We start from the raw sequence: 57,671 nt of genomic DNA, 5'->3' as shown, positions 1-57,671 counted from the left end.
TTGCTGCCCGCCGCCGCCTTCGGTCTGGTCACCCTCTTCGATCTCGATCCGCTCTTGGCAGTCGGCATGATGCTCCTCGCCGCGTCACCGGGCGGAACAACAGCCAATCTCTTCAGTCACCTCTTCCGCGGCGACGTCGCACTCAATGTGACGCTCACCGCGGTCAATTCAGTGATCGCCGTCGTCACCTTGCCCCTGATCACCAACTTCGCGCTCGGCTACTTCGAACCTGAGGACGCCGACGGCACCCTCGGCCTCCAGTTCACAAAGGTCCTGCAAGTTTTTGCCGTCGTCCTGATTCCGGTAGCCATCGGCATGTGGGTTCGCTTGCGCTCGAGCGCCTTTGCCGAGCGTATGGACAAGCCGGTTCGCATCGGATCTGCTGCGGTGCTGGCACTGGTCATTGCCGGAACCGTCATCTCGGAGCGCGCGAACATCGCTGACTACCTTCTCGACATCGGCATCGTCGCAGCCTTGTTCTGCGTACTGAGCCTCTCCATCGGATATGTCGTACCCAAGGTCTTCGGTCTCGAGGATCGTCAAGCTATCGCCAGTTCCATGGAAATCGGTATCCACAACAGCACTTTGGCAATCACCATCGCAGTCAGCCTGATGGACAACGTTCAACTGGCGGTTCCGGCCGCGGTCTACGGCGTCGTAATGTTCCCTCTTGCAGCGGGATTCGGCGCTTTGATCACCAGCAAGTCACGGAAGTTCACAGAGGCTCGGCCTCCCACCGCATCGGCGGTCGACTAACTCCCGAGGGCTCCGGCCAACGTGCGCAAGCAGATCGCGCGCAACTCCTCCTGCGGAATCGACGGATGATCCAGCCAGTCCAGGCAGACAGCTCGCACGAAGGCGATCCATCCACGAACAGCAACGGCAGCAAGTACTCGACGCTCACCTTCGAATCCCCACGCGTCGAGAATGCGCGCCTGCTGTTCCGCCAATTCGTGTTCGACGATCGCCGCAAAGAAATCCCGTTTGGTCGGGAAGTAGTGGTACATGAGTCCCCGGGAGACCCCGGCGATCTCGGCGACTTCTTCGATCCAGACGTCCTCGTACGATCGGTCGGCAAAAAGTTGCGTACCGATATCGAGCAGCTGCGTGCGACGCTGCTCGCGATCCAGGCGTCTTCGTGGAGTAGCCATTGCGAGATCAGATGACTACTTGACACCGATTCAGTAAGGCGTACTTTGCGTACCAGACACCAATTCAGTAAGCGAACTCTTCTCGGGGGACTATCGATGAGCGTCGACGCAACGCCGATTACCGGCGAGGCCACCATTCCGCACCCAGCGCGGCGCCTCCCCATCGTCGGCGACGTCCTCGGCATCAACATCCGGACACCACTGCAGAACTCCGTGAGTATCGGCCGCGAACTGGGCCCGATCTTCGAAAGATCTGTGCTCGGCAATCGATTCGTGTTCGTCTCAGGGGCAGACATGGTCGCGGAACTCTCCGACGAGTCCCGATTTGTAAAACACCTGGCCCCCGGCGTGAAAGCCCTGCGCGGCATCGGCGGCGACGGCCTCTTCACCGCCTACAATCACGAGCCCAACTGGGGTAAAGCCCACAACCTCCTGGCCCCGGCATTCAGCCAGGCCGCGATGCGCTCGTATCACCGCACGATGCTCGATGTCGCGAGCGAACTCGTCGGATACTGGGACAAACACAGCAGCAACAAACACGGCAGCAACTCCCCCGTCGACGTTTCCGCCGACATGACCAAATTGACGCTCGAAACTATCGGACGAACCGGGTTCAGTTACTCCTTCGACTCGTTCGATCGTGAAGAACAGCATCCGTTTGTCAAAGCGATGATCGGTGCGCTCTCACATTCGCAGCAAACCACCTTCATCAAATCGACTGCGGTAGGTCGCCTTCTCGCGCGCCGAGCCGACCGACGCGACGACGTTCGCAAGGCCTACATGGCCGAAGTGGTGGACGAGGTGATTCGCGCGCGGCGCGACAATCCCGGCGGCGCGCACGAAGACCTCCTGGAACTCATGTTGCGCGCGGCTCGGGAGAACGACCCGAACCGAATCGACGAACTGAACATTCGGCACCAGGTAGTCACCTTCCTGGTTGCCGGACATGAAACAACCTCCGGCGCTTTGTCATTCGCCCTGTACTACCTCGCAAACAATCCGGATATTCTCGCCAAAGCTCAGGCCGAGGTCGATCAGATTTGGGGCGATGAAGAACCGCCGTTCGAGAAGATCGCCAAATTACGGTACGTACGACGCGTCCTCGACGAGTCCTTGCGTCTGTGGCCGACAGCGCCCGCCTACGGCCGCGCAGCACGGAAAGACACCACCCTGGTCGGCAAGTATCCGATGAAAAAGGGCGATTGGATGCTGGTACTCATACCGTCATTGCATCGAGATCCATTGTGGGGCAACGATCCTGAAGCCTTCGACCCGGATCGATTTCTGCCGGCCAACATCAAGGCCAGACCGGCGCACATGTACAAGCCTTTCGGAACCGGCGAACGTGCGTGCATCGGTAGACAATTCGCGATTCACGAAGCAGTTCTTGTTCTCGGCACGATTCTGCAGAAGTACACCATCGAACCGGATCCCGGATATCAACTGAAGGTGGCCGAGCGACTGACACTGATGCCCGAGGGGTTCCAGTTGACGGTACGACGCCGCTGACCTCGAAGAACTCCAGAAAAATTGACCTACCCGATGAGTCCGAAAAGATGAACCTGGGTCTAATATCAGCGAGGACCTTCGGTCCGAGGCCTGCCCCCCGTGCTCACTCTGGAGAACAAATGAAGAGAAAATACTTCGCCGCCACCATCGCCCTAGCGGCAGTATTGACTACCGGCGCATGCTCGGCCTCGGTCAGTGTCGGAACCAAGCAGGTTGCTGCAGACAAGGTTGCAGCCCAGATGTCCAGCCAGCTCGCAGCGACAGTCGGAAAAGCACCGGATGATGTGACCTGCCCCGAAGGTCTCGACGCCGAGGTCGATGCAACCGTCACCTGCACACTGACGGATCAAGGCACCAAATACGACGTCACCGGAACCGTGACCAGCGTCGACGGCGACAACGTGAAGTTCGACGTTCAGGTAGCGGATACTCCGCAGAGCTAACCCACTGTGCGCCTTTATTACCCGCCCGCGGGTAATAAAGGCGCACAGCAATTAGGTCAGAGACGCTCGATAATCGTCACGTTTGCGGTTCCGCCACCCTCACAGATGGTGAGCAGTCCGTAGCGTCCGCCGGTGCGCTCGAGTTCGTTGAGGAGCGTTGCCATCAGCTTGGTGCCGGTAGCACCGAGCGGGTGGCCGAGTGCGATTGCGCCGCCGTTGACGTTGACCTTGGCCGGGTCTGCGCCGATTTCCTTGATCCAGGCGAGGACGACGGGGGCGAAGGCCTCGTTGATCTCGACCAGGTCGATGTCTTCGATGGTCAGGCCGGCCTTCTCCAATGCGTACTGCGTTGCCGGAATCGGCGCGCTGAGCATGAAGATGGGGTCGTCGCCGCGAGCGCTGAGGTGATGGATGCGCGCGCGGGGCTTGAGGCCGTGCTTCTTGACTGCTTCTTCCGACGCCAGCAGCAGTGCGCTGGCACCGTCCGAGATCTGGCTTGCGACAGCAGCGGTCATGCGGCCGTCTTCGACGAGGACCTTGAGCGTCGCCATCTTCTCGAGGCTGGTGTCACGGGGGCCTTCGTCGACGGTCGCGTCGCCCATGGTGACGATTTCGTTGTCGAAGCGTCCTGCTGCGATAGCGGCCTTGGCGCGCTCATGACTCTGCAGAGCCCACTTCTCGAGGTCGTCGCGGCTGACGTCCCACTTCTCGGCGATCATTTCGGCGCCCTTGAACTGCGAGACTTCCTGGTTGCCGTAACGCTCGGTCCAACCCACGGAACCTGAAGTCGGGGTTTCGAATCCGTACTGCTGGCCCACAATCATGGCTGCCGAGATCGGGATCTGGCTCATGTTCTGGACGCCGCCGGCAACGATCAGATCTGCGGTGCCGGACAGGATGGCCTGCGCGCCGAAGTGGACGGCCTGCTGGCTGGAACCACACTGACGGTCAACCGTCACGCCGGGGACGTGCTGCGGGTATCCCGCTGCGAGCCAAGCCATGCGGGCGATGTTGCCGGCCTGACCGCCGATGGCGTCGACGCAACCGAAGATGACGTCGTCGACATCTGCGGGATCAATGCCGGTGCGCTCGACAATGGCCTTGACTACGTGAGCGCCCAAATCGATGGGGTGCACAGCCGACAGTGCGCCGCCGCGCTTGCCGATGGGGGTGCGGATTGCATCGACGATGTATACCTCGGACATTATCTTCACTCCTAGTTTTGTTGTGCAGCAATAGTTTTAGATAACGCGGCTGGATCAGAGAGTCCGTCGAGCACAATCGCCAGGTACTGAGCTGCCACGGTGTGCGCGGTCAACGAGCCACCCGGGCGGTACCAGCGCACGGCAACCCAGACGGTGTCGCGCATGAAACGGAAAACCAGCTCCACGTCGATATCGGAGCGAAAGCTACCGTCGGCAACACCCGCCTCGAGCACACCCACCCACAGGTCCCGAAACTCGGTATTACGTTCCACCAGATACGAGAATCGCTCGTTCGCGACCAGATGCTTGACTTCGTCCTGGTAGATGGCGACGGCCGAGTGAGCAGCGTCGATCGCCTCGTACGAAGTGACGATCAACGCTTCGATCGTTGCGCGGCTGTCAAGACCGGCGGCGACGATTTTGCGGTACTTGCCGAACAACTCGTCCAGAAACTGGTGCAGGATCTCGTCGACCATCGACTCCTTGGAATCGAAATGGTGGTAGAGGCTGCCGGACAGTATCCCGGCTGCGTCGGCGATATCTCGTACCGTCGTCGCACGTACTCCGCGTTCGGCGAACAGGCCGGCTGCGATCGCGAGAAGTTCGTCGCGGCGGCCGGATTTTCCTGCTGTCTCGTCGGGATTGCGGGGTGGCGTCATGAATTTCATCCTATCCAGGGCTTCACTGTGCGCCTTTTCGGTAGTCGCAACTATCAAAAAGGCGCACAGCAGGAACTACGCCCGCTGCGAAGAAACAGAAACGATCTCGCCGGTCATGTACGTCGTGTAATCGCTCGCAAGCATCGCGATCACCGAAGCGATTTCCCAGACCTCGGCTGCGCGGCCGTACGCTTCGCCGGAAGCCAGCTGATCGAGCAGTTCTTCGCTGGTGACCTTGGCCAGGAAGGCATGGCGCGCAATGGAAGGCGAGACCGCGTTGATGCGGACGCCGTACTCGGCGGCCTCGATTGCGCTGCAACGAGTCAGTGCCATGACGCCGGCCTTGGCGGCCGCGTAGTGAGCCTGCGAATGCTGCGCACGCCAGCCGAGCACCGACGCGTTGTTGACCAGAACGCCGCCGTGTTCGACGCCCTTGAAGTAACGCAGAGCAGCGCGCGTCGCACGGAACGTGCTGTTGAGCGTGATGTCGAGGACGCGGTCCCACTGATCATCGGTCATGTCGACGACGGGGGTTTCGCCGCCCAGGCCGGCGTTGTTGACGACGATATCGATGCGGCCCATCTTCTCGACTGCGCCTTCGAACAGTGCGTCGACCTGTGCGGTGCTGGAAACATCGCAGATGATCGATTCGACCTGCTGGCCGGGGAATTCAGCCTTCAGCTTCTCGACCGTCTCGCCGAGACGACGCTCGTGGAAGTCGGAGACCAGGACGTCGCCGCCTTCGAGGAGGACGCGCCGCGCGGTGGAGAAGCCGATGCCGGTGCCGGCTGCGGCGGTGATGATTGCCTTCTTGCCCTTGAGCAATCCGTGGCCCGGGGTTTCTTCCGGAACGACGGACAGGGGCGAAACTACTGTGGAGTCAGACATTTAACGAGCCTCTCGGGGAAGACCGAGCACACGCTCGGAAATGATGTTGCGTTGAATTTCGTTGGAGCCGCCGTAGATCGTGTCGGCGCGTGTGAAGAGGAAGAGTCGCTGCCACTCGTCCAGCTCGAGATGCTCGGGATCGGTGATGTCCGACTGGTTTCCCTCCGAATCGGCCCACGGAGCAACCAATGACGACGCACCTTGCACGTCCATCGAAAGCTGGCCGAGGTCGCGATGCCAGTTGGCCCACAACAGTTTTGCGACCGATGCTTCGCCGCCGCCGGTTCCGGCGTCGACCGCGTCGAGAGTACGCATCGCGTGGGCACGCATGACACGCAGTCCGACCCAGGCGCGGGCGATCTTCTCGCGAATGTGCGGATCCTGGTCGCTGCCATTGGCTTTCGCCAGATCAACGACGCCCTGGAGTTCGCGGGCGAACCCGATCTGCTGACCGAGGGTGGACACACCGCGCTCGAAGGTGAGCAGGCCCATGGCGATCTTCCAGCCTTCGCCCGGTTCGCCGACAACCAGTTCGGCTTCGGTGACGGCGTCGTCGAAGAAGACCTCGTTGAATTCGGAGGTGCCGGTGAGCTGCTGGATCGGACGTACGGTCACACCCGGCTGGTCCAAGGGAACGAGCAGGAAGCTCAGGCCCTGGTGACGCTTGGAGCCCACCTCGGTGCGGCAGACGACGAAGCACCACTGGGCAACGTGAGCCAGCGACGTCCATACCTTCTGGCCGTTGATGATCCACTTGCCGTCTTCGAGACGAGCCGTCGTCGAAACGTTGGCGAGGTCGGAGCCGGCTCCGGGTTCGGAGTAGCCCTGCGACCACAGTTCACTGACGGTGTTGATGCCCGGCAGGAAGCGACGCTTCTGTTCGTCGGTTCCGTAGGCGATCAGCGTCGGCCCGAGCAGTTCTTCGCCGATGTGACTGACTCGCGCCGGGGCACCCGACTTGGCGTACTCCTGATGGAATACGACCTGCTGGGCGATGGTGGCTCCGCGGCCACCGAACTCCTTCGGCCATCCCAGGCACGTCCACCCGGCGGCAGCAAGGTGCTTGTCCCATTCGAGTCGCTGCTCGAAGAACTCATGCTCGCTACCGGGGCCACCCTTGCCCTTGAGCTGGGCAAATTTGCCCGTCAGGTTCTCGGCCAGCCACTGCGAAACTTCCGCTGCAAACTCGTCGTCCGTCATCTGCCCGTCCGGGCTCTCGCTCTGGTCCACATATGTAAGATAACCTACCAAGCACTTGCTAGGTAGCGTGTCAGGTAGGAGTCCAGTGACCGAACAACCGAGAACCATCCCATCAGCCCTCATCCGGGCCGCCGAGGAGTTCGGTGATCGCGCGGCAATCGCCGATGGCGACACCCGACTGACCTTTGCACAGCTGCACCAGCGTGTCCGCGATTTTGCAGGCGCACTGATTACCCGCGGAGTGAAGGCCGGCGACCGCGTCGTCATCTGGGCACCCAACACCCATCATTGGGTGATTGCTCTTCTGGGCGCGCAGTATGCCGGAGCCGCAATCATCCCCATCAACACCCGATACACGGGCACCGAGGCACTCGACATCATCGAACGCGTCGACGCCGCTGCCTTGGTCATCGTCGGCAAGTTCCTCAAGGCCGACCGGTACCAGCAGCTACTCGACGCGAATCCCGACCTGTCGATCCCCACTGTCATCCGGGTCACTGTCGACGGGGACGATGCACGTGACGGCGTCGTCGAGTTCGAGGACTTCGTTGCCCTCGCCACCGACGACGCTCGCGCCGAAGCAGACGCTCGGGCAATAGCAGTGCAGCCTGACGACATCAGCGACATCCTCTTCACCTCCGGGACGACGGGACGCAGCAAGGGCGCGATCAGCGCTCACCGCCAGTCCATCGGCGTCGCGCAGGCCTGGGGAGAAAACGCCGAGGTGACGGAGAAAGACAACTTCCTCATCATCAGCCCGTTCTTCCACACCTTCGGCTACAAGGCCGGAATTCTGGTGTGTCTGCTCAACGGCGCAACGATCGTTCCGGTGTCGGTCTTCAACATCGACGAGACTCTGGCACTGATCAACAGCGAGCAGGTCAGCATCCTGCCGGGTGCTCCGACGATCTACCAGACCATCCTCGATCACCCCCGCCGCGGCGAATACGACCTGTCGTCGCTGCGCATCGCGATCACGGGTGCCGCTCCGGTACCGGTCGCCCTGGTCGAGCGCATGCAGGGCGAGCTGTTCGACGCAGTTCTCACCGCCTACGGTCTGACCGAAGCCGTTGTTGCCACCATGTGCCGCACCGACGACGATCCGGTCACGGTCTCCACCTCTTCGGGACGTGCGACAGCCGATTTCGAGGTCAAGCTGGGCGATCAGAACGAGATCTTGCTTCGCGGACCGAATGTGATGCTCGGATACCTCGACGATCCCGAATCGACCGCCAAGGCCATCGACGCCGACGGCTGGTTGCACACCGGTGACATCGGAACCCTCGACGAGCGTGGATATCTCGATATCACCGACCGTCTCAAGGACATGTACGTCAGCGGCGGATTCAACGTCTACCCCGCCGAAATCGAAGGAATGCTGGCTCGTCTGCCCGGCGTCCACGAATCGGCTGCCATCGGCATTCCCGATCACCGGATGGGCGAGGTGGGACGCGTCTACATCGCTCAACTCGATGGCGCCGGTCTCACCGAAGAGTCGGTGATCACCTTCCTCAAGGAGAAGATCGCGGGCTTCAAGGTTCCCCGTGAGGTTCGCTTCGTCGACCATCTCCCGCGCAACCCTTCGGGCAAGATTCTCAAAACAGTTCTGCGCGAGGAACAGTCATGACCGTTCCCATCGAAGTTGATGTCGTAACCTACGAGGTTCGCGGGTCCGTCGCGCTTGTGTCCTTGAACCGGCCCGATTACCGCAATGCCCAGAACTCTGTCGTGACCTACGCTCTCGACGCAGCATTCCAGCGCGCCGTCGAAGACGACGACGTCAAGGTCATCGTCTTGGCGGGCAACGGACCTCACTTCAGTGCCGGACACGACCTGGGAACTCCGGGCCGCGACCATCACGTCGAGTACGAGAACAAGGCCACCATGTGGTGGGACCATGTCGACAAACCCGGTGGTGACCAACGTTTCGCTCGCGAGATGGAGGTGTACCTGGGAATGTGCCGCCGCTGGCGGGAGATCCCCAAGCCCACCATCGCCATGGTGCACGGCGCCTGCATCGCCGGCGGACTCATGCTCGCCTGGGTCTGCGACATGATCGTCGCCTCCGACGACGCATTCTTCTCCGATCCCGTTGTCCGCATGGGCATTCCCGGCGTGGAGTACTTTGCACACCCGTGGATGGTCGGATCGCGTTTCGCCAAGGAGATGCTGTTCACCGGAGACCGATTCACGGCGCAGCGCGCCTACGAAATCGGCATGGTCAACCGCGTCGTCGCTCGCGACGAACTCGAAACGGAGACGTTCGCACTCGCCGAACGTATCTCGGAGATGCCACGCTTCGGCTTGGCGCTCACCAAGAAAGCAGTCAACCAGTGTGAGGATCAGATGGGGATGCGCAACGGCATCGACTCCGTCTTCGGTCTCCATCATTTCGCTCACGCCCACAATGCCGAAGTAGGCAAAGATTCACTTGGCGGTCTCGATGCCAAGGCAATGGCTGCCAGCGCTCGCAAGCCGCAGGAAGGAACAAACTAGTGGATCTCGTATTCGACGACGCCACAACCGCATTCCGTGACGAGGTCCGCTCGTTCCTGGAAGCGAATGTGCCCGCCACACCCCTGAAATCGATGGATACCGCCGAGGGCTTCGAAGAGCACCGTCAGTGGGAGCACACTCTCGCCGACGCCGGCTACGCCGTCGTTTCGTGGCCCAAGGAACTCGGCGGACGCGACGCGTCACTGCTCGAGTGGGTCATCTTCGAAGAGGAGTACTACCGCTCCGGCGCACCGGGACGTGTGAGCCAGAACGGCATCTTCCTCTTGGCGCCCACACTTTTCGAGCATGCCAATGCCGAGCAGCTCGCTCGCATCATGCCGCGCATGGCCCGTGCCGACGATATCTGGGCGCAGGCCTGGTCCGAGCCCGAGTCCGGCTCCGACCTCGCAAGCCTGCGCTCGAGTGCCACGAAGGTCGACGGCGGCTGGCTGCTCAACGGCCAGAAGACGTGGAGCTCGCGTGCCAGCTTCGCGGACTGGGGCTTCGGCCTGTTCCGCTCCGATCCGGATGCGCAGCGCCACAAGGGCATCACGTACTTCATGTTCGACATCCGGTCGAAGGGCGTCACCGTACGCCCCATCGATCAGCTCGACGGAGAGCCCGGCTTTGCCGAGATCTTCCTCGAGGACGTCTTCGTTCCGGACGACCCGGCCAACCCCGGCAAGTCCGGTGTGATCGGTAGCGTCAACGAAGGCTGGCGCGTCGCGATGAGCACCGCCAGCAACGAGCGCGGACTGTCTCTGCGTAGCCCCGGCCGCTTCCTCGCCACCGTCGACCGCCTGCTCGAGCTGTACAAGGCCAGCGGACGCACCGACGACAGCGCACTGCGCAACAAGGTTGCGGACGCCTGGATCGGCGCTCGGGCCTACCAGCTCAACACTTTCGGCACCGTGACGCGTCTCGCCGACGGTGGACAGCTCGGCGCCGAGTCCTCGATCAACAAGGTCTTCTGGTCCGAGTGGGATATCGCTACCCACGAGACCGCCCTCGACCTGCAGGGCCCCGAAGCCGAGCTGGCCGACAACTGGATGGACGGATACCTGTTCTCCCTGTCGGGTCCGATCTACGCAGGCACCAACGAGATTCAGAAAAATGTCATCGCTGAGCGTCTGCTCGGCCTACCTAAGGCGGACCGATGAGATTCGCGCTCGACTCCTCCCACCAGGACTTCGCTGCGAGCATCGATGCGTTGCTCACCAAGTCCGACATGCCCGCCGTCATCCGCTCCTGGAACGACGGTGACACCGCACCCGGCAAGAAGGTGTGGCAGCGCCTCGCCGAGACCGGCGTCAACGGCCTCGTCATCGCCGAAGAGCACGACGGTCTGGGCGCCGACGCCATCGACCTCGTTGTCGCGATCGAACAGCTCGGCCGCCATGCCGTTCCCGGCCCGGTTGTCGAAACCATCGCAGTAGTACCGACGCTCCTGGCTTCGGTTGCACCGGAACGCCTCTCCGCTCTGGCCGAGGGTTCCCTCGCGACGGTTGCAGCTCCCCCGAACACGCCGTTCGCACTCGATGCCAACTCCGTGGACCTGGTTCTGCTCGCACAGGGTGGCGCAGTCAACCTGGGTGTCGTCGGCGAAGCCAAGGCGTCGGTAGACCTCTCCCGCAAGCTCTTCGAGGTCACCGCCGGTGATTCGCTCGGCAACGCCGACTTCTCGGCAGCCTTCGACATGGGTGCGCTGGCTACGGCAGCTCAGCTCCTGGGCCTCGGACAGACGCTGCTCGAGATCAGCACCGAATATGCGAAGCAGCGCAAGCAGTTCGGCAAGGTCATCGGACAGTTCCAGGCCATCAAGCATCATCTCGCCGAGGTTGCCGTTTCCCTCGAAATGGCTCGCCCGCTGCTGCACGGTGCCGCGCTGTCGGTTCGCGACGGCTCCGCGGATGCTTCGCGTGACATCTCCGCCGCCAAGGTCGCCTGCGGTGACGCCGCCTACAAGGCTGCTCGCGTCGGTCTCCAGGTTCACGGTGCCATCGGTTACACGATGGAACATGATCTCTCGCTGTGGCTCACCAAGGTACGAGCACTGCTCACTGCCTGGGGTACTCCGGCAATGCACCGCACACGCGTCGTCGAATCGCTAGTCTCGGCGTCATGAGCATCGACACCGAGGATCAGGCGGCGCTGCGCGCGTCGGTACGCGACCTCCTGAGCAAGCACTCCGACTCCGCTGCCGTCCGCGCAGCCATCACCACCGACATCGGCTACGACGCCGCTCTGTGGAACAAGCTGTGCGAACAGATCGGCGTCGCCGCACTGGCGATCCCCGAGGAGTTCGACGGCGTCGGAGCAAGCTTGGCTGAAGTTCATGTGGTCCAGGAAGAACTTGGCCGCACACTGACTCCGTCGCCGATGCTGGGTTCCGCGATTCTCGCGGCGCAGGCACTGCTGCTCTCCGGTGACACCGACGCGTGCTCGCGTCTGCTCCCCGGTGTCGCCGCCGGCGAAAGCACCCTCGCACTGTGCTGGGCCGGCGCTGCCGGCTGGAACACCTTCGGCGTCGAAGCCACCGAAGATGCGCTGAACGGCACGGCTGCGTATGTCCTCGACGGGCATGTCGCCGATACTCTGCTGGTACTGACGGCCGACGGTTTCTACGAAGTGGATCCCGCAGCCGAAGGTGTCTCCCGGCGACGGGTTCCCACGATGGATCCGACGCGAACCCTCGCGGAGGTCACGTTCTCCGGTGTTCGCGGACGCCCGTTGCAGTGGTCCGAGAATCTGGTCGATCGCATCCGAACGGTTGTCTTGATCGCATTGTCCGCCGAGCAGGTGGGCGCGGCTGCCGCCATCGTCGAACAGACTGTGGAATACACGAAGTCCCGCAAGCAATTCGGTCGCGCGATCGGTTCCTTCCAGGCCCTCAAACATCGGATGGCCGACATGTACGCGTTGGTCGAGACCGCACGGTCCATGACCTACGCGGCTGTGGCAACACAGTCTGCCGGTGATGCCGCAATCGCCAAGGTGTACTGCTCGGAAGCCTTGCAGCAGATCACGTCCGAGGCCGTCCAGCTTCACGGCGGAATCGCCATCACGTGGGAGCACGACGCTCAGCTGTACTTCAAGCGTGCACACAGCAGTGCGCAGTTGTTCGGACAGCCAAGTGCCTATCTCCCCGAGTTGGCAACTGCCGCAGGGCTCTAGTACTTAAGTTGGATCTCTGAGCAAAACCACCCCAATGCCCCCTCAGCCGAAATATGCTGAGGGGGCATTGGCGTCAAACTCACCCAGACCGTCTGACATTGCGGGAAGGGAATGCATGGCCGGCTAGCTGAGGAGGCCTTTCTCCTCGCCGTAACCCGACCAGCGCCACGCAAGATTCAAGCTGTCTTCGTTCACTGAATGGAATGCCCACTGGTTCGGTGTGCTTCACCGCGCAGAATGGGAAACGGCACAATCCACTTCGACAGACCGGAGAGTCTTCATGAATCGCTTCGACAACAAACGTGTCCTCATCAGTGGTGCGGGATCCGGCATCGGACAGGCCACAGTTGCTCGGATCCTGTCCGAAGGCGGCACCGTTGTCGCAGCCGATATTTCGGAAGACGGACTGGAACTCACTCGGGCCGCAGCCGTAGCAGCCGGTGACGGCGACCGGCTCACCATCGTCACCGTCGACATCTCCAACGAAACTTCCGTGCACGAGCAGATCGGCTCTGCCATCACCGCACTCGGCGGACTTGACGTGCTGGTCAATGCGGCTGGAATTCTGCGTTCCGCACACACCCACGAGATGTCACTCGACTTCTGGAACACCGTCATCGGCGTCAACCTCACCGGCACGTTCCTCATGACTCGTGAGGCTCTTCCGGCGCTGCTCGAAACCGGCAACGGCGTAGTGGTCAACTTCAGCTCCACGTCCGCAACATTTGCCCACCCGTACATGGCTGCCTACGCCGCATCCAAGGGCGCCATCCAGTCCTTCACGCACGCAATCGCTCTCGAATACAGCAAGCAGGGTCTGCGCGCTGTTGCCGTCGCGCCGGGCAGCATCGCGTCGGGAATGACCTCCAACCCCGGATTCCCCGAAGAGATCGACTACTCCCTCATCAGTAAGTTGCTGCCGGCCATCGGCAACGGCTTTGCTCCCCCATCCGCAGTGGCCGGCGTGATCGCGATGCTCGCATCCGAAGACGGATCCTTCGTAACCGGAACCGAAATCCGCATTGACGGCGGCACACATATGTGACCGCGTGACTACGCAGGGAGTTCCGGACGGCATACTTATGGTGTCGCCCGGAACGCGCCCGGCGGCACAAACTTCGGCGGGAGCCAGCGATGAGTGAACCGACAGGCAACACGCAACTCGAGCCTGTGTTGATCAGTCCCCTCGTCAGCGGCATGATCCGCACCTGGTCCGAGGACGAGACCCACTTGTGGAGCGTCGACAATCCCGAAGCCCTCGACAAACTCCTCGGACGCGGAATGATCTCCCGGACGATGATGCCGGACAACAGATTTCGTGAAGTTGCCATGCTGGATATGCAAGCGGGAACACTCACTGTTCAGCCGCGTTTCGCATCCCCCGATAGCGCCGCACTCTCCGAGCCTTTCCAACTCGGTGATGCGATCCCCGTCGTCGGAGATCCGTGGGACGATCTCGAACTTGCACTCGCATCGGTTGCACTCTCGGCCGCCGGACGCGGTGAATTCTGGCTCGCAGAACTCGGCGGCTGGGACGCACCCGCGCAACCACACTGCCTGTTTGCCGTGATCAGCGAGGACGGTACGGCCAGCGCCGTCATGGAGGCAGCGCCGGCACCCGCCGATACCGGCGTCTGGCCTGAAGTTCCGGACGATCAACCAGGAGTGTCGGTGGCTGCGCCGGCATCACAGGACACCATCGAAGCCGCCGGCGTCTTCGCCACAGCAGCGATCCAGACCTGGAACGTCCACCCGTGGGACGTTGCCCTTACCTTCGGGAAACTCGAAGATTTTGCCTGATCGCGCCTCGGATGAGTTGAATGTCTCCACTCAGACTCCTGGTCACGGTTCATCACAACACCCCGGATGACCACGACATCAGACCTTTGGATGTGCATACTGAGGGAACTGGGCACTCCCCGGTTACAGATACTTTGGATTCACTCTGGAAGGTTTCAATCATGGCAACCGACCAACTGCAGACCGTTGTACTGCACGGTGACCAGCTGAAATACATCGATCAGGGGGAAGGCCCCGTCGTCGTTTTGATCCATGGACTACTCGGCGCGCACTCCAACTGGGAGCCGCAGATCGAAACACTTTCGCGGCGCTACCGCGTCATAGCGCCCGATCTTTTCGGCCATGGCGCATCCGACAAGCCTGCCGGCGATTACTCACTGAGCGCGCATGCTGCAACTATGCGCGACCTACTCGAAGCCCTCGATATCCCGTCGGCCACAGTGGTGGGCCATTCACTCGGCGGCGGGGTCGCCATGCAAACGCTGTACTTGTTCCCGGACCGCGTCGAGCGCCTGTGTCTTGTCGCCAGCGGCGGCTTGGGGCCGGAGGTCAGCCCGCTGCTCCGCGCGGCAACGTTGCCGGGCAGTGAGTTGGTGCTTCCCCTCCTCGCTTCGAAGGCGCTGACCAACGCCACGGACAAGGTGCTCGAACAGTTCAACAAGATCGGCCTGTTCAAATTGGGTGCGAGCGCCACTGAGGCGCGCAAGAGCTTTGCGTCCGTCGCCGACGCGTCCACTCGCCAAGCATTTCTGGCGACAGCCCGATCGGTGATCAACTACCATGGTCAGACTGTCACGGCTACACCACATTTCGAGAAGTTCAAAAACCTGCAGGCACTCTTGGTCTGGGGTGCGGAAGACAGCATCATTCCCAACGCCCACACCCAGAATGCGGTTGCAGAGCTCCCTCTCGGACGCGTCGAAATCTTCGCTCGCGCAGGTCATTTCCCGCATCTTGACTACCCGGATCGTTTCGATCGGGTGTTCTCGGAATTCATGACCGATTGTGGAGTGGGTATCGGCACCGGCCCGAAGGCCGTCAACAACGGAAACTACTGATCTGCCACCAGTTCCTCGAGATAGCTCGCAACCCCGTCGTTGTTGTGGCTCGGCAATACCCGATCGGCTAGTTCGAGGATCTCGGGCAGAGCGTTCGACGGCGCCAGAGCGGTGCCCGCCCACATCAGCATCGCCATGTCGTTGAAGGCGTCACCCGCGGCCGCAACCTCCGAAGGCTCAATGTCTTCTGCCGCGCACAACTGCGCCAGCGCACTGGCTTTGGACACACCGGCCGCAGCCATTTCCATGTACGGGGCACCCGAATGGGTCAGTTCGACGCCGGCAATCCCGGCAGCCACCGCAGTCCGGTAGAGGTCAGCACTCGGAACGTGCGGGTGCCGAGCAACAATCTTTACCATCGGTTCGATATCCAGCGGCAAAACGTCGGCGAGAACCATCTCGTGGAGGTGGCGGTGATGATCCGAGAAGTCGCACAGCGCAGCGTATTCCGGTTCCGCAAAGAATTGGGTAGGCCCGACGTTCGCAAACACCACACCCGGAATCAACGTGCGAATCTGATCCATTGCCGTTGCCGCCAAAGATGTTTCGATGGAAATCGTGTCGACAATCCTCGGGGTTCCGTCGGCAAGATCGAGTATGACGGCACCGTTAGCGCACACCGCTTTACCGCGAAATCCGCAGGAACTTGCGAGAGTGTGCACGGAATGGCGCGCTCGCGCTGTAGCCCACACAACTTCGATTCCCGCGAGTCTCGCATTCTCCATCGCCTGCGCCGTACGCTCCGAAATTGTTCGATCGGAGCGCAGCAGAGTGCCGTCGAGGTCGGTGGCAAACATTCGGATTCCAGTCACGTCGGTAAATGATGCCAGGAAAACCTCAGACGACCTCGCTAGCCTGGATACATGAGCATCCCCGACATCACGCTGAATTCCGGAACAACCATCCCTCAACTCGGCCTCGGCGTCTGGCAGGCCACCAACGACGAAACCGAACACGCAGTGCGATTTGCGCTCGACGAGGCCGGTTACCGCCACATCGACACGGCCGCGGCGTACGGCAACGAAGAAGGCGTCGGACGCGGTATCGCTAGTTCCTCGGTTCCCCGCGAAGACATCTTCCTGACCACCAAGCTGTGGAACTCGGATCAGGGTTACGAACCTGCATTGAAGGCATTCGATACGAGCATCGACAAGCTGGGCGTCGATTACGTCGATCTCTACCTCGTTCACTGGCCGCTCCAGGACAAGGAACGTCTGCTCCGCACCTGGGACGCGATGGAGAAGATCGCCGAATCCGGCCGCGCGAAGGCTGTCGGTGTTTGCAACTTCGAACCCCACCACCTGCAGCTTCTCGTCGACCGTGGTGGGCTGCTCCCGGCGGTGGATCAGGTGGAACTGCATCCACACCTCCCCCAGCACGCGATTCGCGAGAAGGCTGCCGAGCACGGAATTGCCGTCGAATCCTGGAGCCCGCTCGGCGGTACCAGCAACGCCGGATGGGGACCCGCATCCAAGCCGAATACGCTTCTGACGGATCCGGTCATCACCCGCATCGGTGACCGTCACAGCAAGTCAGCGGCGCAGGTATTGATTCGTTGGCATCTGCAGAACGGTTTGATCGTGATTCCCAAGTCCGTTCACGACGCCCGCATAGCCGCCAATATTGACGTCTTCGACTTCGAATTGACCGAACTCGACCTCAGCGAAATTGCGACGCTCGACGACGGTACCCGCGTCGGCGCACATCCGGACGAACTTAATATTGGTGCGCCACAGTAATTTTCGATAGTTCCTGCAAGATCACCATTACTCGTTCGAGGGGTTCGATGCTGCGCGTCGTCTGGCACAGTGCAACGGCCCCCTCGATCGAGGCGATCGTCAGGTTTGCCATCGACTGCGCCTGTGCTGCCGGTGAACCTGCGGCTTCCAGCGCGGTCTCGACAAGTGTCTGCCAACTGGCGAGAACCTCGGCAGCAGCTTCCGCAACTTCGGGCTCACTCGCTCTGGCCAGCCCGCCGGCGATGACGGGACATCCGATCGCGTAGTCGGAATGTGCGAGGTTACGACGCCAGATATCGCCGACGGCATCGATGACATCGGCGGGCGAACCGGTGACTGCTGCCGCGCTGATCCTGCGGGTGATTATCGCGCCGGCCGCCTGCACGGCCTCGACCATCAACTGCGTCTTTCCACCGGGAAAGTGGTGGTAGATGGAACCACGCGGCGCCCCGCTGTGCTTGATCACGTCGTTGAACGAGGTCGCGTCGACACCGTTGCGGCTGATCAACTCGACTGCGCTGCGAACCATGCGATCACGTGAGCTCAGCTCTGCCATGTCCCCAGATCCTTCGGACGTCGGTACACCTGTCGACTCATAGGCTACGTTATGTATGACGACCTACATACTGATGGGATGAAAACAATGAGTGACGAGACGACCGCGACAGTCGACCCAGCGCAGATGACGGGCCTCGAGCTTCTCCGTTGGATGGGAACACAGGTCACCGATCGTCCCAGCATCGGGCGCCTCCTCGGAATGGAGATGCGCGAGATCAATGAGGGATCGGTAACATTCGCCTTGACCCCACGAGATGATTTCAGCAACCCGCTCGGCACAATGCACGGCGGTATCTGCGCAACGCTGCTCGACTCGGTCATGGGCTGCGCGGTCCACACCATGCTTCCTGCCGGCGTCGGATATACAACCCTCGAACTCAAGCTCAACTACATCCGAGCCGTGCCTCTCGACGGGGACGAACTGACCGCACACGGAAGTGTTATTCACGTGGGCGGACGGACCGCCACCGCTGAGGGCAAAATCCTGGACAAGAACGGCAAGTTGGTGGCACACGGAACAACCACCTGCATGGTCTTCCGCTGAGCCGGGAAGGCGAGAAAGTTGCTGAGCCGGGAAGGCGAGAAAGTTGCTGAGCCGACGGGAGCAGGGCACGAGCGTCGATGTACCATCGCGTCGTGACCTTGCTTCCTACGCACACCTGGTGGCTTGACCGCTGACGGTCAGCCGCAATTGCGTGCTGCCCCGAATCAGATCGGGTGGTCCGCACGCTCCTGCATTGGATCACCCGATACCTCAAACGTCAGGTACCGAAATCCATGAAGGAGAGTTAGTTGACCACCACACCACTCAACCGTTCGCTCGAGCCTTTGGGCGTATCCATCCCGTCGAAGGTTCCGACGCACTGGTACAACCTGGCGGCCGACCTCCCCGAACCCGTCCCGCCGCACTTGCACCCCGGTACCCGTGAGCCGCTGGGCCCCGAGGATCTGGCGCCGCTGTTCCCGATGAGCCTCATCATGCAGGAAGTGGCGACGGAACGATACATTGAGATTCCGGAGACCGTCCGCGAGATCTACGGCATGTGGAGGCCCTCTCCGCTGGTCCGTGCACATCGGCTCGAGCGCGCCCTGGGAACGCCGGCCCGCATCTACTACAAGTATGAAGGCGTGAGCCCCGTCGGTTCACACAAGCCGAATACCGCTGTAGCTCAGGCGTATTACAACGCACTTGAAGGAACCACCAAGCTCACCACCGAAACCGGCGCAGGCCAGTGGGGCGCATCGTTGTCCTTCGCCGGCGCCCTTCTCGGACTCGAGGTCGAGGTCTGGCAGGTCCGCTCGTCCTTCGACTCGAAGCCGTACCGTCGTATCCAGATGGAGGCCTACGGTGGAATCTGCCACCCGTCGCCGTCAGATCTGACGGAAGCTGGTCGCGCACTTCTGAAGTCGCACCCCGGCACCTCGGGGTCACTGGGTATGGCGATCAGTGAGGCAGTCGAGGTTGCTGCTCAGGATCCCAATACCCACTACTCCCTCGGTAGCGTCCTGAACCACGTCATGCTGCATCAGACCGTCATAGGCCAGGAAGCAATGGTTCAGCTCGAAGAGGCCGGCGACGCCGTGCCGGACATCGTGTTCGGTTGTGCTGGTGGAGGTTCCAACCTAGCTGGTCTGACGTTCCCGTTCCTCGGACACAATCTGCGTGAGGGCACCAAGACTCGCCTCGTCGCGTGCGAGCCGTCAGCGTGCCCGTCCTTGACCGAGGGTGAGTACCGCTACGACTTCGGTGACGTTGCGGGCCTGACGCCGCTGCTCAAGATGCACACGCTGGGCAAGGATTTTGTTCCCCCGGCCATCCACGCCGGCGGTCTGCGGTACCACGGCATGTCGCCGATGGTCTCGCACGCTGTCAACCTCGGTTTGATGGACGCCATTGCGGTCGGTCAGGATGAGGCATTGCAGGCAGGTCTGGTGTTTGCCCGCGCCGAAGGCATCATCCCCGCACCCGAATCGACTCACGCCGTCGCCGGTGCAATCGCCCACGCGCGCAACGCGACCGAGCCTGAGGTGATCGTGATCGGGTTGTCCGGCAATGGTCAGCTGGATCTGCCCGCGTACTCGCAGTACGTCTGACGAACAGGTATCGGCACCTCCCCTTCCGGGGAGGTGCCGACTCTGCCGGTCACGCCGCAGCACGCACTCCACGAGCCTGATCTAGAAGTAATGCATGCAACGGGTGATATGAACTGGCCGGACTGATTTCGACGATCGAGCCATCCGACAGCGACCTTCTGAGAGCACCGACCTTGACGCCATTCCTCGTGAGCGCCCGGATCTCCTGAAGACCACTACGGGTGGGGGCAACCTCGTACTCGTACCGGCTGGGATCGAAAAGATCTCTGCGCCAGACGGTTTCCTCGCCGAGGACTGTGATGCCGACCGTTTCATCGTGAGCAACCGTACCCACAGTGAAGACAATCTTTCCCCGAGAATCCTTGTGCGACTGCGGAAATCCCACTACCAGGACGCGTCCTCCCCCGGCAACGATCAAGTCACCCGGGACCAGGGTCGCTGGATCGAGCAGATCTTCGGGACTCAACTCAGCGTGATCAAACACATTTTCACTCACTACGAACTCCTGCGGCTTGGCCCGCCACGGACGGGGGCGCTCTTGCCCGTACCGGTCGGTGCGGACCGCTTCGTCATCCGAACCACCCCGGAACGCCAGTGGGGTTGGTGTGCGGCCAGTCGGAGCTTGGCACCGCATCTCGTGAAGCTGACCCAAGGGTACACGAAAGCCTCGAAAGGTCACATCTTTTGAGTACCGACCAAGTTTCCGCGGGCACGGGCCTGCCGCGCAATCAGCTCGAGGGCAAGTAAGGCCAGCACGGTAATGAGCACTGTCACCGCCACCACGACCCCGGACGGATATCGCCAGAAAACCAATACGGCTACAGCAATGGCAACAAACAAAACTCGAAGCGCCACAATATATTTAGCACATATCTCTTCGAACGCGTTGGGCTCACGATCCGAATCCGACCTGACGGAGTCGACAGCCTTGCTGAACCCGCGGCGCACGGCGCTGGCCGATGCCGAGTGGCCAGTGAGGTAGCCGACCACCGCGACGACAACGGCGAGAACGAATACAGCGCGCAGGCTGGTCTTGAGCGGCAAGAGAAGCGTGTCGATGAGTACCGCCGCCGCTTGAGGCGAGAGGACATCCGACGGAATATCGTCCAGATACACTGCTCGCCCGATACTCAGCGCTATCGCCAGGAGCGCCATCGCCACTGCAATGCTGAGGCCGACCAAGGCCAGGGCGCGTCGACGCGACCCGGTAGGTGCGCACCACATTGCCCCCGCGGCCGCGATCAGAATCAACCACGGCAACACGGCGGACGCTTTGTCCAGAGCCGACACCACCCGCTGCGCCTTGACCAGGTTCGGTGACTCGAAAATCACGAACGTCTTGTTCACGTCCGGAATCTTGTCGGCAAATGCAAACCCACGATCGGTGAGTACAGTGCTGGCCCTTTCGATGATCGGTGCAAGGGAGATGCTGACCGCGCCCTGATCATTGATCTGAATTCCAGCTCTTGTATCGCCGGTCAGTACGGCCGTCAGAGATTGGTGGGCCTGTCGGTTCGCCTCAATCCACAGCGTTTCGAACTGATCCGAGGCCACCAGCGATCCCACCGCCTGATGGATGAACGATTTCGCTTGATCCGCAATCACGGGCGCGAGCCCCACCACTACCGGGGGTACACGCTCCGCATTCTCGGTCAGAGTCGTCAACGCGTCTGCGGTCACCTTTTCGATATCCAATTGGGAATCGATCTCATCGGTGATTCTGTCGGTGATTTCGCCCTGTAGGACCGGATTGGACCCCAGCGGCGAGACGGTCTGCACATAGCGGTCGGTATCGAGCACTTCGCTGCGCACGTACCGAGCAAGAACACCACAGAAGGACAGCACCAGAATCAAGACGAGGAGGATCCCGACGCCGGTCCACCGAAGTCGGGAGTGGCCGCCACGCTTCCCGCCGTCATGCTTCTCTCCGCTAGCCGCCGCCAGTTGGGCGCGTAATTTCTCCAGTTCAGCACGCTCCGAATTACTGAGCGGTTCGGCATCTGCGGAGTCCATGTGGGGTCTCGGTATCGCTCGATCAAGCGTCGACAGCGGAGGCAATGCCTTCAATAAGTACCCGGCATCCGGGCGCTTAACCCGAGTAGGGCCGAATTTCGCGACGCAATCCGCTGGCCCGGAGTACCTGACGCTCGACGCCCGCCCGCACGGACTCCTCTGTTCCGATCACCCGAACATGGGTTCGTGCGCGAGTGATAGCGGTGTACAACAACTCTCGGGTCAGTAGCGACGACGCCTCCGCCGGCAACATCACCGAGACCGTGTCGTACTGGCTGCCCTGGCTTCGGTGAATGGTCATCGCGTACACCGTCTGCACAGCCGACAACGAGCTCGGATGCAACTCGAAAGTCTCGTTCCCGCGTTGGAACGCAGCCATGAGTACGCCGTCGCCGCTATCGACGATCACCCCGGTATCGCCGTTGTAGATGCCCACCTCGTAGTCATTGGCGGTCACCAACAACGGCTGACCGGGATACCACTGCGCAGGGTTCAAGAACTGCCCGGATGCGCTGCCAGCCCAGTCCATGGCGTGCTGCGCCCAGCGACTGACTCCGTACGGGCCGTCACGGTGAGCGCACAGCAGTCGGTGCGTTTCCATGCTTTTCACGGCGCCTGATGCGTCGCCCCGTTCCGCGAACCTGGTCACGGCCTCGGAACTGCCGACTAGATCCGCACGCAAGGAGTCCAGATCGTCGGGCGAGTGGAACGACACGGCAGGATCGCCGCTGCGAAGGATTGCGATGACCTCGGCAGCCTTGCCCTCTCGGACCGCGTGCGCCAACCGCGCGATAGTTCCGTCGAATCTTCTGCCACGGGAAAGCTGCACTATGCCGGCGCGAAGGCGGTCTCGATCAAGATCGGAGAGCGATTCTTCCGCATCGCGATCAGCAAGGTCTTCAGCGACCACATCGTCGAGCACCGGGTTGCCCGGTGCCTGTGACGGCCTTGCAACAAGGTCGGCGAGAACAGCGCCGGCGTCGACGGAGGTCAGCTGATCCGGGTCACCGACCAGAAGCAACCTCGCATCAGGACGCACAGCCTCGAGCAAGCGTGCCATCAACGTCAATGACACCATCGAGGTCTCGTCCACCACAACCACGTCATACGGCAGTCGATTGGACGCGTTGTACTTGAATCTACTGGCACTACCGCGCTGCCAACCCAACAACCGATGCAGGGTCATCGCGGTCAGTTCAGAGGGAAGTCCCAACAGCTCGGCTTGCTCACGTACCGATTCCTGCAGTCGTGCAGCGGCTTTGCCGGTGGGCGCGGCGAGTCCGATCCTTACCGTGGAATCATGCTCGGCTACGAGGAGCGCAAGAATGCGTGCAACCGTGTGAGTCTTGCCGGTTCCCGGACCGCCGGCAACGACGGTGGTCCAGTGTGTGAGCGCGAGCGCCGCCGCCACACGCTGGCGGTCCGGACTGGGTGTGGGCACCGCATTGTCAACGAAGAATCTATCCAACCCGGCACGAACCGCATCCAAATCTATTGCCGGATGTGTAACGGCTCGTTCGTCGAGCACCCGGCGAATAGTCTGCTCCTGCAAGAAGTACCGATCGAGGTACAACAATTCGCCGTCGTCGGTATCCACTAGACGCAGTGGCCGCAGCGGGCCGGCTGTTCCACCGATCACCAATGGACTGAGCCGCAACGCACTGACAATCGCGTCGGGTTCCGGCCACGGCAACGCCGCGAGGTCGGCTTCGGTAGCGCCGTCCACGATGACCAGATGCATGCGTCGCAGATCCAGGCATACCGATCCCGAGCGCACCGCGCGTACAGCGAGGGCGGCAACCAGCATGACGTCGTGCGAGGGTTCGCCGCCCAAAGCGCACAGCCTGGCTGCCACATGGACATCAGCGGCCACAAGAACTCCAGCCTCGTTGAACGTGCGCACTATCCCCCGCGCTCGCTGAGCCAGTTGCGCGTCGGTCATCGGGACTCCTGCACGGCATCGACGGACGGGATATGGCCTGCAAGGAGATCCGAAAGCTCGACTACCAGCGTGGCTGGCGGCTTCCACTCGAACACGCCGCAGTCCGGTGGGCTGCCTTTACCGAGCATGCCGCGGACGAACTGGTACTGCGCACCGCCGAGATGCCGGTATGGATCGTAATCTGCGAGCCGCCACCGTAAATACCGGTGCAGCGCAACCGAATACAACAGGGCTTGAAGTGGGTAGTGCGAGCGGATCATTTCGGCCGCCATCAAGTCCCGGGTGTAATGGGCCGCAGTGAGATCACCTCGGCCCAACCGGTTGGTCTTGTAGTCGACGATCACGAACGAAGGACCCGGGATCCGCAGTACCGCATCGATGCTTCCCGTCAGAAATCCCCGCATAGGCATGGTCTCGACACGGTCGAGATGGTCTGCGTAACCCACAAGGATGTCGTCGTGCGGCAAGTGCTTTCGGAGGAGGTCCGCTACCCGGTGGAGCGTGACACTCATTAATACCGGATCGTCACCACCGGCCAACGGCAGCTCGAAGTCCAACTCCGGCAGTCGATTCGATGGTGTGATCGTGGCCAAAGTTCCGAAACCCAAAGGCGTCTGCATCACCAACAACAAGGCATCGGCAAGTGCTTCCGGATCGATATCCGCTGCCCGCGCTGATACTGCCTCGCTACACCGATCACCGAGTTCGCTGCGCAAATCCTGCGCCGACGTGTCCACTACTTCAAGGATTTCGTGAACCAACGTGCCGAAAGCTGCGCCTGCGGGCAAACCGTTCATCGGCGACGGCAGTGCTTCCAGCGGCGACGCTACTACCGGACCGGCCTCGACGGATTCTTCCGGTTCGTCATCCTTCCCCGGATTCTCGACCTCACTGTCAGCAGTGGGTGCGTGGTGAGCGCCCGCCGTCAATGCCGAATACGATGTCCGACGCCACAGCGTGTCCAGATCACGATCGAATCGTGCAGCCTCCAATGTGTAAGCCTCGGTGCCGGATTCAGACCACCGCTCGACGGATGGCGGGTGCGGCCCCACGGATTCAACGGAAATCACACCCGACTTCTCGGCCGGCCACGATTCCAGACGCGCCGCGATGACGCCGTCGTCAAGCACCTTCACTACCCGCGCAGGATCGGTAATTCCAGGACTACGCCCGAGAAGCAGCCTGTGCAACGCAGACCGTGACGTACCGAAGGCCGGTGCCCACCAGAGGACCAGCTGACATTGCGCCCTGGTGAGTGCCACGTACAGCAGACGCAATTCCTCGCCCGCACTTTCAGTTTCAGCCGTCAGCTTCCTGGCGCCGTATCCCGGACCGTATTCCCCACCGACATCAAGCAGTCTGCGTCCATCCCCGTCGTGAAGCATCTGAGTGGCCGCAGCGAATCCGCCGACGCTGTCCCAACCGAAGGGCACGTACACAATCGGGAACTCGAGTCCCTTACTGGCGTGAACCGTCGCGATCTGCACCGCCGCCGCATCACTGTCCAAACGTCGGCTGCGATCGGTCACGCTTCCCGAAGCAGGATCCTTGATTCGATCACTGAGCCAACGCACCAGCGCACTCAACCCGAAGGACTCTTCTACCGCGACTCGGCCCAGCAACTGCGCGATATGCCGCAGGTCTGTGAACTGCCGCTCACCCGCCGGCGCTGACAATATCCTTTTCTCCAAACCTGTTTCAGCAGAAATACGTTCGAACACCGCGGCAAAACCGATACGCCCGAACAGCTCGGCAAACACCCGCAACTGACCCGATACGGCAGCAACGACGGTATTTCCGTTGGAATCCACCGCCTCCGGCGTATACCCCAAAATCGGGGACAATGCGGCCAACCGCACTCTGTCGCTGCGATGCGGCTGCTCGACGGCCTGCAACAGCCACAACCAGTGCTGGGCACTCGGAGTCGCGAAAACGCTCGAGCCTCCCGCCAACACCGAGGGAACACCGACACACTCGAGCATGCCGCGAATCATCTCGGCCTGCTTGTGATTACGCACCAAGACTGCCACGTCACCAGGCACTACCGAGCGTGGGGAACCGCCGAGACTCAAACTCGAACCACTCTGCAACAGACGCACCACGTCCGCAGCAAGATCCTCGGCGATTCGACTACGCAATCTACCAACCGCCGGGAACTGTGACCGGTTGAGCGGGCCCACACCCGTTCGAGGCAGATAACGCAATCGCAAGGGAGGCTGACCGGAGAGCCGGGAAACCTTGTGCGACGGCGTAACCGGATGCGCCACGATGTCTTCGTTACCGAGCGCAGCACCACCGTACAGGTGTTGGAGCGCCGTCAGAACTCCCGGATCACTGCGCCAGTTGGTAGTAAGTTCCTGATGTGAATCGGCCTGCCGGACTGCGTCCAAGTAGCTCAGCACCTCGGCACCACGGAACGCGTAGATGGCCTGCTTAGGGTCACCCACCAGGACAAGCGTCGTATGTCCGTGAAACGCGAGTCGCAAGATTTCCCACTGCAGTGGGTCGGTATCCTGAAACTCGTCGATGAGAACTACCCGGAACTTCTCGCGCACCCGACGGCACGCCTCAGGCCCGTAGTCCGGATCGGCGAGCACACCGTGCAGGAGGGTCAAGAGATCGTTGAAGTCGCGAATCCCTTTGGCCCGCTTACGTCGTTCGACCTCGCCCCTCGCCGCAGCCGCGAACAACACTCGCTGGCCGGGGACGGTTTCTTCATCAGCATCCGGTTCGAGGACTGCCTGTCCATCCGCCACCGCACTGCGCGCGATTGCCAGTGCGTCGCTTATCGAGAACGGCGGTGACGTATCCAGAGCGCTGTACCGAATGAGATAGAGGTCAGTGACGACCTCGGCAATCAGGTCGTCAACTGATTCGACAAACGTCGCGTCAGGTTCCCGTTCGCCCGCGATGCCCAGACTGTCGAGCATCCGCTGGCAAAAGCTGTGCGTCGTGGTCATGGTTCCGGAATCGAACTCGGCAAGTGCCCGGAGGAGTCGACGACGGCGGATTGCTACCTCGTCATCTGCGGCGGAGGCTAGGTAGCTTATTAGCTCATCCTTGGATGAGCGAGCATTGTCGATGTCGGCCAGTGCTGCCGAAACACCGGAAAAACGCTCACGCGTACGTTCGCGAAGTTCTTGTGTGGCAGCCCTGCTGAATGTCACCAGTAGTACCTGCGAAATGTCGGCCAGTCCTTCGGCCACGCACCGAGTAGCCAAACCCACAATCGCGTAGGTCTTACCGGTACCGGCGCTGGCCTCCAACACCGTCGTCCCGGCGGGAAGTTGCCCTAACAGATCGAAGTCCATGTCTACTCCGCACTTTCATTGGCCAGCAAGGGCATCCACAATCGGTTGGCCAGAACTCCGAACCTGGTCGGTTCTTCGGCCCACACACATTCGTCTTCGAGTGGTGCACCTGCCGCAAGATCGGCGAAGGCACCCGATTCTCCGAATACGTAAACATTGCTCGGATCAACTCCGTCGCCGAACGAGCGTCCCCAGGTTGCCTCGGCACTACTCATCGCGTTGTCGATCGACTGACCACCAAAACGCCGGTTCGCGTAGTCGGCAGTGGCATTGGTCCACAGCGGAATCGGCTCATGCAAACCTCGATCGCGAAGATCGACCAACTGACGCAGTACGTCCAGCGCGTTGGTCGGAGCAGCCAGAATCGACCGGGTGGCCGGGCGCCTGTTCCCTCCGCGGCCCACCGTTACCGCATTGACCTGTCCGTCAGTACCCGCCGCTGCCAGCGCCAAGAGATTAACCCACGCCGTCAACCTGTGTTTTGCCGCCAGCGACGAATACTGCGCCCGGACAATCGAATTGCCATAGACACCCGTCACCGTTCCGTTGAGTCGTCGATGGTCACCGATCTCGACCGATACGTCGACCGAGGTAGCGTCACCGCTCATATGCGGCAACGTGAGGCCCGCCAACTGGTCCACTACCCACTCGACGTTGCCCAGCACCGTGTTACCGAGTGAGTACGGCGGCAACGTTCCACGGCGCCATTCGGCTGCCCGGAAGTCTGCGGAACTGCGCCCGGCCAAGCGGGAGAAGAGCATTCGATCTCCCAACTCCCAGGTTGCCAGCCCGTCGAGTTCCGCGTCGAGTGAATCTGCGATGTCGTCGCCCGCCTCCGGAACCCGTACACCGAGCCGTTGACGGAGGAACCCCCGCGCGGGATGGATCAGGAAAGACACCAGATCTGCCAGATCCACATCACCGCTCGGCATAGGAGGTAATGGCGCCGAGCGGACCGTCTGCGGTTCGATCGGCGTTCCCCCGATGGCCCGTGCGCCTGCCAGCGCGGCAGCATCGAAGCTAAATGGACTGCCGAGCTGGAAGTTCCGCCTGTCGAAGGACTGCAACGGATGCCGCGTGAGTACCTGCGTCATATCTTCCTGCCCGACCGTCGATTTCAGGACGTCGAGCAAGCCACTCAGAGGAATTGCCGGTGGACGGATTGCTCCGGTGACCGGATCTGCTCCGGTGTACAGGAGAAGCAGATGCTCCCCGGCCGACATGACTGCGTCGAGGAGAAGTTGCCTGTCTTCGCTTCGCAGATCCCGTTCCCCGACAATAGGATCGCGGGCCAGGATGTCATCGCCGTCGACACCCCCGGATCGAGGGAATACCTCGTCGTCGAGACCGAGTAGAACAACGACGCGGTGCGGTACCGAGCGCATCGGCACCATACTGCACACAGTCAACTCACCAGTGCGAAAGTTGGCGCGAGTCGGCCTGCCCGCCAAGCTTTTCGAGAGAAGTGCGCGGATGTCGGACAGTGCAAGCGTGGTGCCGGATCCGAACTGGAGCGCACTTGCGAGTTCACTGTGCGCCGACGCGCTCTGCCACGCGTCGGCCGGCGCAGCATCGGTGAGCAGATCGAGAGCTCGGACGAGTACGCGAAGCCACTCCGACGGCGAATGAGGCCCGGCCACATCACGCAGCGATACCGCCAGGCGGTCGATGTACTCGGCAAATCGTCCACTGAGGTCGATGTCGGTGCTCTCGACGTCGTCGAGTGGCAACGCCAGATCCAGCCACGCATTCTCCGACTCGTCTGCACTTGCACCCAACAAGATTCGGTCGACAGCTGTGTTGAACGTGTTCTGTTTGAAGCCTGCCAGGCCGAAGTTGGCTCGTTGCCGACTGTCGATTCCCCACCGCGCGCCGGCCGCTGTGGCCCATTCACGGAGCCGTTCCAACTCGTCGTCGGAGAACGAGAAACGTGTGCGTACCGGTTCACTCGCTGCCAGGTCGAGAACCTGACTGGCGGTTGCACGACCGTCGGCAAGCTCGAGCAGGGTGGCCAGTACAGCCAGCATCGGATTAGTTTGGCGTAGACCGCGATCGGCCAGGCGGACACGAAGCCGGTGTCCGGGGTGTCCGTGAATTCCCTGGCCGAATGCCGCGCGCACCAAGGGTGAAAATGTTTCGACGTCCGGGCACATGACAAGAACGTCTCGAGGTTCGAGGGTGGGGTCGTCCTCGAACAACCGCAGCAGCGATTCCCGCAGAACCTCGACTTGACGAGCGGGACCGTGACAGGCATGAACCTGCACTGTCCCATCAGCTTTCACACCGGACACTGGCGCGCGGTCCGCAATGATGTCTGCTTGCACTGCCGCAAGCAGGGTCTGAGTTCTGGGCTCAGCGGGCAGATGCACCGATGCGAACTCGATCGTTGAAAGACTCGACTGCATCTCTCGAACATCGCGGGCCAGGCTGGACAACAACGGATTCGGCGAGATCAGGGCAGAAGTATCCGCCGAACGACGGGCAGCCGTCGGCAATTCCTTGCTGAGTTGCTCCCACAACGCCGGGCTGGGATGCGGCAACCACACATGCACATCGCGGTGAACAGCCAATGCATCGAGAACCAAACGTTGATCGACCGCGAGGCGGGTAGGTCCGAACACCGAAAATCGTTCGGGCAGATCAACCAACGACGCATCCTCGCGCAATGCCTGGCACACCGACACGAGACGCTCAGCTGGGCCAGGCGCATCAATTCGGTCTGCAACAATGGTCCACAATCTGGCCTGCCACGCGAAATCCTCGGCAAGCGGTGATCCATGGCCGTCGGTGAACCGTCCCGCCGCCCAGTCGATCAGCATCTGTGGGCGCTGCGCGCTGTAGCTGCGGAACAAGTCGGTGACGTGCGACGCCGACGCGAACCGTCGGCCCACCCCGAGCCCCCGAAGGTGCTTTGCCAAGACCCCGCACCACGGTTCGGTAATGGAATCGTCGATGGCATCAAGAACAGTCCACACCAGACGCGTCGGTGCCCAGGGATCGTTGTCCGCGCTGACGCCACTGACGGTGGCGAGCGCCTGGTCGACCAAGCGAGCCGGAGACGGGAAGCTGATGTTCGCGGAAATTCCGTCCTGCAACGACGCCGTCGTGGTACCCAAACGTGCCGAAAGCTGCTGGTTGAGCCAACGTTCCACACCTCTCGCGGGAACGGCGACGATTTCCCGGGCAAAGGGATCGGACAGCGGCGCGCGAAGGAGATTGGCCAGAGCTGCGACCAGTGTGTCGGAGCGCTCTGCGCGATACAACGTCAACACTCGAACGCCCCTTTTCACCCGATGAGGTTTCTATCTCACCACGGCGCACCGACACGTCTCGCTCGCTGGACACCTGCGAAGTACTACTGACCACATGTGAATCGTAGATTTGCGTTGATCAGTACGTTCAGCCGTCGTCTCATCAGGACGACGTCCGAGTCGGACGGTATCGGGTCATCCACGAACAGCGTCCAACACAACATCGTGCTGTTGCCGACTGCTTCGATGTCGAATCGAATAATCGCGTCGGGCCGACCCCGCCAGATCGACGACCAGATCACCAACCCAGGATCGACAGTCTTGACAATCTCAGGTTCGGTCCCGCCCTCGAACACATCGAGCCAGTGCCGGGCTGGCTCCCGATGTGGTTCGACCAACGCCTCGAACACGAACCGCGCAGGAGGTGGTTGGCTTCGGCGTCGACTGGCGACCTGATACATGCCAGAAGCCTAGCTGCTGCGCCTGTACAGGAGTTCGACAGTTCAGCCGAAAGCGTGAGGCGCCTCCAAGAGGTGATGCGCGCGTATACGTCGTGACGCATGCAACGATTGATGATGGTGATGATGCGTCGGACCGCGAGCATGACGAACGAGGTCGTGAATACTTCGAATGATGTTTGACATGACGGCCCTTTCCGACGGGGTGCTATTGCCGTGAAATCGCGACCCTCGCCACCTCTTCCGGATCGATGAGGTGGGAATGGTCGTCGTCTCCGACGTCCAACTGCACGACGTCTATGCGCCCGTTGAACTTGGTAGAATCGCCGTAATCGGTACTGACCGGCATTCCGTAATCGTCTCCGACATCGGTTGTTTCGTCCGCCGAGAAGACCATCGGCTGGGTCAGTTCGACGCGACCGGTTCCCACTGGCTTTCCGTCGTAATACAACGTGACATCTCCGCCTTTGGCGAGACCACCACCGTCGTATGCAAATTCGGCCCGAATCTGATGCTTGCCCGACGGGAGATCCTCACCGGCCCCGGTGATGAACTCGGTCATGCCGAGGAGGTTGTACACGAACTTGGCGCGGCCTTCTTTGACATAGAGGCCCCACCCTCCAAATCGGCCACCTTGTGCGATTACAACACCCTGCGCGGTAATTCCCTCCGGAATATCGACTGCCGCAGTGACACTGAACGATCGATTCTTGATTCCGAGCACACTGTGCTCACTCAGGCGCTTCATGCCCGGAAACAGAACCTGACGTTTACCCGAAATCAATTGTGGCCGGCCGGCAATCGCCGGATTGAACCGCTCGAATCTGCGATCGTCGATCGGAAGAACGTTGTACTTCACGGCCTCGATCAGCCACAGTCGCTGCAATGATGCCAACCGATCGGGCATCTCAGCAGCGAGGTCGTTCGCTTGCGTCCAATCCTTTGTTCCGTCGTACAACTCCCACACGTCGTCGTCGAGTGCCGGCAACTCCTGGCTGAAGAGCCACGGGATACTGTGCCGAGTGACGGCACTCCAACCCTTGTAATAGATTCCGCGATTGCCGACCATCTCGAAGTACTGCAGATCGTGACGCTCAGGCGCCGATGCGTCTTCGAAGGAGTACGTCATGCTCGTGCCCTCGATGGGCGACTGCTGCACACCGTTCACGAAGGTGGGCTCCGGTAGTCGTGCAGCCTCGAGAATCGTTGGTGCGACGTCGATGACGTGGGTGAACTGTGAACGCGTCTCACCCTTGCTCGCGATCCCCGCCGGCCAATGCACGATAGTGCCGTTACGAGTGCCACCCCAGTGTGAGGCAACCTGTTTGGTCCATTGGAACGGAGTGCACATCGCCCACGCCCACCCTACCGAGTAGTGGTTGTACGCGTCCTTGGTACCGAATAGATCCTTGACGCCCACCATGAACTCCGGCGTCTCGATTGCCGCGAGGCCGTTGAAATTGGCCATCTCGTTGAAGGCACCGTTGATGGTTCCTTCTGCCGAGGCCCCGTTGTCTCCGATGATGTAGTACACCAACGTGTTCTCCAGCGCACCGAGTTCCTCGATGGCATCGACCACGCGACCCACGTGATAGTCAGTGTGTTCGAGAAAGCCTGCGTAGACCTCCATTTGACGCTCGAGTACCGGTTTGAGTTCATCACTCATCGTGTCCCACGCCGGAATCGCTTCGGGACGAGGGGTCAATACCGCATCGGCCGGTACTACGCCTCGCTGCTTCTGCTGCTCCAGAATTGCCTCTCGCTGCGCATCCCAGCCGCCCGCGAATCGACCGATGTACTTGTCGGCCCATTCTTTCGGAACATGGTGCGGCGCATGCGTAGCGCCCGGCGCAAAGTACATGAAGAACGGCTTTTCCGGCGCCAGGGCCTTCTGCGTCCGAACCCAGTCGATCGCATGGTCCGCGAGGTCTTCGGTGAGGTGATAACCCTCCTCCGGCGTCTTCTCCGGTTCTACCGGGGATGCTCCCTCGTACAGCGCTGGATAGTACTGGTTGTTCTCTCCGCCGATGAAACCGTAGAAGTGCTCGAACCCTCCCTCTCCGGTGGGCCAAGCCGTGAACGGACCGACCGGCGATGTCTGCCAGGGCGGCACCTCATGGCACTTGCCGAATTGAGCCGTCGAGTATCCGTTCAGTTTCAACGTCATCGGCAGTGCTGCTTTGGTGTTCGGCTTCAAACCCGACATGCCGGGAGCCGACGTCGCAGTCTCCGTGATCGAACCCATCCCGACCGAGTGATGGTTGCGCCCGCTCAGAAGAGCAGCTCGCGTCGGCGCACAGAGGGCTGTGGTGTGAAAACGGTTGTAGGTGAGCCCATTTTGCTGCAATCGCTCCGCGGTCGGATTATTCGACGGCCCACCGAAAGCGCTACTGGCACCGAACCCCACATCGTCGAGCAGAATCACCAGCACGTTCGGGGCACCCGCTGGAGGCAACTGCGGTGTGATCGGCGGGAACGTCGTGTCCGGATCCTTCGCGTCGTAGGTCACCAACCCCAGATATTGGTGATCCGGGACCGGCAGTACCTCGCGTCGCTGACTCGTCGGATCCGTCATGGCAATTCGCACCCCGTCCATTCGCCTTCACTCCTTTCCAGGGTCGCAGGGACGCTGACAGAACAACATCATCCGTTTCGGGTGATGCCCCTGTTCGCTACATAACCCATCTTCGAAGAGGTGGATCAGCGCTATTCGGCCCCGATCGGAAAGGCCTTCCTCCTCCGCCGTCGGAGGTGGCGGGCTGGGTTCGCCCAACTTGTCATGATGCTGGCGGGTTTGGCGGCCGGACTTGCGATTCCGTTGGTTCAGCGTGGACCTGTCGTGCCCGCGCGCCAAGTATCCGACATGCTGGTGGCCATCGGACTGGGCCTGCTGGGCGCGATCGCGGTGATCTTCTCACTCCTTTTCCTGGTCGTGCAGTGGGCGTCCACCACGTTCACACCTCGGTTGACACTTTTTCGCGACGATCCGATTGTCTGGCGAACCTTCGCCTTCGCCATCGGACAGTCGGTCTTCGACCTCACCACAGCCCTTGCGATCAGCGGCCACAACGAAGTGTCCGTGATCATTCCGACCGTCGCAGTCCTGTTGCTATTGGCGATGTTGTCGCTGCTGCGGGTACTCCAGTTGAGAGCGTTTGCATCAATACAGTTGGCACCGGCACTTGCGTCCATCGCGGATCGCGGACGCCTCGTCCTGGACGCCGTTTATCCCCCGACTGATGAAAATCGATCGGCCCCAACACTATCGGTATCGACGATGCATTCGACAATCATCTGGCCTCACCCGCCTGCGGTGCTCCAACAAATTCTGGTCAATCAACTCCAGGACGCAGCGAACGAGGCCGACGCGTTGGTTGTCCTGCTCCAGATTCCTGGCACCACATTGCAATACGGGACCCCAATCGCTGAAGTGCACAACGGCTATCTCCCTGATGCAACCGTCGTGGACTGCCTCGTCGGCGGACGAGAAAGAACCTTCATCCAGGATCCGCTGCTAGCACTACGATTGCTCGCCGACATCGGGTTGCGCGCACTGTCTCCGGCGGTCAACGATCCAGCGACCGCCGTCCAAACTCTCGACGAAATCGAGGATCTGCTGGTTCGAGCGTCATCCCTGCACACCGTTCCGCTGAGTATCACCGACGATGCCGGCACACTGCGCGTCGTCATTCCGCTGCCCGGCTTGGACGACTTCGTCCGTACCGGAATCGACGACCTGATCGCCGCAGCCGTGAAGTCACCGTTGGTGTTCAACCGAATTCGAGCAGTTCTTGTGTGTACCCAATCCCGGTCCCTGCCCCGCCACCACCGAATGCTCACGGCGCGATTGGATTGGATCGACGGGCTCATCGAGCGTTTCCACTATCTCTATCCTCCGTCGGACCGCGACGAACATCCGGTGTAGCCGAAACAATCTTTCAAACCCGGATAATTCGGACGTAAATGGTGAAAACTGTCGATTACATCCGTCTGAGAGGCCGCACATGCGTAAACGACATCAGGTTCTGCTCGCCCTGTCCGCCGCGGTCGGCCTGTCTCTGACGCCACTGACCGCGTCGGCAACCCCCGGCACCGGTGTGCACGGCGAAATCCTCGGCCAGGTGACAGTTGGCGACAAGGACTACGTCCTGCGCAAGATCACCGTCGAGCCGGGCGGATCCACCGGCTGGCACTTCCACGACGGAACGCTGTACGGATTTGTAGCCGCCGGCACGTTGAGCCACTACCGCTCCGATTGCAGTGTCGACGGTATTTACCAAACCGGCAACACTCTCATCGAGCCGAGCGGATCCGGAAATATTCACATCGGCAACAACTCACAGACAACACCGCTGGTCCTCATGATCGTCTACGTGAATCCCAGCGGCAGTCCCCTCTCCGAGGACGCGCCGCAGCCCGGCTGCACATTGCCCGGCTGACGGCCTACTCCCCTTGCCTCGCTGAGTAGAACCTGTTCCTATAGAGCACAAGACTGCGCGAGCGCACCTAGGAGCAGGAGATATCGATGACCGGAAGATCCACATTTACGATCAGCATGGTGGCGTCGTGAGTTACAGCATCCTGGGCAAGACCGTCGAAATGCCCGTCGAGGTTCGGACCGCGTCGGCCTTCATGGCGATGTATTCCGTTCCCAGCATCACCGCTCAGTCGATCATCGACTACACCGGCTTGACGGTCCTTCAGTACCGGCCCGGACGCGCTCTGTGCGGGTTGGTGTTTGTCGACTACGTGGACGGAGATCTGGGGCCGTACAACGAATTCGGCGTGACGTACATGGTGCGAAGCCATACCGCCCCGCCGGAGACGTCGGTACTGGGCGATCTACGGTCGCTGGCTTCCGGCACCGCGGGCGCACTCATCCACCAACTGCCAGTCGACGGCGAGTTCACCAAAGCCGCCGGACGTGAAATCTGGGGATTCCCGAAGGTGTTGGCGGAGTTCGATACCGAGCACGTTGGATCCGTCAAGCGCGGTTCGGTTTCCCTGGGCGGAAAACTCATCACACAGTTGAGCGTGAAGTCGGGAGTGAGCGTTCCTGGATCCGGGGCGAACATGTCACTGGCCGCCTATTCGCATCTTGACGGCGTCACCCGGTGTACATCGTGGGACATGGCACCGACCGGCGTGAAGTCACGACCCGGCGGGGCAGAAATTCAACTCGGAAGTCATCCGATGGCGGCAGAACTACGACGCCTCGGGTTGCCTCGCCGCGCTCTGATGACCACGACGATATCGGGCCTCGCAATGACGTTCGGAGAGGCGACGGAAATCTGATTGCGACTACCCTTTCCACACATATGTGACACGGGCTACACTGCTGGACGGTTGACCAACTGGCGTCGGCCGCCGGAAAGGACACCCGTGAACATCACTCGACGCACCGTCTTGGCAGGTGCCGCCGTTGCTCCAGCGCTCGCAGTACTGGGCTCCACGCATGCTCATGCCGAACCCTCCGCACCATCGGGGTCCATGCAGGTCGGCGTCGGAATCTCCGACGTCACCGGCCCCGTGGCCGAGGTCGGGATGATGGGTTACTCGAGCTTCGAGCAGCGCGCCGAAGGTCTACATCAGCGAATGCGCGCCCGCGCCTTCGCTTTCGGTGACGGCAACGCGCGAGTGATGTACGTCTGCGTCGACAACTGCATGATCTTCCAATCCGTACATGACGAGGTACTGCGTCGACTCGGCCAGAAGTTCGGTGACCTGTACACCGAACGCAACGTCATGCTGACGGCCATCCACTCCCATGCGGCCTGCGGCGGCGCCTCCCACAACTACGCCTACAACCTCGCGGTTCTCGGCTTCGAACTTCAGGTGTTCGAAGCCGAAGTGAACGGCATGGTCGAAGCGATCAGCGCCGCGCACGCCGATCTTGCGCCCGGCACCGTGCGGTTCGGACGCTCCGACCTGACTGACGCCAGCGTCAACCGCTCCCGAGTTGCCTTCGACCTCAACCCGGAAGAAGACAAGGCGTACTACCCCGGTGGCAACGACCATCACATGCGCGTCCTGCGAATCAGTCAGAGTGGCAAAGACATCGGCTCGATCAACTGGTTCGCCACCCACTGTGCATCCCTCACCAACGAGAACCATCTGATCTCCGGCGACAACAAGGGCGCAGCCGCCTACTTCTGGGAGCACGACGACAAGGGCGTCCGCTACCTCGACGGTACCCCCAACTTTGTGGCCGCATTCCCCCAGACCAACAGTGGCGACATGTCCCCGAACCTGTTCCTCGAACCGGGACGTGGCCCGACCGAAGACGAGTTCGAAAACGCCCGCATCATCGGGCAACGCCAGGTCGCCGCCGCTCAGATTGCCTACAACTCCGCGTCGGAAACTCTCACCGGTGGCGTCGACAGCCGAATCATGTACCTGGACATGGCAAACCAGATCGTCAGCGGAAAGTTCACCCCGGACGGACGCGAGCATCGCACTGCTCCCGCGGCAATCGGTGCCGCTATGAGCGCGGGCAGCGTCGAGGACGGACCGGCAATCCCGATCTTCCCCGAGGGCACCCGCAACCCCATGATCGACGCCCTCGGAGGCATGGATGCACCTGTCCCCCAGTGGCTTCAGGATGCACAGGCACCCAAGCTCGTCGTAGTTCCGGTCGGCCTGCTCCCACCCGGCGGCTGGGTCCCCAACGTTCTGAAGATTCAGATCCTGCGCATCGGCCAGTTCTACATCGTCGGTGGCCCAGCAGAATTCACCATCGTCTCCGGCCTGCGGGTGCGTCGAACCGTGGCCGCAGAGTTGGGTGTCCCGCTCGAAAACGTCATCTTCCAGGGCTACGCCAACTCCTACTCGAGCTACTGCACCACGCCTCAGGAATACGATTCCCAGCAGTACGAGGGCGGTTCGACGATGTTCGGCCGCTACACCCTCCCCGCCTACCAGCAGGGATACGCCGCGCTCGCAGCCTCCATGCGAGATGGCGTCGAACCGCCGCGCGGCCCCGCACCCGCTGACCTGTCCGGCTTCCAGCCCAGCTTCGGCCCCGGCGTCGACTTCGACGAGCCTTTGCCCGGAACACAATTCGGCACTGCGACCATCCAACCTACTGACAGCACCGCCGGTCAGCAGGTTGCCGTCGAATTTGTCACCGGACACCCCAAGAACGACACCCAACGCAACGGGACATTCTACGAAATCGAGCGCAACGCCGGTGGACAGTGGATTCGCGTCGCCGACGACAACGACTGGTCCACCAAGCTCCATTGGCGTCGCGTCGGCAGTAACGGTTCCGTCGCCCGCATCACTTGGGACGTACCCGCCGGAACCAAGGCAGGTACCTACCGGATCCAGCATTTCAGTGCGTCGAAGGCTCGGGGCACTGGGCAGATCACGCCTTTCAGCGGCATGACGACGGAATTCCAGATCTCCTGACTCGGGCCAGCTGAACCGTCCTTGTCCGAGCCCACCCCTCCGTTGAGCGAACGTACCTTTGGTCGCCTTAGATGCGCCGAAAGGTACGTTCGCTCAATAGAAGTGGGGTACAGACCGTACTAAACGGGCACTATCCGACCAATACCGCATCCCGATCCGGCAACTTCGGCGAACGATCCACCGACGACGCGACCAGCAGCACCAGCAGGCCGACAACCGTGACTACCGCTCCCATCCAGATCGGTGAAGTGAACCCGAATCCGGCGGCGATGGTGATACCGCCCAGCCAGGCGCCCAGTGCATTACCGACGTTGAAGGCCGCGATATTCGCGCCCGATGCCATGGTCGGCGCCTCCGACGCGTAGTTCATGATCCTCATCTGCAAGCCGGGTACCGTCGCAAAGCCGAAGGCGCCCATCAGGAACAGCGAGATGACGGTCATGATCTTGCTCTCCGCAGTAGCCGCGAACACGATCAGTACGACGGTCAGAATTGCCAGAGTCCAGACGAGTGACTTCGTCAGCGCGCGATCAGCTGCCTTGGCGCCCAGTAAGTTTCCGACGAACAATCCCGATCCGAAGAGGATGAGCAGCCACGGGACGCTGGAGGTCGCAAAACCACTTACTTCGGTGAGGGTGAAGGCGATGTAGGTAAACGCACCGAACATTCCGCCGTAACCGAGGATCGTGATGGCAATCGAGAACCAGACCTGCTTGTTGCGGAAGGCGCCCAATTCACTGCGCAGTCCACCGTTAGACGTATGTGCGGGCGTCGTCGGAACCAGTGCGGCAATTCCGATCAAGGCGATGACACCGATGACGGTGATGGCCCAGAACGTCGAGCGCCATCCGAGTTGCTGGCCGAGCAGTGTTCCGAACGGCACACCGAGAACGTTGGCGATGGTCAGACCGGCGAACATCATCGCAATGGCTCCGGCGCGCTTGTTGGGCGCGACCATGTCTGCTGCCACGACGGATCCGATTCCGAAGAACGCGCCGTGGCACAGTGCTGCGACGATGCGGCCGCCCATCATGACCTCGTACGAGGGAGCGAGTGCCGACATCAGGTTTCCGATGATGAACAGCACCATCAGCGACAGCAGCACCTTCTTGCGCTCGAAGCGTATGACTGCCGCGGTCAGCAGGATCGCACCGATCGCCACGGACAGCGCATAGCCCGAGATCAGGTAGCCGGCGACGGATTCGGTCACCTCGAAGTCACCAGCGACCTCGGGCAGGAGGCCCATGATGACAAATTCGGTGAGGCCGATCCCGAACCCGCCCATAGCGAGGGCAATGAGACCCAATGGCATCTCGATGTTCCTTTCACAGGTTTACGCGTCAGCCTGTAGCAGGCGTGTGCAGTAGTTGCAGGCGCGCGATAAATAGTTGCATGCGCTCGCTACATGCGCAAGCTGGTAACCTGAGCTCGCAGGAAACGGACAAGGAGAATCACATGGGGATCGCCGACGACGCCGTCGAAATCCGCTCGCAGGGGTGGCGCACGCTCGCCGCCCTCCACGGCGCTCTCGATACCGAACTCGAACGCGCTCTCCAGCGTGAGCACAAACTGTCCGTCGTCGAATACACCGTTCTCGACGCTTTGAGCCGCCAGGACGGTTGGCACATGCGCATGGCTCAGCTGGCTCGCGCAGCCGCGCTGAGCAGCAGCGCCACCACCCGCTTGGTCAATCGCCTTGAAGACCGCGGCCTCCTCACCCGCATTCTGTGCGCCGACGACCGCCGCGGCATCTACACCGAACTCACCCCAGCCGGCCGGGAACTGCTCGACAGCGCCCGACCGACGCATGACGCGACTCTCGAAGCCGCACTCGAAGAGGCTTGCAAGACAACGGAACTCGCTCCTTTGGTGCGCGCTCTCCATGAGCTCCCGGCGGGCAGCTAGTACCCACTCGGGGTAAGCGATCTGCTCGAGATATCCGAAACAACCTGATCCACAAAGACTCCCGCATCAACTCCTGACTTCTGATCCCACGCCGGCAACAGAACATTGACTGCAGCGTCACGCATTTCGCTGTCCCCGATCACCGCGATAGAGGGATCCCGATGGGTGCGAGCTTCACGAATTCGTCGCCCCAACGATCCGCCCGACGCAACAACAACCCGCACACCACGATCCGCGAGACGGCACCGAAGTTCTTCAGCTGCTGCCACATGCTCGTCGCAGATCGGTAGAACCGACACCTGATTGGGCGCCAACCACGGCGGCGCCCGACCTTCGAACCGTTCGATCAACAGTGCGGTCATCCGCTCCATGGAACCCAACAGCCCACGGTGAATCATGATCGGGCGCGCCTTGGATCCGTCCTCGACGGTGTACTCCAACTCGAATCGCTCAGGTTGGTTGAAGTCGAGCAGAACGGTCGAGAGAGTTTCTTCCCGGCCATGCGCGTCGAGCACCTGGACATCGATCTTGGGGCCGTAGAAGGCAGCTTCACCCTTTGCTTCGACGTAGGTGATCGACCTCTCCGCCAATGCGCGACGCAGTTGGTCCTCCGCGTCCGCCCATTGGTTGTCGCTACGCAGGTACTGACCCTCCGCCCCACGGATCGAAAGTCGATACTCGCGGTCCGAAATCCCCAGAATCGAGTAGCACCGCTCGATCGCGTCGAGTGCCACCATCACCTCCGCCTGTACCTGCGCGGGGCTACAGAAGACATGTGCGTCGTCGAGATTGATCTGCCTCACCCGACTCAGCCCGCCGAGAACCCCGGACAGTTCGCTTCGGAACATCGAACCGCGTTCGCGGACTCGAAAAGGCAACTCTCGATAACTGCGTCCCCGCGCAGCAAATATCTGCGCGTGATGCGGACAGTTGGCAGGCCTCAACAGGAACGACTCACCGCCGATCTTCATCTCCGGAAACATGTCTTCGGAAAATTTGGACCAATGGCCGGAACGCTCGTACAACTCCTTCTTCGCAAGGACTGGTGTGTAGACGCCCCGGCAACCGGACCCGGCCGCCTCCTCGGCAGCCAGCTTTTCGAGTTCAGTTCTGATGATTGCGCCGTCGGGCAGCCACAACGGCAGGCCTGCGCCGACGACGGGAGTAGTGGCAAACAGTTCCAATTCGCGTCCGAGTACACGGTGATCGAGGCTCATGGCGGATGCTCCGTTTCGGATGAACCGGGAGCCGCACGCCCAGAGCCGCACGCCCAAGAAATAACAATGCCCCGGGCGATAACTCCCGGGGCTGGAATGGGTTCGGTCAGCAGTAGCTAATCGATGCGCCGGAAGAAAACCGGCGTCGTCGTGTACTGCACAAAACTGACCATGGACGTCAGGTTACATTAACTTCGGAACCGATCCCAGACCCAATTTGTCGGCACTCTATGCTGACGCAACCGGGATGGCAGTTCTCGGGCCAGTGACACACAACTTCGGCGACCATGTCCGAACGTGAGATTCTCGGATATGAGGAGGATTGGCAACGGTGCCGGACCACTTGCTCGAACAGTTGATCACCATCCCGTTGTTCACTGGAATCATCGGGTACATCACCAATTGGTCTGGTGTGCTGATGTTGTTTGCGCCGATCAATTTCCACGGAATCAAAGTTCCGGGGCTCAAGTTCTTGTTCCCGCTGTTACCGCGCCGAGTGCAGGTGATCCCGGCAATTACCAGTGACGGTCGTTTCGGTTGGCAAGGCATTGTTCCTTCTCGCGCCGAGAAGATGGCGTCGATCGCGGTGGACAAGTCACTGGCAAAAGTCGGCAGTATCGCCGACTTCTATCGTGAACTCGATCCCGACAGCATCGCGGAACATCTGGTCACCATCTCACGGACCGAAGTCCGCGGTGTTGTCACTCGAATCATGACCGCCGAAAATCCTCAGCTCTGGCACAACCTCCCGAACCCCGTGAAGGAAGCCGTCTTCCGCAAGGTCGAAGATGACCTACCGGCCAGCGTCCGCACCATCACGGCCCGCATCGAAGAGAACATCGACGAGTTCATCGACGCCAAACTCATGGTGATCCGATACCTGTCTTCGCACCCGAAACTTCTCAACGACATCTTCCGAACCATGGGAAACAAAGAACTGCGCTTCATGCAGAACTTCGGTTTCTACTTCGGGTTCCCCATGGGCTTCGTACTGGTAGCCGTGCTCCATTTCCTACCGTTCTGGTGGGTACTGCCCGTCGGCGGTGTCATCATCGGCTACGTCGTGAACTACCTCGGCATCATGATGATCTTCGAACCCATCACGCCCAGTCGCTGGGTTCCGTGGCGGCAGGGACTCTTCCTCAAGCGTCGTACGGAAATCATTGCCGGCTATGCAAAGACACTGGCCGACCACGTTGTCACCCTCGAGAACATCGGCACCGAACTACTCGAAGGCCCCCGTTCCGACCGCACCCGGCGAATGCTCGATCAGGTACTACGAGAATCCGTCGACGACGCCGTCGGTTGGGCACGATCCGTCGTGAAAATGACTGTGGGCTCACAAAGCTACAACCGTCTTCCGAGCCTGGCGACTACTGAAGTCCTGGACCTTGTCCCCCGCGTTTTCGAAGACGCGGCATTCGCCGAAAGCCAGTCCGAGAAAATCCGGATCTTTGTCACGGTACAGATGAACAAACTGTCGCCGGAAGATTTCAGCGAGCTACTGCGATCAGCCGTCAAACAAGATGAATGGCTGCTGTTCGTGCACGGAGCCGTACTCGGCTCATTGGCCGGTTTCCTGCACCTCGCGATATTCGGAGTATGACCATGACTGAACAACACGATCATCGATTCATACTCGACGAACCCACCTACGAATGGGATACCGACATGGCATCAGAAGAGTCCGTCGAAAAGCGACTCATCCGCAGCCTTGTCGGCTTGACCGCCACCACCACACTCACGTCGCTGAAGTTGACGGGATGGGCCTTCGGCACGGCGCGAGAGGCGACCCGGCAGATCGTTCAAGCTGCGACGGAAGCCGCCGCGGAAGCTGCCCAATCCGCCAATATCCAGCCGCGTCCCACCGGCGAAACACCTTCCCGATCCGAGAACCTGCGATCCGCGATGATGGCGCGACCTTCTCGCAAGCAAAGCGCCGAATCGGCCCTCGCTGCCCTGCGCCTGCGCGGCGACAACCTGCTCGACCGCTCCGCAGACGTCACAGAGAGCGACGATCTCCACCCGGCCTACGACCGGATCCTCGACGAAACAGCACCCGACGAAGCGCGAATCCTGAGGTTGCTCGCCATCTCCGGTGCGCAACCGAGCGTCGATGTGCGCACTGCTCGGCCCTTTGGCGTGGGATCGGAAATGATCGAAGAGGGATTGTCGATGATCGGCGAACTGGCCGGCTGCCGGCACCTTGATCGCACCAATGCTTATCTCAACAACCTGCATCGGCTGGGGCTGGTGTCATTCTCCCGCGAACCTGTCGAAGCCAATCGGTATCAGGTGGTCGAGGTGCAACCTTCAGTGCTCGACGCCGTCCGCCGCGCTGGGCGTTCCAACAAGATCGTGCGTCGCAGCATCGTGCTGACGCCCTTCGGTGAGGACTTCTGCCACACCTGCTTCTCGTTGCCGAACGCCCAACCGAGCGTATAGACAGCACTGCGCGCCTCGTCGAACCACGAGGCGCGCAGTGAGCAAAAGCTGCTACAGCCAGGTATCTTCCGTGATCGTGGTCAGGAACGCTTCCAGATCGTCCCGCCACGGCGCCGGCACGGTCTTGTCCGGCTCGATACCCGTGTACTGCCCGCGGTAGAACAGCAGCGGGCGTTCGGATTTGATCTCACTCATCGACGAGACACGACCGAAGACGACGTAGTGATCGCCGCCGTCGTGGACGGTCTCGACAGTGCAATCGATGTGTGCCAGTGAGTTGTCGATGATCGGCGAACCCAAAGGTGAAGGTGTCCAGTCGATACCGGCAAACTTGTCCGGCTCACGCGAACCGAAACGCGCACACACGGACTGCTGTTCTTCGGCCAACACGTTGACAGCGAACTTGCCGGTCCTCTCGATTGCCGCCCAGGACCGAGAACCCTTGGTGGGACAGAACAACACCAGGGGTGGATCGAGGGAGAGCGCGGCAAAAGACTGGCAGGCAAAGCCCACGGGCTCACCGTCATCGACTGTCGTGATGATGGTGACGCCAGTGCAGAACTGACCCAGAACTGTGCGGAACTGCCGTGGGTCGAGCGCGGGCGTACTCACGGCTTCAGTCCGACGGTGAAGTCGTGACCCCACAGACTTACTGCCGTACTTTCGCGCGCGATCCAGCTTTCGTCTTCGACTTCGAGTCCCTCACAGCCGAATTCGATGTCGAATCCGCCCGGAGTCTTCATATAGAAGGACAGCATTTCGTCGTTGACGTGGCGCCCGAGAGTTGCGGACATCTTGACGTTCTTGCGCAGTGCGCGGTCCAGGCACAGCCCGACGTCGTCGGAGTTCTCCACCTCGAGCATCAGGTGCACGATGCCCGTCGGGTTGGGGAACGGCAGGAACGCGAGGCTGTGATGGCGCGGGTTGCAACCGAGGAACCGGAGCCAGGCCGGGTCTCCGTCTGCGGGCCGGCCGACCATCTGCGGTGGCAGACGCATCGAGTCCCGCAACGTGAATCCGAGGACGTCGCGGTAGAACCGCAGCGAAGCATCATCGTCATCTGTGGTGAGTACGACGTGGCCGAGGCCCTGCTCACCCGTCACGAACTTGTGGCCGTACGGGCTCACGATGCGTCGATGTTCAAGCGCGACACCGTGGAACACTTCGAGGGAGTTACCCGAGGTGTCCTCGAACGCGATCAGTTCGACGACGCGCCGATCCTTCAACTGCTCCGCAGTGCCCTCTTTGAAGGGAACACCGGCAGCGGACAAACGATCACGAATGTCTTGCAACTCCGCTGCATTCGCGGTCTCCCAACCCGAGACGAGAAGCCGATCCGTCTCGTTCGGAACTATGACAAGACGCGCCGGAAAATCGTCCATCCGCAGGTACAGCGAATTCGCGTCGACGCCCTTGCCCTCGTTCATGCCGAGGATCTTGAGGCCGTAATCACGCCACGCGGCCATGTCGGTGGCCCCGATGCGCATGTATGCCAGGGAACGAATACCCATCACTTACCTCCGTCGAGCAAGAAATCGGTTGCGAGCCGGTTGAATTCGTCGAACTTTTCGAGCTGCGCCCAGTGTCCGCAGCCGCCGAAGACGTGAAGCTGCGCACGCGGAATCATCTTGAGTGCGACCAGCGCACCGTCGAGCGGGTTGACGCGATCTTCGCGGCCCCAGATCAGGAGCACCCGCTGACGGAGCTTGTATGCCTCACGCCAGAGCATGCCGAGTTCGAAGTCGCTGCTGGAGAAGGACTTACCCATTGCCTTGGCTGCGGCAAGTGACTCCGGTGTGCTGGCTGCAGCAAACCGCTCGTCGACGAGTTCCGGCGTAATGAGCTTCTGATCGAAAACCATGATGCGCAGAAACGATTCGAGGTTTTCGCGCGTCGGCTGGTAGCTGAACTTTCCGAGGTTCTTGACACCCTCGGTCGGGTCCGGTGCAAAGAGGTTGACGCTGAGTCCGCCGGGGCCCATGAGGACAAGCCGTCCGGCGCGATCCGGGTAGTCGAGCGCAAAGCGGACCGCAGCGCCACCACCGAGCGAATTACCCAGTAGGTCTACGCGTCCCGTGATCTCGAGAGTGTCCAAGAGATCGTTGAGCGCCGACGCGCTGTGCGCGAAGTACTGCGGATGCTCGGTCGGCTTGTCTGACTGACCGTAGCCGGGCTGATCAACCGCGATGACGTGAAAGTTCTTCGCCAACACCGGAATGTTGCGTGCGAAGTTCGACCACGACGATGCGCCGGGTCCGCCGCCGTGCAGCAGCACGATGGTTTGGTCGTTGCCGACGCCGGCTTCGTGGAAGTGCAGTTTCAGATCGGGGCGTACCTGCGCGAAACGCGAGGTGGACTCGTAGGTGAGTGATTCTTCGGTGGTGGTCACTGCGTCTCCCTTAGACCATCGTGTCGGTGATCGGAAGGCCGAACTCGCCTGTGCCGAACATGACGTAAGCACGCTCGGGGTCGTTGGCTGCATGAACACGGCCTGCGTGAGCGTCACGCCAGAAGCGCTGGATCGGCGTGCCGTTCTGCAGTGCTGTGGCACCGGAGTTCTCGAAGAGCTTGTCAATCGCGGAAATCGCACGACCGGTAGCACGCACCTGGTCGCGGCGGGCGCGCAGACGCAGTTCCATCGGAACCGCTTCGCCCGCAAGGATCAACGCATACTCGTCGGCGACGTTGCCGGAGAGCTGACGCCAGGCTGCATCGATGTCACTGGAAGCTTCGGCGATACGAACCTTCGCGAACGGATCGTCCTTGGACTTCTCGCCGGCAAAGGCTGCACGGACGCGCTTGCCCTGATGTTCGACATGAGCTTCGTAAGCACCGTAAGCCATTCCGACGATGGGCGCGGAAATCGTGGTGGGGTGAACGGTTCCCCACGGCATCTTGTACACGGGAGCCGTATTGTTCTCCAGGCCCGGAGCTGTCAGTTCACTCATGGCACGGAAGCTGAGAACGCGGTGCGACGGGACAAAAGCGTCCTTGACCACAACGGTATTGGAGCCGGTTCCGCGCAGGCCGACTACGTTCCAGACGTCGTCGATCTGGTAGTCCTCGCGGGGAATCAGGTAGCTCACGAAGTCGACAGGTCGGCCGTCTTTGATGACCGGTCCGCCCAGTACGACCCAACTGGCGTGGTCGCAGCCCGAAGACCAGGCCCACGCGCCGTTGACCTTGTAGCCGCCCTCGACTACTTCGCCCATTCCCATCGGTGCATAGGAGGACGAGATGCGAACGTCAGAGTCGTTGCCCCACACGTCTTCCTGTGCCTGCTGCGGGAAGAGTGCCAGGTGCCAATTGTGTACACCGATGATCGAGGAGACCCATCCGGTCGATCCACAGGCACTGGCAATCTTCTTCACTGCCGAATAGAACAGCACGGGGTCGGCTTCGTATCCGCCCCACTGCTTCGGCTGGAGGAGGCGGAAGAAACCGCTCTCCTGCAGAGCCTTGATGGACTCGTCGGGAATACGACGAAGATCCTCTGTCTCCTGTGCTCGCTCACGCAGTGCCGGCAGCAGTGCGTCGAGCCTCTGCATCACCTCGTGGCTGTCATGGTTACCCACTTCGACGCTCCCGTCTCTATCGATCGGATGATTCACTTACACTTGAGACTAGAACACGTTCTCATTTCTGTCGAGACATCGACAAAGGTCTCATTTGCGGCCGCAATGCTGTAACAAGTGCTCGCAAAATCTAGCGAAACTGGCGTTCGTTCTATAACGTGTTCTACTAACAGCGAGAAGGGATGTGACGTCACAATGGCGCAAATTCGCGAGATCGACGTGGGAACGGTACAGACCCGTTTCGCCCGCGGGTGGCATTGCCTGGGTCTTCTGAAGACCTTCAAAGACGGCAAACCGCACGCGATCGAGGCTTTCGGTACCAAGCTCGTAGTGTTCGCAGACACCAAGGGCGACATCAAGGTCCTTGATGGTTACTGCCGCCACATGGGCGGTGACCTCACACAAGGCGAGGTCAAGGGCGATTCCATCGCTTGCCCGTTCCACGACTGGCGCTGGGGCGGCAACGGAAAGTGCACCGGGATCCCCTACGCACGTCGCGTTCCCCCGCTCGCTCGCACGCGCGCTTGGCACACCCTCGAGCAGAACGCTCAGCTCTTCGTCTGGAACGACCCCGAGGGCAATCCCCCGCCCGAGGACATCGTCATCCCGCGTATCGAAGGCGCTTACAGCGACGAGTGGACCGACTGGACCTGGAACTCCATGGTCATCGAAGGTTCCAACTGCCGCGAGATCATCGACAACGTCGTGGACATGGCGCACTTCTACTACATCCACTACGCCTTCCCGACGTTCTTCAAGAACGTCTTCGAAGGGGAGGTCGCCACTCAGTACCTCAACACCACGGGACGCCCCGATATCGGAATGGCGTCGCAGTACGGCGGAGATACGCTGCTTCGCTCCGAGGCCGCATATTACGGACCGTCGTACATGGTCAACCCCCTGTGGAACAGCTACAGCGGGTTCGAGGTCGAGAGCGTCCTCATCAACTGCCACTACCCGATCAGCCCGGACTCCTTCGTGCTGCAGTGGGGCGTGACCGTCAAGAAGCCCACGGGCCTCACGGACGAAGTTTCCAACAAGCTGGCTGCCAAGTTCACCGAAGGCATCAGTGAAGGTTTCCTCCAGGACGTCGCGATCTGGAAGAACAAGACCAAGATCGAAAACCCACTGCTGTGCGAAGAAGACGGCCCGGTTTACCAGCTGCGACGCTGGTACGAGCAGTTTTATGTCGACAAGGCCGACGTCACCGAGAAGATGACGCAGCGCTTCGAGTTCGAGGTGGACACCACCAAGGCCAACGAAGCCTGGCACGCCGAGGTCGAAGAAAACCTCGCCAGCCAGAAGGCAGAGAAGGAAGCCGCCGAAGCTGCGGCAAAGAACGAAGCCGAGGTTTAATCGTGAGCGCCTCGATTCGTGACCACCGTTGGGCCAAGGCTCCGGACTTTGCCGGGCAGCCGGCACGGCTCGAGGCAATCGCAGCCCAGACCGTCGAAGACAAACACGAATACCTGGATTCAGGTTTGCAGGAAGTTGACTGCAAAGCTTGTGGCGCTTGTGTATTGGTTCGCAAGAACACGTACAAGCACACCAGCATTCAGTGGACCTCCGATCCCGCACTGCGGTGCCACACGTTCAAGGACGCCATCGCGTCGGGGCAGACTTCGGCACTCAAGGACGGTTGCCCGAAACTCCACGACAGCATCGCCGACGCCGTCGTGGACGGCACAATTTCGGTGCGTGATCCGGAATCCAGCTGACCACAACTACGACGAGTGAGGGCCGACCCAATCGGGTCGGCCCTCACTCGTTGTCAGTCGTCAGAGTTAGAATTTTTGTGGCAGTTACCTTCAATTGAAGGAGACAGTCATGAATGACCCGATCATGAATGACGCAGTCTCAGCGAATACCTCAAAAATCACAGTCACAACAGATCTCGGTCCTCGGCGCTGGTGGGCCCTTGGCGCCGTGAGCCTCGCAGTCCTTGCTGTCGGCCTCGACGGAACGATCCTGAGCGTCGCCCTCCCGACGCTCGCCGACAGCCTCCATGCCTCCGAGGCCGACCTACAGTGGTTTTCGTCGGCCTATTTCCTCGTACTCGCAGCGGCCATGCTCCCCGCTGGACTTCTCGGCGACCGCTACGGTCGCAAGAAGCTGATGCTCATCGCATTGTGACTCTTTGCAGTCGGTTCGATCGCTTCCGCATATTCGACGTCGCCAACCGATTTCCTCGTCGCTCGAGCGATTCTGGGACTAGCCGGCGCCGGGGTGATCGTGATGGCGATTTCCGCACTCACCGTGCTCTTCAGCAAAGTGGAACGACCGAAAGCCGTCGGCGTCTGGACCGCCGCCAACTTCGTCGCACTTCCACTCGGGCCCATTTCGGGAGGCTGGCTCCTTACCAATTACTGGTGGGTTGGGTGTTCCTGCTCAACGTGCCGGTAGTACTGATCGGAATTATTGCGGTCACGGCATTGGTGCCGGAATCGCTTGCAGCGCAACGCCCGGGCCTCGATCCGATCGGCATGGCCTCGTCGTCGGCAGGCTTGGTGGCGGTGACCTACGGCTTGATCACAGCCGGACAGGACGGCTGGACCAACGTCGATGCATTGCTCTTCATGGCCGCCGGAATCCTGGTGCTGGTGGAATTCTTCCAGTGGGAACGACGGCTGAGTCGTCGGCCCGACGGGCAACCGCTACTGGACCTGACGTTGTTCCAATCGGCATCGTTCATGTGGGGCGTGATCATAGCTGCCGTTGCAGTGCTTGCGATGATCGGCGGTCTGTTCACCATGCCGCAGTACTTCCAGGGGGTACTCGGGACCGACGCGATGGGATCCGGGATTCGACTACTGCCTTTGATCGCCGGTCTTGTGGTGGGCGCGGTTCCTGCAGATCGCCTCGCCGGCCGACTGGGCGCCAAAGTTACCGTTGCGCTCGGGTTTACCTTGCTTGCGGTAGGTTTCGCTTTCGGATCCTTCACGAGAGTCGCCTCGAGCGGCGCGTTTGTTGCTGGATGGATGGCGATTGTCGGGCTCGGGATGGGCCTGGCCATGGCGACCTCGGCCGCTGCTGCCCTCACCGAACTGTCCGAGGAACGCAGCGGTGTCGGTTCTGCGGTCCTACAGGCTGTCAACAAAGTGGGAGGCCCCTTCGGCACCGCAATCCTCGGTGCGGTTCTCACGTCCGGATACTTGTCTCGCATCGATGTCAGCGCGCTGCCACCCGACGCGGCGACGGTGGTGCGCGAAAGCATTTTTGGCGATGTAGCCGTTTCGGAACGGAGCGGTTCGGCGTCACTTCTCGAGTCCGTTCGAACCGCGTTTGTCCACGGCATGGACACCTCACTCCTCGCGGCTACCGGTATCGCGGTGGTCGGGTTCGTTCTGGCCCTACTTTTCCTGCCGCAGGGCAACACTCATGCCGAAACACGATGAACTGCGGCCTGTCGGTCTCCGCGAGCGCAAGAAGGCCCGCACCCGAGCCACTATCCAAGCGCAAGCCCTCCGGTTGTTTCAAGAGCGAGGTTACGACGCGACAACCGTGCAACAGATCATCGATGCGTGCGAAATCTCGGAGAGCACGTTCTTCCGCTACTTCCCCACCAAAGCTGACGTGGTGCTCTCCGACGACTTCGATCCCCTGATCGTCGAGGCCTTCCTCACACAGCCTCCGGAGCTCACCTCGATTCAGGCGCTCCGGGCAGCCACTGCGGGAGACTACGAGCCCTGATGTTCAGCCTAGCGAGCGCACGCGGAACTCCCGCCGCGACGAACGCCTACTGGTCCAAGGTTTTCAATCGTCGATAAGGGAATCGAACATCAGGCGAATCTCCGGAGTGAGCTTCATGAGTTCCACGTATCCGCCCAAGGCGCCGCCATCCACGTACGCGAATTCCATACCGGCGCGACCCTGTTGCAGGATCGGCATCCCACGCCGGCCGGCTTCGGCGAGAGTCTCCTCGTAATCGTCTGGCACCCACGCCACGTGGTGGACACCCACTCCGCGCTTCTCGAGGAACTCGGTATAGAGGTTTTGTCCCGAAACCGGCTGGATCAGCTCAATCTGCTGAGTTCCGACATAGCCCAGTGACACGTGGATGGTGTACTCCGCCGGCTTACCGCGGTACGTGGTGGTCTCGGGGCCGAATGTGATGTCGGGCAAGCGCAGCCAGCGCCGAACTCCCCATTTCTCGGTGAAGTCCCGCTCGGCAGCGGCGATGTCCTCCACCACCCAGCAGATCTGGAAGATCGGTCCCGAGACCAGCGGTGTCATGCCATTTTTCCGTTGTCTACCGAGTACACAGCACCGTGGATCGCGGACGCGTCGTCGGAGGCGATGAACGCCACCATTTTCGCGACGTCTTCTGCTTCCATGAGTCCGCGAGGCGAGGCGACCTTCATCACGAGGTCGAAGTCGACGCCGTCCGGAAAGGTAAATCCGGTGACCTGCGGGGTCATCATGCCGCCGGGGCAGATGGCGTTGACGCGCAAGGTCTTTCCGGTGAACTCCATCGCCATCGCTCGGGTGAGCCCGATCAAACCGTGCTTGGCAGAGCAGTATCCGGCCGAGTAGGCCTGCCCTTCGAGCCCGGCGATCGAGGACACGTTGACAATGTTGCCACCGCGCTCGAGCAGATGCGGAAGCGCTGCGCGAGAGAGGAAGAACGGTCCGTTGAGGTTTACGGCGAGGTCATGTGCCCACTCGTCATCGGCAATCTCAGCCGTGTGGCGGAGCGTGTGCGAACCGGCCACGTTGACCAGGATATCGATACCGCCGAGAGTGTCGACACACTTCTGAACCGCCGCAGCACATTGCGCGGAATCAGAAACATCGGAAGCCGAATACCTCTGCTCGCCAACAGCACCCGCCACATCGATCATCGATTGCCGAAGCTGCTCTTCGCCGCGGGCAACGCCGAAAACCTGTGCGCCCCGTCGGGTCAGAATTTCGGATACGGCGCGCCCCAAGCCCGAAGACGCGCCGGTCACCAATGCAATTTTTCCGTCTAATACGTCAGTCACACACCGAGCTTACGACGCCAGCGCCGCTTTGCGTGGCTTTCAGGCCTTCCGGGCGTCGGAAAAAAATGGACGCGTGCAGTCCGGCCCGGCGGCCCGAGAATACACAGTCAGCGAGCGACAATCCGCTCACGTACGAGTTGGAACAAATTCCGACAGCACTACGTCCGGCGGCATACAGGCCGGGAATGCCATGCCCGTCTTCATTTTTCACAGCACCGGTGGTCTCGTCGACAACCAGACCGCCGAGGGTCAACATCGGGCACGGATTCATCATGTTCGGCTTGACCGAGACGTCATACATCGTGAACGGCGCCGTCAGTACCGGCCGCACGAAGTCGGATGGTTTGCCCATCGGATCAGGTTGCCCGCTTGCGGCAGCAGCATTGTGGGCGTCGACGGTGGTCTGGAGTCCGGCCGCGTCGATCCCAGCCTTCCGCGCCACCTCGGCAATAGTGTTGCCGTGTACTGCGGTTCGCATCATTCCCATAGTCTGGACTCGCTGAAACCACATGGATTGATCGGGGATTTGCGCCTTCGCTTCACGAACCAGACCGGAATCGGCAAGCAGCCAGCCGATTCCACTGCTCTTCTCGACCATTGCTTGACCGAGAGCCGCGCCGTAACGAGATTCGTCGACCATACGGCTACCGGATTGTCCGACGAGTATCGAGCCGAGAAATGCGCTGGGCGGCACGATGAATCGCCAGGCCGAAACATTGCCGAGTTTGTCGGTGGCACCGCCGGCATCGATGCCGAGCTGAATTCCCTTGCCGTCATCGCCGGAAGTGCCGAGCGGAATTCCGCCCTTGTACGCGGGAGCATGCGTGCGCATCATGTCGCGGTTGGACACGAATCCGCCGGCAGTGAGAATCACGCCGCCACGGGCCTGGATGCGAATCTTCTTGGCGTACTTCTTCTCTATCTTCCGGATACGGGCGTCGAGAATCGTGCGCAGCTGCGGAGCGTAGACGCCCGGCTTGGACGACAAAGATCCGAGTACGGCGTGACGCCGGCGAACACTCGCCGGTGCGTCCCGAAGCGTCAGTGCCAGTGCGCCGATCACCCGCCCGTCCTCGATGATCAACTGATCGGCGCGGGTTTGGCCGAGCAACTGCACGCCCTTTGCCACAGCTGATTCGGCCATCGGACTGTAGAGCATCTTGCCTGAGGTTCCTCGACCCTTGGCTCGATGGCCGCGAGGCGCAGGTTTGGCCGCGTCACGGAATCCGCCGGCAGACTCGCTACCCGAGTAGTACAGGTAGTGCTTGTTACTCGGGTAGGAGGTCTTGTACGGGCAGAGCGATGCTTCGAACGGGACACCGTGACCGGTGAGCCAGTCGACCATCGCGGGGCTTTCATCGACAAAACGTCGCAGAGTCTCGGGCGTAACCGCGTCGCCGACCTCGCGTTCGAGATACGCGAGCATGGCCTCCGGAGTGTCGTCGACGCCGGCGTCTTTCTGAACCGACGTTCCGCCACCCGCGTAGACGATGCCGCCGGAAATGGTGCTGGCGCCACCTCCCAACGCCCGGTCGATCGCCATCACCGACGAACCTGCCGCCACTGCTTCGAGTGCCGCGCTGGCGCCGGCCACCCCGAACCCGACCACGAGGACATCAACCGAAGTATCCCAGGTCACACCGCACCATCCTCAATTTCACTGCAACGTGTTTCTTTATCACTGACAACGTTCGGAAATACTTCCTGGCAGAAAGCATGGACTGACACCCCTATCATTCTATAACGTGTTCTACATGAGCAAGCAGGAATACGACATCGTCGTCGTCGGCAGTGGTGCAGCAGGTATGACAGCGGCCTTGACCGCGGCCCATCAGGGTTTGAGTGTGGTCATCGTGGAGAAGGCCGCCCATTACGGCGGATCCACTGCCCGATCAGGCGGTGGCGTCTGGATCCCCAACAACGAAGCACTTCAGGCCGCAGGGGTGAGCGACACACCAGAGGCCGCGCGTTCGTACCTGCACAGCATCATCGGTGACGTCGTCGCCCCCGAGCGGATCGACACCTATCTCGACCGCGGACCGGAAATGCTGTCCTTCGTCCTGAAGAACAGCCCCCTCGAACTGCAGTGGGTTCCCGGATACTCCGACTACTACCCCGAAGCCCCCGGCGGACGCGTCGGCGGACGCAGCGTCGAGCCCACCCCGTTCGACGGCAACAAGTTGGGCGCCGACCGCAAGAACCTCGAACCCGACTACGTCAAGGCACCCAAGAACTTCGTCATCACCCAAGCCGACTACAAGTGGCTCAACCTGCTGATGCGCAACCCGCGCGGACCGCTGCGCGCAATGAAGGTCGGCATGCGATTCCTCGCAGCCAAGGCAACCCGCAAAGACCTCCTCGTTCGCGGCCAGGCTCTTGTCGCCGGCATTCGACTCGGCCTTCAGTCGGCTGGTGTCCCCATCCTGCTGAACACACCGCTCACCTCGCTGTACACCGAAGACGGCGCAGTTCGCGGCGTCAACGTCCTGATCGACGGCGAAGAGCAGGTCATCCACGCTCGCCACGGCGTCGTCCTCGGCTCGGGCGGGTTCGAGCACAACAAGGAAATGCGCGAGAAGTACCAGCGCGGCCCCATCGGCACCGAATGGACCGTCGGCGCAAAGGCAAACACCGGCGATGGCATCGCGGCAGGCCAGAAACTGGGCGCTGCAGTCGATTTCATGGACGACGCTTGGTGGGGTCCGTCGATCCCGCTGACGGGCGGACCGTGGTTCGCTTTGTCCGAGCGCACGCTCCCCGGTTCGATGATGGTCAACACGTCCGGCAAGCGTTTCGGCAACGAAGCGGCACCGTACGTAGAGGCAACGCATGCGATGTACGGCGGAGAATTCGGCCAGGGTGAAGGCCCGGGCGAGAACATCCCGACGTGGATGATCCTCGATCAGCGTTACCGCAACCGCTACACGTTCGCCGGCATCACGCCGCGCTCGCCCTTCCCCAGTCGCTGGCTCAAGGCCGGCGTCGTCGTGAAGGCTGGAACAATCGCCGAATTGGCCGAGAAGACAGGGCTTCCCGTGTCCGCTCTGACCGAGACGGTGGAGCGGTTCAACGGCTTCGCGCGCAGCGGAAAGGACGAAGATTTCGGTCGCGGCGACAGCGGTTACGACGCGTACTACGGCGATCCGCGACTGAAGAACCCCAGCCTCGGCGAGATCAGCAAGGCGCCGTTCTACGCCATCAAGATGGTTCCGGGAGACCTCGGAACCAAGGGCGGAATCTGCACCGACGTCAACGGTCGCGCACTTCGCGAAGACGGCAGTGTCATCGACGGCCTCTACGCCGCGGGCAATGCCAGCGCACCCGTCATGGGCCATACCTATGCCGGTCCGGGCGCAACCATCGGTCCCGCAATGACTTTCGGCTACCTTGCCGTTCTCGACATTGCCGATCGCATGAAGAAGGCCAAGGCCAGCACCGCAGACGCTGGAGTCGACAATGCCAATTGATCCCAGCATCGCTCTGGGCGCAGAGCTTGCGCCACAAGAATTTTCATGGACGCCGTCGGACGTGCAGCATTACCATCTGGCGCTCGGCGCCGGAGCGCGCCCGCTCGACACGAACGAATTGCGCTACCTCGACGACACCAAGCCGCAGGTGCTGCCGACCTTCGCGACAGTCGCAGCCAATTTCCACGCCACCGAAGCTCCCAAGGTTTCGTTCCCCGGCATCGAAATAGATCTGGCCAAAGTCGTTCACGGAAGCCAGGAAGTCACTGTCTACCAACCGATCCCGGCTAGTGGGAGTGGACAAACCACAACCCGAATTTCCGAGATATGGGACAAGGGCAAGGCTGCAGTCATCGTCCAGGAGTCGGTGACCGTCGACGCCGAAGGCAGTCCGCTGTGGACTGCACGCTCGTCCATCTTCGCTCGCGGAGAAGGCGGATTCGGCGGCGAACGTGGTCCCTCAGAGTCGGTTTCGTTGCCTGATCGCGAGCCGGACGCCGAGATTCTGCTGCCGGTTCTCCCCCAGCAGGCTCTGCTGTACCGGATGTGCGGTGATCGAAATCCGCTGCACTCGGATCCTCAATTCGCTTCCGCAGCAGGATTTCCGGCACCAATCCTGCACGGATTGTGCACGTACGGAATGGTCTGCAAGGCCGCAGTAGATACCATGTTTGACGGCGACAGTTCGCAGGTAGCCGGATTTCGCGCCCGGTTTGCCGGTGTAGTATTTCCGGGCGAGAACTTGAGTATCCGAATTTGGAAAAACCAAGGGCAACTCTTGATCTCTGCGTTTGCTGCGGAGCGCGAAACTCCCGCCCTGGCCGATGTAGTTCTCACCCTTGCCTGATATCCACCTGTCGAACTCGCTGTAGTTCTCAACCCCTGATGGAGTAGCCCGAACATGACTGCCCAAAACGAAACAACCCGACTGACCCGCCGCGGATTCATCGCCGCAGCCGCCGGAGCCAGCGCCCTCGCCGCCACCACCCTCACCGGCACCTGGACCCCCGCCTACGCCATCCCCGCCGGAAGCAGCGGCAGCAGCGGCAGCAGCGGATCCGCCGGCCCCGTCCCCACACTCCCCACACCCCCCGCATTCCCCGAAGGCATCGCCCTCTACCAACAGGCCTACCAAAACTGGTCCAAAGAAATCATGCTCGACACCATCTGGACCTGCGCCCCCAAAACCCCCGACGACGCAGTCCGCCTCGCCAACTGGGGCCACACCAACGGCTACACCATCCGCCCCCGCGGAGCCATGCACGGCTGGACCCCCCTCACCATCGTCAACGACGCCCCCCGCGACAAAGTCATTTTGGCCGACACCATGGTCCACCTGAACTGGGTCAACGTCGACGCCACCGGACCCATCTCCACCGTCACCGCCGGACCCGGCGCCACCCTCGACGCCATCACCACCGCCCTCCAAGACGAAAACCTCGGCTTCGCGAACCTCCCCGCCCCCGGAGTCCTCTCCATCGCCGGCGCCCTCGCCGTCGACGCCCACGGCGCAGCCCTCCCCGCACAAGGCGAAGCCCACGTCCCCGGACAAACCTTCGGCTCCCTCTCCAACCTCGTCACCTCCCTGACCGCAGTCGTCTGGACCGGCACCGAATACGCCCTCAAAACCTACAACCGCGCCGACACCGCCATCCGCCCACTGCTGACCAACCTCGGCCGCACCTTCCTCACCTCCGTCACCCTCCAAGCCGCACCGAACT

General features: G+C 61.3%; 50 protein-coding genes, 1 pseudogene and 1 riboswitch (1 of these 52 running past the window's edge). Of the genes and pseudogenes, 28 read left to right on the top strand and 23 right to left on the bottom strand.

Translation table 11 applies throughout. From position 1 onward, the window contains the following. Positions 1-756, top strand: the 3' portion of a protein-coding gene (locus QM600_RS15000; protein WP_283262274.1) for a bile acid:sodium symporter family protein. Its footprint begins 147 nt before the window's first position; only the last 756 of its 903 coding nucleotides appear in the window; the start codon falls outside the window, past its left edge; its stop codon occupies positions 754-756. On the opposite strand, the gene QM600_RS14995 is transcribed toward QM600_RS15000, so the two are convergent. After that, on the bottom strand, positions 753-1,151 hold the full coding sequence (locus QM600_RS14995) for a TetR/AcrR family transcriptional regulator (RefSeq protein WP_283262273.1): 399 nt from the start codon (positions 1,149-1,151) through the stop codon (positions 753-755). The two genes, QM600_RS15000 and QM600_RS14995, sit on opposite strands and share 4 nt — an antisense overlap. 96 nt (positions 1,152-1,247) lie before the next feature. On the opposite strand from QM600_RS14995, the gene QM600_RS14990 reads away from it, so the two are divergent. Together QM600_RS14990 and QM600_RS14985 are read left to right on the top strand one after the other, a co-directional pair. Next, a complete protein-coding gene (locus QM600_RS14990; RefSeq protein ID WP_283262272.1) occupies positions 1,248-2,660 on the top strand; it encodes a cytochrome P450 in 1,413 nt (470 codons plus the stop codon). A gap of 119 nt (positions 2,661-2,779) precedes the next feature. Further along, the gene (locus tag QM600_RS14985; RefSeq protein WP_283262271.1) at positions 2,780-3,103 is read left to right on the top strand and encodes a DUF4333 domain-containing protein; all 324 of its coding nucleotides are present in this window, start codon (positions 2,780-2,782) and stop codon (positions 3,101-3,103) included. 56 nt (positions 3,104-3,159) lie between these two features. On the opposite strand, the gene QM600_RS14980 is transcribed toward QM600_RS14985, so the two are convergent. From QM600_RS14980 to QM600_RS14965, 4 genes are all read right to left on the bottom strand, one after another. After that, complete coding sequence (locus QM600_RS14980; RefSeq protein WP_283262269.1) at positions 3,160-4,308, bottom strand: acetyl-CoA C-acetyltransferase; 1,149 nt, start codon at positions 4,306-4,308, stop codon at positions 3,160-3,162. 11 nt (positions 4,309-4,319) lie between these two features. Beyond that, entirely contained in the window at positions 4,320-4,967 is a 648-nt protein-coding gene (locus QM600_RS14975; RefSeq protein WP_283262268.1) for a TetR/AcrR family transcriptional regulator, read from the bottom strand. 75 nt (positions 4,968-5,042) lie between these two features. Beyond that, positions 5,043-5,855: an SDR family oxidoreductase gene (locus tag QM600_RS14970; protein WP_283262267.1), complete on the bottom strand. Its 813-nt coding sequence runs from the start codon at positions 5,853-5,855 to the stop codon at positions 5,043-5,045. After that, positions 5,856-7,085, bottom strand: a complete 1,230-nt coding sequence (locus tag QM600_RS14965) for an acyl-CoA dehydrogenase family protein (RefSeq protein ID WP_283262266.1) — start codon at positions 7,083-7,085, stop codon at positions 5,856-5,858. A gap of 55 nt (positions 7,086-7,140) precedes the next feature. Here QM600_RS14965 and QM600_RS14960 point away from each other — a divergent pair, with 55 nt between their 5' ends. The 8 genes from QM600_RS14960 to QM600_RS14925 all read left to right on the top strand — a co-directional run bounded on the left by QM600_RS14960 (position 7,141) and on the right by QM600_RS14925 (position 15,583). Then, entirely contained in the window at positions 7,141-8,682 is a 1,542-nt protein-coding gene (locus tag QM600_RS14960; RefSeq protein WP_283262265.1) for a FadD3 family acyl-CoA ligase, read from the top strand. Then, complete coding sequence (locus QM600_RS14955; RefSeq protein ID WP_283262264.1) at positions 8,679-9,551, top strand: enoyl-CoA hydratase; 873 nt, start codon at positions 8,679-8,681, stop codon at positions 9,549-9,551. Before QM600_RS14960 ends, QM600_RS14955 begins: the two co-directional genes overlap by 4 nt. After that, complete coding sequence (locus tag QM600_RS14950; protein WP_283262262.1) at positions 9,551-10,711, top strand: acyl-CoA dehydrogenase family protein; 1,161 nt, start codon at positions 9,551-9,553, stop codon at positions 10,709-10,711. The genes QM600_RS14955 and QM600_RS14950 overlap by 1 nt, the downstream gene beginning before the upstream one ends. Continuing rightward, positions 10,708-11,676, top strand: coding sequence for an acyl-CoA dehydrogenase family protein (locus tag QM600_RS14945; protein ID WP_283262261.1), 969 nt, complete (start codon positions 10,708-10,710; stop codon positions 11,674-11,676). Before QM600_RS14950 ends, QM600_RS14945 begins: the two co-directional genes overlap by 4 nt. Further along, positions 11,673-12,725 (top strand): acyl-CoA dehydrogenase family protein, encoded by a 1,053-nt coding sequence (locus QM600_RS14940; RefSeq protein ID WP_283262260.1) that lies wholly within the window; start codon positions 11,673-11,675, stop codon positions 12,723-12,725. The genes QM600_RS14945 and QM600_RS14940 overlap by 4 nt, the downstream gene beginning before the upstream one ends. Before the next feature lie 280 nt (positions 12,726-13,005). Beyond that, positions 13,006-13,770 (top strand): SDR family NAD(P)-dependent oxidoreductase, encoded by a 765-nt coding sequence (locus QM600_RS14935; RefSeq protein ID WP_283262259.1) that lies wholly within the window; start codon positions 13,006-13,008, stop codon positions 13,768-13,770. 89 nt (positions 13,771-13,859) lie between these two features. Continuing rightward, the gene (locus QM600_RS14930; RefSeq protein ID WP_283262258.1) at positions 13,860-14,525 is read left to right on the top strand and encodes a hypothetical protein; all 666 of its coding nucleotides are present in this window, start codon (positions 13,860-13,862) and stop codon (positions 14,523-14,525) included. A 161-nt stretch (positions 14,526-14,686) separates the two neighbouring features. After that, the gene (locus tag QM600_RS14925; RefSeq protein WP_283262257.1) at positions 14,687-15,583 is read left to right on the top strand and encodes an alpha/beta fold hydrolase; all 897 of its coding nucleotides are present in this window, start codon (positions 14,687-14,689) and stop codon (positions 15,581-15,583) included. On the opposite strand, the gene QM600_RS14920 is transcribed toward QM600_RS14925, so the two are convergent. After that, entirely contained in the window at positions 15,577-16,395 is an 819-nt protein-coding gene (locus QM600_RS14920) for an HAD family hydrolase (RefSeq protein ID WP_283262256.1), read from the bottom strand. The two genes, QM600_RS14925 and QM600_RS14920, sit on opposite strands and share 7 nt — an antisense overlap. A 51-nt stretch (positions 16,396-16,446) precedes the next feature. On the opposite strand from QM600_RS14920, the gene QM600_RS14915 reads away from it, so the two are divergent. Continuing rightward, positions 16,447-17,322, top strand: a complete 876-nt coding sequence (locus QM600_RS14915) for an aldo/keto reductase (RefSeq protein WP_283262255.1) — start codon at positions 16,447-16,449, stop codon at positions 17,320-17,322. Here the strand turns inward: QM600_RS14915 and QM600_RS14910 are convergent. Beyond that, the gene (locus QM600_RS14910; RefSeq protein ID WP_283262254.1) at positions 17,300-17,878 is read right to left on the bottom strand and encodes a TetR/AcrR family transcriptional regulator; all 579 of its coding nucleotides are present in this window, start codon (positions 17,876-17,878) and stop codon (positions 17,300-17,302) included. The genes QM600_RS14915 and QM600_RS14910 overlap by 23 nt on opposite strands. A gap of 87 nt (positions 17,879-17,965) precedes the next feature. Between QM600_RS14910 and QM600_RS14905 the strand changes: the two genes are divergently transcribed. Both QM600_RS14905 and QM600_RS14900 read left to right on the top strand, forming a co-directional pair. Further along, positions 17,966-18,424, top strand: a complete 459-nt coding sequence (locus QM600_RS14905; protein WP_283262253.1) for a PaaI family thioesterase — start codon at positions 17,966-17,968, stop codon at positions 18,422-18,424. 248 nt (positions 18,425-18,672) lie between these two features. Beyond that, the gene (locus tag QM600_RS14900) at positions 18,673-19,974 is read left to right on the top strand and encodes a TrpB-like pyridoxal phosphate-dependent enzyme (RefSeq protein WP_283262252.1); all 1,302 of its coding nucleotides are present in this window, start codon (positions 18,673-18,675) and stop codon (positions 19,972-19,974) included. A gap of 49 nt (positions 19,975-20,023) precedes the next feature. Here the strand turns inward: QM600_RS14900 and QM600_RS14895 are convergent, their stop codons facing one another. The 7 genes from QM600_RS14895 to QM600_RS14865 all read right to left on the bottom strand — a co-directional run bounded on the left by QM600_RS14895 (position 20,024) and on the right by QM600_RS14865 (position 33,524). Further along, complete coding sequence (locus tag QM600_RS14895) at positions 20,024-20,470, bottom strand: hypothetical protein (RefSeq protein ID WP_283262251.1); 447 nt, start codon at positions 20,468-20,470, stop codon at positions 20,024-20,026. Between the two features lie 33 nt (positions 20,471-20,503). Then, positions 20,504-20,617: riboswitch (SAM riboswitch) on the bottom strand. Positions 20,618-20,649: 32 nt separating this feature from the next. Continuing rightward, positions 20,650-21,987, bottom strand: coding sequence for a hypothetical protein (locus tag QM600_RS14890; protein WP_283262250.1), 1,338 nt, complete (start codon positions 21,985-21,987; stop codon positions 20,650-20,652). Between the two features lie 76 nt (positions 21,988-22,063). Continuing rightward, entirely contained in the window at positions 22,064-23,929 is a 1,866-nt protein-coding gene (recD, locus tag QM600_RS14885; RefSeq protein WP_283262249.1) for an exodeoxyribonuclease V subunit alpha, read from the bottom strand. Then, on the bottom strand, positions 23,926-27,240 hold the full coding sequence (locus QM600_RS14880) for a UvrD-helicase domain-containing protein (protein WP_283262248.1): 3,315 nt from the start codon (positions 27,238-27,240) through the stop codon (positions 23,926-23,928). Before QM600_RS14880 ends, recD begins: the two co-directional genes overlap by 4 nt. A gap of 2 nt (positions 27,241-27,242) precedes the next feature. Next, positions 27,243-30,512 (bottom strand): exodeoxyribonuclease V subunit gamma, encoded by a 3,270-nt coding sequence (recC, locus tag QM600_RS14875; RefSeq protein ID WP_283262290.1) that lies wholly within the window; start codon positions 30,510-30,512, stop codon positions 27,243-27,245. Positions 30,513-30,595: 83 nt separating this feature from the next. After that, positions 30,596-30,952 (bottom strand): hypothetical protein, encoded by a 357-nt coding sequence (locus QM600_RS14870; RefSeq protein ID WP_283262247.1) that lies wholly within the window; start codon positions 30,950-30,952, stop codon positions 30,596-30,598. A gap of 205 nt (positions 30,953-31,157) precedes the next feature. Beyond that, complete coding sequence (locus QM600_RS14865; protein WP_283262289.1) at positions 31,158-33,524, bottom strand: arylsulfatase; 2,367 nt, start codon at positions 33,522-33,524, stop codon at positions 31,158-31,160. Positions 33,525-33,644: 120 nt separating this feature from the next. Between QM600_RS14865 and QM600_RS14860 the strand changes: the two genes are divergently transcribed. From QM600_RS14860 to QM600_RS14845, 4 genes are all read left to right on the top strand, one after another. Continuing rightward, on the top strand, positions 33,645-34,874 hold the full coding sequence (locus QM600_RS14860) for a DUF2254 family protein (protein ID WP_283262246.1): 1,230 nt from the start codon (positions 33,645-33,647) through the stop codon (positions 34,872-34,874). A 79-nt stretch (positions 34,875-34,953) separates the two neighbouring features. Then, positions 34,954-35,388, top strand: coding sequence for a cupin domain-containing protein (locus QM600_RS14855; protein WP_283262245.1), 435 nt, complete (start codon positions 34,954-34,956; stop codon positions 35,386-35,388). 160 nt (positions 35,389-35,548) lie between these two features. Further along, a complete protein-coding gene (locus QM600_RS14850; RefSeq protein ID WP_283262288.1) occupies positions 35,549-36,244 on the top strand; it encodes an acetoacetate decarboxylase family protein in 696 nt (231 codons plus the stop codon). Positions 36,245-36,331: 87 nt separating this feature from the next. Then, positions 36,332-38,359 carry a neutral/alkaline ceramidase gene (locus tag QM600_RS14845; RefSeq protein ID WP_283262244.1) on the top strand — a complete coding sequence of 676 codons (2,028 nt, stop codon included), beginning with the start codon at positions 36,332-36,334 and terminating at the stop codon, positions 38,357-38,359. 130 nt (positions 38,360-38,489) lie between these two features. On the opposite strand, the gene QM600_RS14840 is transcribed toward QM600_RS14845, so the two are convergent. Beyond that, positions 38,490-39,671 (bottom strand): MFS transporter, encoded by a 1,182-nt coding sequence (locus QM600_RS14840; RefSeq protein WP_283262243.1) that lies wholly within the window; start codon positions 39,669-39,671, stop codon positions 38,490-38,492. Positions 39,672-39,814: 143 nt separating this feature from the next. On the opposite strand from QM600_RS14840, the gene QM600_RS14835 reads away from it, so the two are divergent. Next, entirely contained in the window at positions 39,815-40,264 is a 450-nt protein-coding gene (locus QM600_RS14835) for a MarR family winged helix-turn-helix transcriptional regulator (RefSeq protein ID WP_283262242.1), read from the top strand. On the opposite strand, the gene thrS is transcribed toward QM600_RS14835, so the two are convergent. Then, positions 40,261-41,481 (bottom strand): threonine--tRNA ligase, encoded by a 1,221-nt coding sequence (gene thrS / locus QM600_RS14830; RefSeq protein WP_283262241.1) that lies wholly within the window; start codon positions 41,479-41,481, stop codon positions 40,261-40,263. The genes QM600_RS14835 and thrS overlap by 4 nt on opposite strands. A 331-nt stretch (positions 41,482-41,812) precedes the next feature. Between thrS and QM600_RS14825 the strand changes: the two genes are divergently transcribed. Continuing rightward, positions 41,813-43,087, top strand: a complete 1,275-nt coding sequence (locus QM600_RS14825; RefSeq protein WP_283262240.1) for a DUF445 domain-containing protein — start codon at positions 41,813-41,815, stop codon at positions 43,085-43,087. Between the two features lie 2 nt (positions 43,088-43,089). Beyond that, positions 43,090-43,926 (top strand): Abi-alpha family protein, encoded by an 837-nt coding sequence (locus tag QM600_RS14820; RefSeq protein WP_283262239.1) that lies wholly within the window; start codon positions 43,090-43,092, stop codon positions 43,924-43,926. Positions 43,927-43,977: 51 nt separating this feature from the next. On the opposite strand, the gene hsaB is transcribed toward QM600_RS14820, so the two are convergent. Genes hsaB through hsaA form a run of 4 tightly spaced genes read right to left on the bottom strand, consistent with a single transcriptional unit; the run spans position 43,978 to position 47,501 of the window. Next, positions 43,978-44,538, bottom strand: coding sequence for a 3-hydroxy-9,10-secoandrosta-1,3,5(10)-triene-9,17-dione monooxygenase reductase subunit (gene hsaB, locus QM600_RS14815; protein ID WP_283262238.1), 561 nt, complete (start codon positions 44,536-44,538; stop codon positions 43,978-43,980). After that, positions 44,535-45,437, bottom strand: a complete 903-nt coding sequence (gene hsaC, locus QM600_RS14810) for an iron-dependent extradiol dioxygenase HsaC (protein WP_283262237.1) — start codon at positions 45,435-45,437, stop codon at positions 44,535-44,537. The genes hsaB and hsaC overlap by 4 nt, the downstream gene beginning before the upstream one ends. Next, positions 45,437-46,315, bottom strand: a complete 879-nt coding sequence (gene hsaD / locus QM600_RS14805; protein ID WP_283262236.1) for a 4,5:9,10-diseco-3-hydroxy-5,9,17-trioxoandrosta-1(10),2-diene-4-oate hydrolase — start codon at positions 46,313-46,315, stop codon at positions 45,437-45,439. Before hsaD ends, hsaC begins: the two co-directional genes overlap by 1 nt. 10 nt (positions 46,316-46,325) lie before the next feature. Then, positions 46,326-47,501, bottom strand: a complete 1,176-nt coding sequence (gene hsaA, locus QM600_RS14800) for a 3-hydroxy-9,10-secoandrosta-1,3,5(10)-triene-9,17-dione monooxygenase oxygenase subunit (RefSeq protein WP_283262235.1) — start codon at positions 47,499-47,501, stop codon at positions 46,326-46,328. Positions 47,502-47,696: 195 nt separating this feature from the next. On the opposite strand from hsaA, the gene QM600_RS14795 reads away from it, so the two are divergent. The 4 genes and pseudogenes from QM600_RS14795 (at position 47,697) to QM600_RS14780 (ending at position 51,191) form a co-directional block, all read left to right on the top strand. Continuing rightward, on the top strand, positions 47,697-48,857 hold the full coding sequence (locus QM600_RS14795) for a 3-ketosteroid-9-alpha-monooxygenase, oxygenase component (protein WP_283262234.1): 1,161 nt from the start codon (positions 47,697-47,699) through the stop codon (positions 48,855-48,857). 2 nt (positions 48,858-48,859) lie between these two features. Then, the gene (locus QM600_RS14790; protein ID WP_283262233.1) at positions 48,860-49,219 is read left to right on the top strand and encodes a hypothetical protein; all 360 of its coding nucleotides are present in this window, start codon (positions 48,860-48,862) and stop codon (positions 49,217-49,219) included. 109 nt (positions 49,220-49,328) lie between these two features. Further along, positions 49,329-50,896, top strand: a pseudogene (locus tag QM600_RS14785) (MFS transporter). Then, complete coding sequence (locus tag QM600_RS14780) at positions 50,880-51,191, top strand: TetR family transcriptional regulator (RefSeq protein ID WP_283262232.1); 312 nt, start codon at positions 50,880-50,882, stop codon at positions 51,189-51,191. The pseudogene QM600_RS14785 and the gene QM600_RS14780 overlap by 17 nt, the downstream one beginning before the upstream one ends. Before the next feature lie 63 nt (positions 51,192-51,254). On the opposite strand, the gene QM600_RS14775 is transcribed toward QM600_RS14780, so the two are convergent. From QM600_RS14775 to QM600_RS14765, 3 genes are read right to left on the bottom strand one after another with little or no spacing between them, the layout of a single operon-like run. Then, positions 51,255-51,734: a VOC family protein gene (locus QM600_RS14775; protein ID WP_283262231.1), complete on the bottom strand. Its 480-nt coding sequence runs from the start codon at positions 51,732-51,734 to the stop codon at positions 51,255-51,257. Further along, positions 51,731-52,483 carry an SDR family NAD(P)-dependent oxidoreductase gene (locus QM600_RS14770; protein WP_283262230.1) on the bottom strand — a complete coding sequence of 251 codons (753 nt, stop codon included), beginning with the start codon at positions 52,481-52,483 and terminating at the stop codon, positions 51,731-51,733. Before QM600_RS14770 ends, QM600_RS14775 begins: the two co-directional genes overlap by 4 nt. Continuing rightward, on the bottom strand, positions 52,476-54,122 hold the full coding sequence (locus QM600_RS14765) for an FAD-binding protein (protein ID WP_283262228.1): 1,647 nt from the start codon (positions 54,120-54,122) through the stop codon (positions 52,476-52,478). The genes QM600_RS14770 and QM600_RS14765 overlap by 8 nt, the downstream gene beginning before the upstream one ends. 115 nt (positions 54,123-54,237) lie before the next feature. On the opposite strand from QM600_RS14765, the gene kstD reads away from it, so the two are divergent. The 3 genes from kstD to QM600_RS14750 all read left to right on the top strand — a co-directional run. Next, entirely contained in the window at positions 54,238-55,950 is a 1,713-nt protein-coding gene (kstD, locus tag QM600_RS14760) for a 3-oxosteroid 1-dehydrogenase (protein ID WP_283262227.1), read from the top strand. Beyond that, positions 55,940-56,797: an enoyl-CoA hydratase ChsH3 gene (gene chsH3, locus QM600_RS14755; protein ID WP_283262226.1), complete on the top strand. Its 858-nt coding sequence runs from the start codon at positions 55,940-55,942 to the stop codon at positions 56,795-56,797. The genes kstD and chsH3 overlap by 11 nt, the downstream gene beginning before the upstream one ends. A gap of 54 nt (positions 56,798-56,851) precedes the next feature. Continuing rightward, the coding region (locus tag QM600_RS14750; protein WP_283262224.1) for an FAD-binding protein at positions 56,852-57,671 on the top strand (820 nt) is incomplete at its 3' end.

This window comes from Rhodococcus sp. IEGM 1379, from assembly GCF_030056815.1.
Classification (GTDB): Bacteria; Actinomycetota; Actinomycetes; order Mycobacteriales; family Mycobacteriaceae; genus Rhodococcus_F.
This window is presented reverse-complemented; position numbering and strand designations above follow the sequence as displayed.

What these genes read in the sequence shown, in the direction of transcription:
- QM600_RS14995 (WP_283262273.1), bottom strand. Translation starts at nt 1,151, where the DNA reads ATGGCTACTCCACGAAGACGCCTGGATCGCGAGCAGCGTCGCACGCAG.
- QM600_RS14990 (WP_283262272.1), top strand. Translation starts at nt 1,248, where the DNA reads ATGAGCGTCGACGCAACGCCGATTACCGGCGAGGCCACCATTCCGCAC.
- QM600_RS14985 (WP_283262271.1), top strand. Translation starts at nt 2,780, where the DNA reads ATGAAGAGAAAATACTTCGCCGCCACCATCGCCCTAGCGGCAGTATTG.
- QM600_RS14980 (WP_283262269.1), bottom strand. Translation starts at nt 4,308, where the DNA reads ATGTCCGAGGTATACATCGTCGATGCAATCCGCACCCCCATCGGCAAG.
- QM600_RS14975 (WP_283262268.1), bottom strand. Translation starts at nt 4,967, where the DNA reads ATGACGCCACCCCGCAATCCCGACGAGACAGCAGGAAAATCCGGCCGC.
- QM600_RS14970 (WP_283262267.1), bottom strand. Translation starts at nt 5,855, where the DNA reads ATGTCTGACTCCACAGTAGTTTCGCCCCTGTCCGTCGTTCCGGAAGAA.
- QM600_RS14955 (WP_283262264.1), top strand. Translation starts at nt 8,679, where the DNA reads ATGACCGTTCCCATCGAAGTTGATGTCGTAACCTACGAGGTTCGCGGG.
- QM600_RS14945 (WP_283262261.1), top strand. Translation starts at nt 10,708, where the DNA reads ATGAGATTCGCGCTCGACTCCTCCCACCAGGACTTCGCTGCGAGCATC.
- QM600_RS14940 (WP_283262260.1), top strand. Translation starts at nt 11,673, where the DNA reads ATGAGCATCGACACCGAGGATCAGGCGGCGCTGCGCGCGTCGGTACGC.
- QM600_RS14935 (WP_283262259.1), top strand. Translation starts at nt 13,006, where the DNA reads ATGAATCGCTTCGACAACAAACGTGTCCTCATCAGTGGTGCGGGATCC.
- QM600_RS14930 (WP_283262258.1), top strand. Translation starts at nt 13,860, where the DNA reads ATGAGTGAACCGACAGGCAACACGCAACTCGAGCCTGTGTTGATCAGT.
- QM600_RS14925 (WP_283262257.1), top strand. Translation starts at nt 14,687, where the DNA reads ATGGCAACCGACCAACTGCAGACCGTTGTACTGCACGGTGACCAGCTG.
- QM600_RS14915 (WP_283262255.1), top strand. Translation starts at nt 16,447, where the DNA reads ATGAGCATCCCCGACATCACGCTGAATTCCGGAACAACCATCCCTCAA.
- QM600_RS14910 (WP_283262254.1), bottom strand. Translation starts at nt 17,878, where the DNA reads ATGGCAGAGCTGAGCTCACGTGATCGCATGGTTCGCAGCGCAGTCGAG.
- QM600_RS14905 (WP_283262253.1), top strand. Translation starts at nt 17,966, where the DNA reads ATGAGTGACGAGACGACCGCGACAGTCGACCCAGCGCAGATGACGGGC.
- QM600_RS14890 (WP_283262250.1), bottom strand. Translation starts at nt 21,987, where the DNA reads ATGGACTCCGCAGATGCCGAACCGCTCAGTAATTCGGAGCGTGCTGAA.
- recD (WP_283262249.1), bottom strand. Translation starts at nt 23,929, where the DNA reads ATGACCGACGCGCAACTGGCTCAGCGAGCGCGGGGGATAGTGCGCACG.
- QM600_RS14880 (WP_283262248.1), bottom strand. Translation starts at nt 27,240, where the DNA reads ATGGACTTCGATCTGTTAGGGCAACTTCCCGCCGGGACGACGGTGTTG.
- QM600_RS14870 (WP_283262247.1), bottom strand. Translation starts at nt 30,952, where the DNA reads ATGTATCAGGTCGCCAGTCGACGCCGAAGCCAACCACCTCCTGCGCGG.
- QM600_RS14865 (WP_283262289.1), bottom strand. Translation starts at nt 33,524, where the DNA reads ATGACGGATCCGACGAGTCAGCGACGCGAGGTACTGCCGGTCCCGGAT.
- QM600_RS14855 (WP_283262245.1), top strand. Translation starts at nt 34,954, where the DNA reads ATGCGTAAACGACATCAGGTTCTGCTCGCCCTGTCCGCCGCGGTCGGC.
- QM600_RS14850 (WP_283262288.1), top strand. Translation starts at nt 35,549, where the DNA reads ATGCCCGTCGAGGTTCGGACCGCGTCGGCCTTCATGGCGATGTATTCC.
- QM600_RS14840 (WP_283262243.1), bottom strand. Translation starts at nt 39,671, where the DNA reads ATGCCATTGGGTCTCATTGCCCTCGCTATGGGCGGGTTCGGGATCGGC.
- QM600_RS14835 (WP_283262242.1), top strand. Translation starts at nt 39,815, where the DNA reads ATGGGGATCGCCGACGACGCCGTCGAAATCCGCTCGCAGGGGTGGCGC.
- thrS (WP_283262241.1), bottom strand. Translation starts at nt 41,481, where the DNA reads ATGAGCCTCGATCACCGTGTACTCGGACGCGAATTGGAACTGTTTGCC.
- QM600_RS14820 (WP_283262239.1), top strand. Translation starts at nt 43,090, where the DNA reads ATGACTGAACAACACGATCATCGATTCATACTCGACGAACCCACCTAC.
- hsaC (WP_283262237.1), bottom strand. Translation starts at nt 45,437, where the DNA reads ATGGGTATTCGTTCCCTGGCATACATGCGCATCGGGGCCACCGACATG.
- QM600_RS14795 (WP_283262234.1), top strand. Translation starts at nt 47,697, where the DNA reads ATGGCGCAAATTCGCGAGATCGACGTGGGAACGGTACAGACCCGTTTC.
- QM600_RS14780 (WP_283262232.1), top strand. Translation starts at nt 50,880, where the DNA reads ATGCCGAAACACGATGAACTGCGGCCTGTCGGTCTCCGCGAGCGCAAG.
- QM600_RS14775 (WP_283262231.1), bottom strand. Translation starts at nt 51,734, where the DNA reads ATGACACCGCTGGTCTCGGGACCGATCTTCCAGATCTGCTGGGTGGTG.
- kstD (WP_283262227.1), top strand. Translation starts at nt 54,238, where the DNA reads ATGAGCAAGCAGGAATACGACATCGTCGTCGTCGGCAGTGGTGCAGCA.
- chsH3 (WP_283262226.1), top strand. Translation starts at nt 55,940, where the DNA reads ATGCCAATTGATCCCAGCATCGCTCTGGGCGCAGAGCTTGCGCCACAA.